Annotated in this window: 61 protein-coding genes (1 of these 61 running past the window's edge); 35 read left to right on the top strand and 26 right to left on the bottom strand. The window is 61.1% G+C overall.

Annotated elements, in window-relative coordinates:
• Positions 1-783 carry the end of a urocanate hydratase gene (locus ACQZ6F_RS22880; RefSeq protein WP_449094223.1) on the top strand. Its footprint begins 879 nt before the window's first position, so only the last 783 of its 1,662 coding nucleotides appear in the window; its start codon lies beyond the left edge, outside the window; it ends in the stop codon at positions 781-783.
• Positions 784-852: 69 nt separating this feature from the next.
• Complete coding sequence (locus ACQZ6F_RS22875) at positions 853-1,521, top strand: spermidine synthase (protein WP_449094222.1); 669 nt, start codon at positions 853-855, stop codon at positions 1,519-1,521.
• Positions 1,522-1,529: 8 nt separating this feature from the next.
• Here the strand turns inward: ACQZ6F_RS22875 and ACQZ6F_RS22870 are convergent, their stop codons facing one another.
• The 5 genes from ACQZ6F_RS22870 to ACQZ6F_RS22850 form a co-directional block, all read right to left on the bottom strand.
• Positions 1,530-1,934: a GFA family protein gene (locus ACQZ6F_RS22870; protein WP_449094221.1), complete on the bottom strand. Its 405-nt coding sequence runs from the start codon at positions 1,932-1,934 to the stop codon at positions 1,530-1,532.
• Between the two features lie 5 nt (positions 1,935-1,939).
• On the bottom strand, positions 1,940-2,422 hold the full coding sequence (locus ACQZ6F_RS22865; RefSeq protein WP_449094220.1) for an SRPBCC family protein: 483 nt from the start codon (positions 2,420-2,422) through the stop codon (positions 1,940-1,942).
• On the bottom strand, positions 2,406-2,747 hold the full coding sequence (locus ACQZ6F_RS22860) for an ArsR/SmtB family transcription factor (protein ID WP_449094219.1): 342 nt from the start codon (positions 2,745-2,747) through the stop codon (positions 2,406-2,408). The genes ACQZ6F_RS22865 and ACQZ6F_RS22860 overlap by 17 nt, the downstream gene beginning before the upstream one ends.
• Before the next feature lie 89 nt (positions 2,748-2,836).
• Complete coding sequence (locus ACQZ6F_RS22855; RefSeq protein WP_449094218.1) at positions 2,837-3,223, bottom strand: VOC family protein; 387 nt, start codon at positions 3,221-3,223, stop codon at positions 2,837-2,839.
• Between the two features lie 15 nt (positions 3,224-3,238).
• Entirely contained in the window at positions 3,239-4,522 is a 1,284-nt protein-coding gene (locus ACQZ6F_RS22850; protein ID WP_449094217.1) for an MFS transporter, read from the bottom strand.
• A 97-nt stretch (positions 4,523-4,619) separates the two neighbouring features.
• Between ACQZ6F_RS22850 and ACQZ6F_RS22845 the strand changes: the two genes are divergently transcribed.
• Positions 4,620-5,495 (top strand): LysR family transcriptional regulator, encoded by an 876-nt coding sequence (locus ACQZ6F_RS22845; RefSeq protein ID WP_068397967.1) that lies wholly within the window; start codon positions 4,620-4,622, stop codon positions 5,493-5,495.
• Here the strand turns inward: ACQZ6F_RS22845 and ACQZ6F_RS22840 are convergent, their stop codons facing one another.
• The gene (locus tag ACQZ6F_RS22840) at positions 5,496-6,398 is read right to left on the bottom strand and encodes a LysR family transcriptional regulator (RefSeq protein ID WP_449094216.1); all 903 of its coding nucleotides are present in this window, start codon (positions 6,396-6,398) and stop codon (positions 5,496-5,498) included. It lies immediately after the preceding gene.
• Positions 6,399-6,517: 119 nt separating this feature from the next.
• On the opposite strand from ACQZ6F_RS22840, the gene ACQZ6F_RS22835 reads away from it, so the two are divergent.
• Entirely contained in the window at positions 6,518-7,282 is a 765-nt protein-coding gene (locus ACQZ6F_RS22835; protein ID WP_449094215.1) for an SDR family oxidoreductase, read from the top strand.
• Between the two features lie 92 nt (positions 7,283-7,374).
• Here ACQZ6F_RS22835 and ACQZ6F_RS22830 read toward each other — a convergent pair whose 3' ends face one another.
• Positions 7,375-7,821: a nuclear transport factor 2 family protein gene (locus ACQZ6F_RS22830; protein ID WP_405048702.1), complete on the bottom strand. Its 447-nt coding sequence runs from the start codon at positions 7,819-7,821 to the stop codon at positions 7,375-7,377.
• 192 nt (positions 7,822-8,013) lie between these two features.
• Here ACQZ6F_RS22830 and coaBC point away from each other — a divergent pair, with 192 nt between their 5' ends.
• Positions 8,014-9,225 carry a bifunctional phosphopantothenoylcysteine decarboxylase/phosphopantothenate--cysteine ligase CoaBC gene (coaBC, locus tag ACQZ6F_RS22825; protein ID WP_449094214.1) on the top strand — a complete coding sequence of 404 codons (1,212 nt, stop codon included), beginning with the start codon at positions 8,014-8,016 and terminating at the stop codon, positions 9,223-9,225.
• On the opposite strand, the gene ACQZ6F_RS22820 is transcribed toward coaBC, so the two are convergent.
• Positions 9,212-10,027 (bottom strand): class II glutamine amidotransferase, encoded by an 816-nt coding sequence (locus tag ACQZ6F_RS22820; protein WP_449094213.1) that lies wholly within the window; start codon positions 10,025-10,027, stop codon positions 9,212-9,214. The two genes, coaBC and ACQZ6F_RS22820, sit on opposite strands and share 14 nt — an antisense overlap.
• Before the next feature lie 590 nt (positions 10,028-10,617).
• On the opposite strand from ACQZ6F_RS22820, the gene otsB reads away from it, so the two are divergent.
• Together otsB and otsA are read left to right on the top strand one after the other, a co-directional pair.
• Positions 10,618-11,412 (top strand): trehalose-phosphatase, encoded by a 795-nt coding sequence (gene otsB, locus ACQZ6F_RS22815; RefSeq protein WP_449094212.1) that lies wholly within the window; start codon positions 10,618-10,620, stop codon positions 11,410-11,412.
• A 49-nt stretch (positions 11,413-11,461) separates the two neighbouring features.
• Positions 11,462-12,853 carry an alpha,alpha-trehalose-phosphate synthase (UDP-forming) gene (otsA, locus tag ACQZ6F_RS22810; protein WP_449094211.1) on the top strand — a complete coding sequence of 464 codons (1,392 nt, stop codon included), beginning with the start codon at positions 11,462-11,464 and terminating at the stop codon, positions 12,851-12,853.
• Here the strand turns inward: otsA and ACQZ6F_RS22805 are convergent.
• Positions 12,825-13,751, bottom strand: coding sequence for a choline sulfate utilization transcriptional regulator (locus ACQZ6F_RS22805; protein ID WP_449094210.1), 927 nt, complete (start codon positions 13,749-13,751; stop codon positions 12,825-12,827). The two genes, otsA and ACQZ6F_RS22805, sit on opposite strands and share 29 nt — an antisense overlap.
• 99 nt (positions 13,752-13,850) lie before the next feature.
• Here ACQZ6F_RS22805 and ACQZ6F_RS22800 point away from each other — a divergent pair, with 99 nt between their 5' ends.
• The 3 genes from ACQZ6F_RS22800 to ACQZ6F_RS22790 all read left to right on the top strand — a co-directional run bounded on the left by ACQZ6F_RS22800 (position 13,851) and on the right by ACQZ6F_RS22790 (position 16,607).
• Positions 13,851-14,798, top strand: coding sequence for a choline ABC transporter substrate-binding protein (locus tag ACQZ6F_RS22800; protein WP_449094209.1), 948 nt, complete (start codon positions 13,851-13,853; stop codon positions 14,796-14,798).
• 19 nt (positions 14,799-14,817) lie between these two features.
• Positions 14,818-16,332 carry a choline-sulfatase gene (betC, locus tag ACQZ6F_RS22795; RefSeq protein ID WP_449094208.1) on the top strand — a complete coding sequence of 505 codons (1,515 nt, stop codon included), beginning with the start codon at positions 14,818-14,820 and terminating at the stop codon, positions 16,330-16,332.
• Between the two features lie 65 nt (positions 16,333-16,397).
• Positions 16,398-16,607, top strand: a complete 210-nt coding sequence (locus ACQZ6F_RS22790) for a TOBE domain-containing protein (protein WP_068397781.1) — start codon at positions 16,398-16,400, stop codon at positions 16,605-16,607.
• 160 nt (positions 16,608-16,767) lie between these two features.
• Here ACQZ6F_RS22790 and tsaA read toward each other — a convergent pair whose 3' ends face one another.
• Entirely contained in the window at positions 16,768-17,292 is a 525-nt protein-coding gene (tsaA, locus tag ACQZ6F_RS22785; protein WP_449094207.1) for a tRNA (N6-threonylcarbamoyladenosine(37)-N6)-methyltransferase TrmO, read from the bottom strand.
• A 25-nt stretch (positions 17,293-17,317) separates the two neighbouring features.
• Positions 17,318-18,343, bottom strand: coding sequence for an iron ABC transporter substrate-binding protein (locus ACQZ6F_RS22780; RefSeq protein ID WP_449094206.1), 1,026 nt, complete (start codon positions 18,341-18,343; stop codon positions 17,318-17,320).
• 374 nt (positions 18,344-18,717) lie between these two features.
• Here ACQZ6F_RS22780 and ACQZ6F_RS22775 point away from each other — a divergent pair, with 374 nt between their 5' ends.
• Complete coding sequence (locus tag ACQZ6F_RS22775) at positions 18,718-19,107, top strand: nuclear transport factor 2 family protein (protein ID WP_077468500.1); 390 nt, start codon at positions 18,718-18,720, stop codon at positions 19,105-19,107.
• A 100-nt stretch (positions 19,108-19,207) separates the two neighbouring features.
• The gene (locus ACQZ6F_RS22770) at positions 19,208-20,005 is read left to right on the top strand and encodes a helix-turn-helix domain-containing protein (RefSeq protein WP_449094205.1); all 798 of its coding nucleotides are present in this window, start codon (positions 19,208-19,210) and stop codon (positions 20,003-20,005) included.
• Between the two features lie 30 nt (positions 20,006-20,035).
• Here the strand turns inward: ACQZ6F_RS22770 and ACQZ6F_RS22765 are convergent, their stop codons facing one another.
• Positions 20,036-21,619 carry a peptide chain release factor 3 gene (locus tag ACQZ6F_RS22765; protein ID WP_449094204.1) on the bottom strand — a complete coding sequence of 528 codons (1,584 nt, stop codon included), beginning with the start codon at positions 21,617-21,619 and terminating at the stop codon, positions 20,036-20,038.
• Positions 21,620-21,710: 91 nt separating this feature from the next.
• Between ACQZ6F_RS22765 and dut the strand changes: the two genes are divergently transcribed.
• On the top strand, positions 21,711-22,181 hold the full coding sequence (dut, locus tag ACQZ6F_RS22760) for a dUTP diphosphatase (protein ID WP_449094203.1): 471 nt from the start codon (positions 21,711-21,713) through the stop codon (positions 22,179-22,181).
• Positions 22,181-23,074 carry a GNAT family N-acetyltransferase gene (locus tag ACQZ6F_RS22755; protein WP_449094202.1) on the top strand — a complete coding sequence of 298 codons (894 nt, stop codon included), beginning with the start codon at positions 22,181-22,183 and terminating at the stop codon, positions 23,072-23,074. Before dut ends, ACQZ6F_RS22755 begins: the two co-directional genes overlap by 1 nt.
• Positions 23,075-23,172: 98 nt before the next feature.
• Here ACQZ6F_RS22755 and ACQZ6F_RS22750 read toward each other — a convergent pair whose 3' ends face one another.
• On the bottom strand, positions 23,173-23,637 hold the full coding sequence (locus ACQZ6F_RS22750) for an Lrp/AsnC family transcriptional regulator (RefSeq protein ID WP_077468496.1): 465 nt from the start codon (positions 23,635-23,637) through the stop codon (positions 23,173-23,175).
• Between the two features lie 108 nt (positions 23,638-23,745).
• Between ACQZ6F_RS22750 and ACQZ6F_RS22745 the strand changes: the two genes are divergently transcribed.
• Together ACQZ6F_RS22745 and ACQZ6F_RS22740 are read left to right on the top strand one after the other, a co-directional pair.
• The gene (locus ACQZ6F_RS22745; protein ID WP_449094201.1) at positions 23,746-24,660 is read left to right on the top strand and encodes a DMT family transporter; all 915 of its coding nucleotides are present in this window, start codon (positions 23,746-23,748) and stop codon (positions 24,658-24,660) included.
• Positions 24,657-24,959: an NIPSNAP family protein gene (locus ACQZ6F_RS22740; protein WP_449094200.1), complete on the top strand. Its 303-nt coding sequence runs from the start codon at positions 24,657-24,659 to the stop codon at positions 24,957-24,959. Before ACQZ6F_RS22745 ends, ACQZ6F_RS22740 begins: the two co-directional genes overlap by 4 nt.
• Positions 24,960-24,961: 2 nt before the next feature.
• Here the strand turns inward: ACQZ6F_RS22740 and ACQZ6F_RS22735 are convergent, their stop codons facing one another.
• The 3 genes from ACQZ6F_RS22735 to ACQZ6F_RS22725 are packed head-to-tail and all read right to left on the bottom strand — an operon-like array spanning position 24,962 to position 26,811.
• Complete coding sequence (locus ACQZ6F_RS22735; RefSeq protein ID WP_449094199.1) at positions 24,962-25,597, bottom strand: hypothetical protein; 636 nt, start codon at positions 25,595-25,597, stop codon at positions 24,962-24,964.
• On the bottom strand, positions 25,597-26,229 hold the full coding sequence (locus tag ACQZ6F_RS22730) for a LysE family translocator (RefSeq protein WP_077468492.1): 633 nt from the start codon (positions 26,227-26,229) through the stop codon (positions 25,597-25,599). Before ACQZ6F_RS22730 ends, ACQZ6F_RS22735 begins: the two co-directional genes overlap by 1 nt.
• 24 nt (positions 26,230-26,253) lie before the next feature.
• Positions 26,254-26,811, bottom strand: a complete 558-nt coding sequence (locus ACQZ6F_RS22725) for a cysteine hydrolase family protein (RefSeq protein WP_068397813.1) — start codon at positions 26,809-26,811, stop codon at positions 26,254-26,256.
• 129 nt (positions 26,812-26,940) lie between these two features.
• Between ACQZ6F_RS22725 and ACQZ6F_RS22720 the strand changes: the two genes are divergently transcribed.
• Together ACQZ6F_RS22720 and cysK are read left to right on the top strand one after the other, a co-directional pair.
• Positions 26,941-27,558, top strand: a complete 618-nt coding sequence (locus tag ACQZ6F_RS22720; RefSeq protein ID WP_449094198.1) for a LysE family translocator — start codon at positions 26,941-26,943, stop codon at positions 27,556-27,558.
• Positions 27,559-27,693: 135 nt separating this feature from the next.
• Positions 27,694-28,662: a cysteine synthase A gene (cysK, locus tag ACQZ6F_RS22715; RefSeq protein WP_068397818.1), complete on the top strand. Its 969-nt coding sequence runs from the start codon at positions 27,694-27,696 to the stop codon at positions 28,660-28,662.
• Positions 28,663-28,713: 51 nt separating this feature from the next.
• Here the strand turns inward: cysK and ACQZ6F_RS22710 are convergent, their stop codons facing one another.
• Both ACQZ6F_RS22710 and ACQZ6F_RS22705 read right to left on the bottom strand, forming a co-directional pair.
• Complete coding sequence (locus tag ACQZ6F_RS22710; RefSeq protein ID WP_449094197.1) at positions 28,714-29,181, bottom strand: hypothetical protein; 468 nt, start codon at positions 29,179-29,181, stop codon at positions 28,714-28,716.
• A gap of 98 nt (positions 29,182-29,279) precedes the next feature.
• On the bottom strand, positions 29,280-30,812 hold the full coding sequence (locus tag ACQZ6F_RS22705; RefSeq protein WP_449094196.1) for a YifB family Mg chelatase-like AAA ATPase: 1,533 nt from the start codon (positions 30,810-30,812) through the stop codon (positions 29,280-29,282).
• 136 nt (positions 30,813-30,948) lie between these two features.
• Between ACQZ6F_RS22705 and ACQZ6F_RS22700 the strand changes: the two genes are divergently transcribed.
• Entirely contained in the window at positions 30,949-31,350 is a 402-nt protein-coding gene (locus tag ACQZ6F_RS22700; RefSeq protein ID WP_449094195.1) for a hypothetical protein, read from the top strand.
• Positions 31,351-31,405: 55 nt separating this feature from the next.
• Here the strand turns inward: ACQZ6F_RS22700 and gshB are convergent, their stop codons facing one another.
• The 5 genes from gshB to rsmI form a co-directional block, all read right to left on the bottom strand.
• A complete protein-coding gene (gene gshB, locus ACQZ6F_RS22695; protein WP_068400589.1) occupies positions 31,406-32,353 on the bottom strand; it encodes a glutathione synthase in 948 nt (315 codons plus the stop codon).
• Between the two features lie 93 nt (positions 32,354-32,446).
• Positions 32,447-32,953: a cupin domain-containing protein gene (locus ACQZ6F_RS22690; protein WP_174069963.1), complete on the bottom strand. Its 507-nt coding sequence runs from the start codon at positions 32,951-32,953 to the stop codon at positions 32,447-32,449.
• A 96-nt stretch (positions 32,954-33,049) separates the two neighbouring features.
• A complete protein-coding gene (locus ACQZ6F_RS22685) occupies positions 33,050-34,045 on the bottom strand; it encodes an endonuclease/exonuclease/phosphatase family protein (protein WP_449094194.1) in 996 nt (331 codons plus the stop codon).
• 103 nt (positions 34,046-34,148) lie between these two features.
• Complete coding sequence (locus ACQZ6F_RS22680; protein WP_267551385.1) at positions 34,149-34,517, bottom strand: YraN family protein; 369 nt, start codon at positions 34,515-34,517, stop codon at positions 34,149-34,151.
• Positions 34,510-35,418 (bottom strand): 16S rRNA (cytidine(1402)-2'-O)-methyltransferase, encoded by a 909-nt coding sequence (gene rsmI / locus ACQZ6F_RS22675; RefSeq protein WP_449094193.1) that lies wholly within the window; start codon positions 35,416-35,418, stop codon positions 34,510-34,512. The genes ACQZ6F_RS22680 and rsmI overlap by 8 nt, the downstream gene beginning before the upstream one ends.
• 252 nt (positions 35,419-35,670) lie before the next feature.
• Here rsmI and dnaN point away from each other — a divergent pair, with 252 nt between their 5' ends.
• The 7 genes from dnaN to ACQZ6F_RS22640 all read left to right on the top strand — a co-directional run bounded on the left by dnaN (position 35,671) and on the right by ACQZ6F_RS22640 (position 40,700).
• Positions 35,671-36,789 carry a DNA polymerase III subunit beta gene (gene dnaN / locus ACQZ6F_RS22670; protein WP_068401129.1) on the top strand — a complete coding sequence of 373 codons (1,119 nt, stop codon included), beginning with the start codon at positions 35,671-35,673 and terminating at the stop codon, positions 36,787-36,789.
• A 162-nt stretch (positions 36,790-36,951) separates the two neighbouring features.
• Entirely contained in the window at positions 36,952-37,545 is a 594-nt protein-coding gene (gene pmtA / locus ACQZ6F_RS22665; protein ID WP_068401132.1) for a phospholipid N-methyltransferase PmtA, read from the top strand.
• A gap of 12 nt (positions 37,546-37,557) precedes the next feature.
• Positions 37,558-38,145, top strand: a complete 588-nt coding sequence (locus ACQZ6F_RS22660; RefSeq protein ID WP_449094192.1) for a histidine phosphatase family protein — start codon at positions 37,558-37,560, stop codon at positions 38,143-38,145.
• A 1-nt stretch (position 38,146) separates the two neighbouring features.
• Positions 38,147-38,839: an orotidine-5'-phosphate decarboxylase gene (gene pyrF, locus ACQZ6F_RS22655; RefSeq protein ID WP_077468482.1), complete on the top strand. Its 693-nt coding sequence runs from the start codon at positions 38,147-38,149 to the stop codon at positions 38,837-38,839.
• A gap of 27 nt (positions 38,840-38,866) precedes the next feature.
• On the top strand, positions 38,867-39,154 hold the full coding sequence (locus ACQZ6F_RS22650; RefSeq protein ID WP_449094191.1) for a DUF1330 domain-containing protein: 288 nt from the start codon (positions 38,867-38,869) through the stop codon (positions 39,152-39,154).
• A gap of 112 nt (positions 39,155-39,266) precedes the next feature.
• Entirely contained in the window at positions 39,267-40,247 is a 981-nt protein-coding gene (locus ACQZ6F_RS22645; protein ID WP_449094190.1) for a complex I NDUFA9 subunit family protein, read from the top strand.
• A gap of 288 nt (positions 40,248-40,535) precedes the next feature.
• A complete protein-coding gene (locus ACQZ6F_RS22640; protein ID WP_267551379.1) occupies positions 40,536-40,700 on the top strand; it encodes a hypothetical protein in 165 nt (54 codons plus the stop codon).
• A gap of 70 nt (positions 40,701-40,770) precedes the next feature.
• Here the strand turns inward: ACQZ6F_RS22640 and ACQZ6F_RS22635 are convergent, their stop codons facing one another.
• On the bottom strand, positions 40,771-41,568 hold the full coding sequence (locus ACQZ6F_RS22635) for an undecaprenyl-diphosphate phosphatase (RefSeq protein ID WP_449094189.1): 798 nt from the start codon (positions 41,566-41,568) through the stop codon (positions 40,771-40,773).
• Between the two features lie 150 nt (positions 41,569-41,718).
• On the opposite strand from ACQZ6F_RS22635, the gene ACQZ6F_RS22630 reads away from it, so the two are divergent.
• From ACQZ6F_RS22630 to ACQZ6F_RS22610, 5 genes are all read left to right on the top strand, one after another.
• On the top strand, positions 41,719-42,411 hold the full coding sequence (locus tag ACQZ6F_RS22630) for a glutathione S-transferase family protein (RefSeq protein ID WP_449094188.1): 693 nt from the start codon (positions 41,719-41,721) through the stop codon (positions 42,409-42,411).
• Positions 42,412-42,524: 113 nt separating this feature from the next.
• Positions 42,525-43,682: a tRNA epoxyqueuosine(34) reductase QueG gene (queG, locus tag ACQZ6F_RS22625; RefSeq protein ID WP_449094187.1), complete on the top strand. Its 1,158-nt coding sequence runs from the start codon at positions 42,525-42,527 to the stop codon at positions 43,680-43,682.
• Positions 43,682-44,554: an SDR family oxidoreductase gene (locus ACQZ6F_RS22620; protein ID WP_449094186.1), complete on the top strand. Its 873-nt coding sequence runs from the start codon at positions 43,682-43,684 to the stop codon at positions 44,552-44,554. Before queG ends, ACQZ6F_RS22620 begins: the two co-directional genes overlap by 1 nt.
• A gap of 397 nt (positions 44,555-44,951) precedes the next feature.
• Positions 44,952-45,320, top strand: coding sequence for a septal ring lytic transglycosylase RlpA family protein (locus tag ACQZ6F_RS22615; RefSeq protein WP_068400618.1), 369 nt, complete (start codon positions 44,952-44,954; stop codon positions 45,318-45,320).
• Positions 45,321-45,531: 211 nt separating this feature from the next.
• Positions 45,532-46,821: an RsmB/NOP family class I SAM-dependent RNA methyltransferase gene (locus tag ACQZ6F_RS22610; RefSeq protein WP_449094185.1), complete on the top strand. Its 1,290-nt coding sequence runs from the start codon at positions 45,532-45,534 to the stop codon at positions 46,819-46,821.
• A gap of 7 nt (positions 46,822-46,828) precedes the next feature.
• On the opposite strand, the gene ACQZ6F_RS22605 is transcribed toward ACQZ6F_RS22610, so the two are convergent.
• Complete coding sequence (locus ACQZ6F_RS22605) at positions 46,829-47,332, bottom strand: HPP family protein (protein ID WP_068400622.1); 504 nt, start codon at positions 47,330-47,332, stop codon at positions 46,829-46,831.
• A 218-nt stretch (positions 47,333-47,550) separates the two neighbouring features.
• Between ACQZ6F_RS22605 and ACQZ6F_RS22600 the strand changes: the two genes are divergently transcribed.
• Genes ACQZ6F_RS22600 through ACQZ6F_RS22585 form a run of 4 tightly spaced genes read left to right on the top strand, consistent with a single transcriptional unit; the run spans position 47,551 to position 52,645 of the window.
• Positions 47,551-48,840 carry an imelysin family protein gene (locus tag ACQZ6F_RS22600; protein ID WP_449094184.1) on the top strand — a complete coding sequence of 430 codons (1,290 nt, stop codon included), beginning with the start codon at positions 47,551-47,553 and terminating at the stop codon, positions 48,838-48,840.
• A 45-nt stretch (positions 48,841-48,885) separates the two neighbouring features.
• Complete coding sequence (locus ACQZ6F_RS22595) at positions 48,886-50,445, top strand: di-heme oxidoreductase family protein (protein ID WP_449094410.1); 1,560 nt, start codon at positions 48,886-48,888, stop codon at positions 50,443-50,445.
• Complete coding sequence (locus ACQZ6F_RS22590) at positions 50,445-51,554, top strand: imelysin family protein (protein WP_449094183.1); 1,110 nt, start codon at positions 50,445-50,447, stop codon at positions 51,552-51,554. The genes ACQZ6F_RS22595 and ACQZ6F_RS22590 overlap by 1 nt, the downstream gene beginning before the upstream one ends.
• 5 nt (positions 51,555-51,559) lie before the next feature.
• A complete protein-coding gene (locus ACQZ6F_RS22585; RefSeq protein WP_449094182.1) occupies positions 51,560-52,645 on the top strand; it encodes a DUF1513 domain-containing protein in 1,086 nt (361 codons plus the stop codon).
• A 12-nt stretch (positions 52,646-52,657) separates the two neighbouring features.
• On the opposite strand, the gene ACQZ6F_RS22580 is transcribed toward ACQZ6F_RS22585, so the two are convergent.
• Complete coding sequence (locus ACQZ6F_RS22580; RefSeq protein WP_077468469.1) at positions 52,658-53,338, bottom strand: GntR family transcriptional regulator; 681 nt, start codon at positions 53,336-53,338, stop codon at positions 52,658-52,660.
• Positions 53,339-53,592: the final 254 nt, after the last annotated feature.

Below are 53,592 nucleotides of genomic sequence, written 5' to 3'. Positions count from 1 at the left end.
GCGGCAAGCCGCGCCTCGATCGTCGAACATGTGAAGGCCATGCTGGACTTCCAGAAAAAGGGCTCCGAAGTCTTCGACAACGGCAACCTGATCCGCACGCAGGCGAAGGAAGGCGGCGTAGCGAACGCCTTCGACATCCCGATCTTCACCGAAGCCTATCTGCGCCCGCTCTTCTGCCGCGCCATCGGCCCCTTCCGCTGGATGGCGCTGTCCGGCGAGGAAAGCGACATCGCCCGCATCGACGATCTGCTGCTGGAAATGTTTCCGGACAACAAGATCGTCACCAACTGGATCCGCCTTGCCCGCGAGCACGTGCCCTTCGAAGGGCTGCCGGCGCGCATCGCCTGGCTCGGCCATGGCGAGCGCACCACACTTGCCCGCCGCGTCAACGAACTGGTGGCGAGCGGTGAGCTGAAGGGCCCGATCGCCTTTTCACGCGACCATCTCGACGCCGGCGCCATGGCGCATCCGAACATCATGACCGAGGGCATGAAGGACGGCTCCGACGCGATTGCCGACTGGCCGCTGATCGACGCCATGATGCTCTGCTCGTCCATGGCCGATCTCGTCGTCGTCCATTCCGGCGGCGGCGGCTATGCCGGCTATATGACGAGCTGCGGCGTAACCGTCGTCGCCGATGGCACGCAAGCCGCCGACGAACGGCTCGATCACGCGCTGACCAACGACACGGCGCTCGGCGTCATGCGTTATGCCGATGCCGGCTATGAGGAAGCGCTTGATGAAGTTGCGAAAAAGGATGTGCCCTATATCCGGCTGGGATAGCGGCATCTGTTCTTGCCGACATTGAAAGACTATGGTCCCGGGCGATTCCAACAGGTTTGAGAGTTGCCCGTGATCCCCTGGACCTTGCTTGACACTGCGAAAATCCCCGGCGGCGGCGAGCTGCGCCTGAAGCAGCGCGGCCAGGAATTTTCCATCATGCTCGGCACCAACGAGCTGATGAACAGCCGCTTGAGCGGCTCTGAACGCGCGCTTGCCACGCTCTCCTGCGACAAGATCAAGTGCCGGAAGGCGCCGCATCTGCTGATCGGCGGCCTCGGCATGGGATTTACCCTGCGGGCGGCACTCGGCGAACTCGGCACGGATGCCAAGGTCACTGTCGCGGAACTGGTCCCAGCGGTCGTTGCATGGGCACGCGGGCCGATGGCAACGGTCTTTGATGGTTGCCTCGATGATCCCCGTGTCGCCATCCACGAAGGCGATGTCCGCCCGCTTATCCGCGCGAGCAAGGCGAGTTATGACGCCATCCTTCTCGATGTCGACAACGGCCCGGATGGCATCACGTCGGAGGCCAATGACGGCCTTTACGACTATCAAGGCCTGAAGGCTGCCCATGGCGCGCTGCGCTCAGGCGGTATTCTGGCGGTCTGGTCTTCCGGACCGGACGAGCGCTTCACGAAACGCCTGCGCGAGAGCGGCTTTGTCGCCGAAGTGGTCCATACGCGCGCCAATGGCAAGAGCGGCGCGCGTCATGTCATCTGGCTGGCCACCAAAGGCTAAGTCCTACGTTAAAGATAGCGCGTTTCCTCGGGCGCCCTGTCAAAATGGTCGTCGCGGCCATCGAAGTACCCCACGGGGAGCGAGGCCAGTTCCTCATCGCTGGCATCGTCTAGGCAGCTGATGCTGATCGCATAGAACTTGCCGCCAAGCGCTGGATTTTCACCCCAGTTGAAGGAACTGATGCCGCAGTTCTTGCAGAAGAGATGATGGAGGACGCGTTGGCCGAACTGATATTCGCCGATGCTCTCCTCGCCTGAGGTCAGGTGAAAATCGGCGGGTGTGGCGACAGCCAGCCAATTGCGCTTCTTCTTGCAGATCGAGCAATTGCATTTGAACGTGCCGCCCTGCAGGTCGAGATCGGCTTTGTAGCTGACGGCGCCGCAATGGCAGCTTCCATGATAGGTCTTCTTCATCACACTCATCCTTCCCTTGATGTGGTTTCCGCATAGGCGACATATTTATCGAGAGCCTGTTCCCAGCCGCCGGTCTGCAGCTTCAGTTCGGTATCATCGGGCAGTTGGGCCTTGCGAAACATGAGACGCGTCTTCTCGCCAAGCTCACGAAATTCCACGGTGACCTGCATCGGGTGCTCGGGCTTGCCCTCCCGGTTTTCCCAGGCGAAGGTGAATACGAGGCGTTCCGGTGGAATGATCTCCAGATAGCGCCCGTGGCTCCAATATTCCCGACCCTCTGCCGTAAGAATGCAGTGCCGCCAGGCGCCGCCTTCGCGCAAATCCACGGAGACGGATGAGGCGGTCGTGGTCTGTGGCCCCCACCAGCACATCAGATGTTCCGGCTCCGTCCAGAGACGAAACAGCAATGCGCGCGGCGCGGCTATATCGCGTGTCAGCACGATCTCGCGCTGCGGGCTCATGCCGCCACCCTCATTTGCTGCGGTCATCGGCTTCCCCCTTTTGCAATAGAGCTGCGTAGGCTTCCAGGCGATCGAGATTGTCGTTCCAGAACTGGCGATAGGTTTCCAGCCAGTCATCCACCTGCCTGAGCGGCTTGGGCTCCAGCCGGCAGGGACGCCATTGCGCTTCCCTGCCCTTCGAGATCAGACCGGCCTTCTCCAGCACCTTCAGATGCTTGGACACGGCGACCAAAGACATATCGAACGGCTCCGCCAGCTCGGAAACCGAGGCCTCACCGCTCGAAAGCCGCGCCAGAATTGCCCGGCGGGTCGGGTCGGCAAGGGCAGAGAGGGTCATGCTCAACGTATCCATGAGGATGATAAACCAACGAGTTAATTAACCTATTGGTTTAATATACGCGTAAGCGGAGTATGTCAAGAAGCACATAGTGGCGCACAATCTCAGGAGATGGCGTTGGAGACTTCGATCAGGTTGTGATCGGGATCGCGGAAATAGACCGAGAGAATGGGGCCGGTCGCACCGGTGCGACGAACCGGCCCTTCCTCGATCGCAATAACTTCCACCTGCAGATGAGCGATGATGTCCTCGATCGGCGTCTTGCTGATGAAGCAGAGATCGGCGGAGCCCGGCGTCGGCCGCTTGGCCTTCGGTTCGAATTCGTGGCCCGCGCGATGCAGGTTGATCTTTTGGCTACCGAAAGTCAGCGCCTTACGGCCCTCGCCGAAGGTTTCGACGCCCATGCCGAGGACACGGCCATAAAAGTCGCAGCTCTGCTCGATGCTTGCGACCGTCAGCACGAGGTGATCGAGATGGTCGATGCGGATCATTTTCAATCTCCGGCCTTAGCGGCGAGCCAACTTTGCGATCGCAACTGCGCTGACAAGGCAGATGGCCAGCATAATGAGGATGAAGGCAACCACGGCATTCCAGCCGTCGGCAAGCCAGAAATAGCCGCCGAGCGAGCCGGCAATACTGGAACCCAGGTAATATGCCAGCAGATAGAGCGACGAAGCATGACCCTTGGCGCCATGGGCAAGCCGTCCCACAAGGGCACTGGCGACGGAATGGGTGACGAAGAAGCCGATTGTCACCAGAATGATGCCAAGGATGATCAGCGGCAGCGACGTCGAGAGCGTGACGACAGCGCCAAGAGCGGCAATCAACACACCAGCCGGCAGCACGACGAAGTGACCGATGCGGTCGCCAAGCAGACCTGCGGCCCAAGAGGCAACGATGCCGAAGAGATAGGCGGTGAAGATCAGGCCAAGCTCGGTCTGGCTGAGATTATACGGCGCGACGACGAGGCGAAATCCGGCATAATTATAGACCGTGACGAAGGAGCCCATGACCAGGAAGCCGATGGCGAACAGCAGCGGCAGTGCCGGATTGCTGAAATGCCCGCTCCAGGCCTTCACATGAAAGGCAATATCGAACCCTTTGCGCGGCGTGAAATTGCGCGATGGCGGCAGCAGATAGAGAAAGCCGGTGGCGGCGATCAAGCCGAGAATGCCGATAGCTGCCAGCGCTGGCCGCCAGCTGAAGAATTCTGCGATCGTACCCGTCACAACGCGACCGGCCATGCCGCCAAAAGCGTTGCCGGCGATATAGAGACCCATGGCGCCGCCAAGACCGCGCGGCTCGATTTCCTCGGCCAGATAGGTCATGGCGACCGCCGGCACGCCGCCCAGAAGGAAGCCTTCGAGCGCGCGGAAAATCAGCAGTACATGCCAGTTGGGCGATACCGCGCAGACAAGCGTACAAAGAGCCGCACCCAGCAGCGAAATGAACATCAGGCTGCGGCGCCCGAGGCTTTCGGAAACGGCAGCTGCCCCGAAAATCGCAAAGGCCAGGAAACCGGTCGAAAGCGACAGCGACAGCGAGCTTTCAGCGGGCGTAACGCCGAAATCCTGCGAGAAGATCGGCATCAGCGGCTGAACGCAATAGAGCAGCGAGAAGGTGGCAAAGCCGGAGAGGAACAGGGCGATGGTCGCGCGGCGGAAGGCGGGCGTGCCACGCGTCAGGAACTGGCGCGGCTCGACCAGCGGCTCGCTTTTGACAAGCGTCAATTCCGGACGCGACGGGACTTCGGAGGCGGTGGTCTTTTGCCTGTTGGCGGGGCGGAACATGGGGCATCCAATCTTTCTTACCCCCAAGAATCTATTCAATAGCGCTTCATTAGTCCAATATATGGAACAGGCGATCTCAATAGGTTTTGGAGATATCGTGGAACTGCGTCATATCCGCTACTTTCTGGCGCTTGCGGCAGAGGGAAATTTTACCCGCGCCGCCGCCAATCTCGGCATCGGCCAGCCGCCGCTCAGCCAGCAGATCAAGGATCTGGAAAACGAGGTTGGCGTGCAGTTGTTTCACCGCGTGCCCCACGGCGCCGAACTGACCGTCGCGGGCGAAGCCTTTCTGGCCGAGGCGAAGACGGCTGTCGATGCGGCGGAAAAAGCGAAGCTCGCGGCCCAGCGCGCCAATCGCGGCGAGATCGGCCGCCTGTCGCTCGGCTTTACCGCCTCCTCCGCCTTCAACAGCATCGTCACGGCGACCATCCGAGAGTTTCGCGATCACTGGCCCGGCGTGCTGTTATCGCTCACCGAGATGAACACCAATGCACTGATGGAACGGCTGGTACGCGGCGAGATCGATGCCGCTTTCATCCGACCCGGCCTTGAAGATACGCGCGACGTGCGGCTGAAGCGCTTTGCCGACGAGCCGATGATGATTGCACTGCCCGCCCGCCATCCCCTTGCGGCGCGAGATCGGGTGCCGATTGCAGCGCTTGCCGGCGAGCCCTTTATCCTCTTTCCGCGCATGGTCGGCCTCAGTCTCTATGACGATATCGTCGCGGCCTGCCGCGAGGCGGGTTTCGAGCTGGTGGTGACGCAGGAGGCGCCGCAGATTCCGTCGATCGTCAATCTTGTCGCCGCCAATCTCGGGGTTTCCATCGTTCCCGCGTCGATCGCGCAGATCAAGCTCGACGGCGTCGCCTATCGGCCGATCGATGGGCCGCCGATCGTGGCACGTCTCGGTCTTGCCAGCCTCAAGGCACAGCGATCGCCCATCGTTGCCAATCTCATGAGCCTGATAGCGTAACTAGCCCCGGTCCCAATAGGGCGGATCGCCGAATGCCTTCTTCAGATGCTCGGCTATGGCCCTGAGTTTCGCCGAGGGATTGCGCCCCTCCGGATGGGCCATGAAGATGAACTCCGGCTCGGGCCGATGGCCGATATCGATCTCGACAAGCCGCCCTTCCCCGACGGAGGGTCCGATGATGAAGGTCGGCAACAAAGCAATTCCGAGCCCGGCAATGGCCGCATCGTGAAGGACGTCGCCATTGTTGACCCCCAGCGCCAGCCTCCCCCTGATGACGACGGCCCCGTCCGCGCCCTGGAACCGCCAGTCAGCCACGCCGCGATTGGTATAGAAAATACCGCGATGGTTCTCGAGGTCCGATAGCGAGGCGGGGCGACCGTAGCGCTTCAGATAATCCGGCGACGCCACGAGAAGGCGGCGGCTGCTTGCAAGCTTCCACGCGACCAGCCGCGAGTCTGCGATCAGGCCGTGGCGGATGATCGCGTCATAACCATCCGATGACGGATCGACGCGGCGATCATCGAGATCAAGCGTCAGCTCTATGTCGGGATGATCGGATAGAAACGGATAGAGAGCCGGACCGAGATGCATGCGGCCGAAGGTGACGGGTGCCGCGATGCGCAGTGGTCCCATCAGCGTGCCGCGCCGCTCGGCGAGATCGGCGGCGGCCTCGCGCACCTCCTGTGCGATGCGGGTCGCGCGCTCCAGAAAGGCGGCCCCATCCTCGGTCAAGGTCAGCTTGCGGGTCGTGCGGTGAAGCAATGTCGCGCCCAATGCTTTCTCCATTTCCGACAGGCGTTCACTGACGACGGATTTCGACAGACGCAGACGCCGCGCCGCCTCGCTGATCGATCCCGCCTCGGCAACGGCAACGAAAGTAACAATTCCATCTATTTTTAGCATCGTTCGGTGATTCCGAATTCGAATTCCATGATTTGAAGACTAATCCGAACGATTGGAAAAGGCCATCTTCCATGTATCGTACAGACCCAAAGACAGGTCTTCATATAGGAGATGGAACAATGAACCGTTTGAATGGAAAAGTCGCAATCGTCACCGGCGCCAGCTCCGGCATCGGTCGCACCACTGCAAAGCTCTTCGCCGCAGAGGGCGCCAAGGTTATCGTCGGTGCGCGCCGCAGCGCGGAACTGGAAAGCCTTGTTGCCGATATCAAAGCCGCAGGCGGTGATGCCGCCGCATTGGCCGGCGATGTGCGCTCGGAAGACTACCACAAGGCGCTGGTTGCCCTTGCGGTCGAGCGCTACGGCAAGCTCGACATCGCCTTCAACAATGCCGGCACGCTCGGCGAATCTGGCCCCAGCACCGAGGTTTCCGAGGCAGGCTTTGCCGATGCACTTGCGATCAACCTCACCGCATCGTTCCTGGCCGCCAAGCACCAGATTGGCGAAATGGTAAAGCACGGCGGCGGCTCGGTGATCTTCACGTCGACCTTTGTCGGCCATACCGTCAGCTTCCCGGGCGTTGCGGCCTATGCCGCCAGCAAGTCCGGCCTGATCGGCCTGACGCAGACACTCGCCGCCGAATTCGGTCCGCAGAACGTGCGCGTCAATGCCGTGCTGCCGGGTGCCGTCGATACCGACATGTATCGCGACATGAACGACACGGCCGAAAAGCAGGCCTTTATAACCAACCTGCATGCGCTGAAGCGTGTTGCCGGCCCGGAAGAGATTGCGCGCTCGGTCCTCTATCTCGCCTCCGATGATGCAAGCTTCGTCAGCGGCACGGCTTCGCTGGTCGACGGCGGTCTGTCGATCACGCGGACCTGACGGCGCCTTTTCACGGCGCGATTATCGTCGCCGGCCTGCTTTGAATGAGTAAGAACGGGCCGCAAGAGCTGGATCTCTTGCGGCCCTTTCACTCAGAACATCGTATTGTTGTTCTTTGATGTCTCGGGGATCGGCTGCACCGAGTCCCAATGTTCCTGGATCTTGTTGTCCTCGACGCGGAAAATGTCGACGATGGCACTGCCGCGGTCGCCGGGCTGGCGAATGGCGTGAACGCGCAGGATCACAAAATCACCGTCGACCATGACGCGTTTGATCTCGCTCTTCGACTGCGGATAGTTCTTCTTCAGGTAATCGAGGAAGCCGCGCAGACCTTCCGGACCATCAGCGGCCATCGGATTGTGTTGAATATATTTGCCGAGATATTTGGAGGCGGCGTCGAAGTCCTTGTCGTTCAGCGCCTTCTGGTAAAAATCCAGGACGATCTCCTTGTTCTTCTGCTCTTGCGGCGAATAGGCGCGTTCGGCAAATGCCGGCGCGGCGGCGGCCATGATTGGCAGGGCGATCATTGCGATTTTCATCAGTCTCAAGGCGTTGCTCCTTCGATCGTTAACGTGTTCAGTGTTGTCGAGCCGAAGAGCTACAGCAAGTGACAAGTAGTTGATGTCGATGTGATCGCCGACCCGTGGGTGCCCGTAGTCGCACGCTGCGATTGCCTATTATCCGCCAAAGGCTTAGGCTAATTGCCAAAAGAACAGGCGACGGGTTGAACCATGGTTCTCGCAGGAAAGCGCATCCTTCTCATCATCTCCGGCGGCATCGCGGCCTATAAGAGCCTCGACCTCATCCGCCGGCTGCGCGAGCGCGGGGCAAGCGTGCGCCCCGTGATGACGGCGGGCGCCCAGGAGTTCATCACGCCGCTCGCAGTCGGTGCCTTGGCCGCCGATCACGTCTTCACCGATCTGTTTTCCCGCCAGGACGAGCAGGATGTCGGCCATATCAGGCTGGCGCGCGACTGCGACCTCGTGCTGATCGCGCCGGCGACGGCCGATCTGCTGGCCAAGATGGCAAACGGGCTGGCGGACGATCTTGCCTCGACCATATTGCTTGCAACCGACCGGCCCGTGCTGGCAGCACCTGCCATGAACCCCAAGATGTGGGCTCATGCCGCAACGAAGCGTAACGTCGAGACGCTGCGCGGCGATGGCATCGCCTTTATCGGTCCGATGAAGGGCGAAATGGCCGAAAGCGGTGAAGCGGGCGCGGGGCGCATGGCCGAACCGCTCGATATCGTCGCTGCCGTCGAGATGCGGCTGGATGACGGCGCCAAGCCGCTTGCCGGCAAGAAAGCCATCGTCACTTCGGGTCCGACGCATGAGCCGATCGACCCTGTGCGCTACATCGCCAACCGCTCATCCGGACGTCAGGGTCATGCCATAGCCGCAGCACTTGCAGCGCTTGGCGCCGACGTCACGCTGGTCTCGGGCCCTGTCACCATTCCCGATCCGGCGGGCATGCGCGTCATCCATGTCGAACGCGCCGATGAGATGCGCGATGCCGTGCTGGCGGCTCTTCCGGCTGATATCGCCGTGATGGTGGCCGCCGTTGCCGACTGGAAGGTGGCGTCCGCCTCCGACCAGAAGATCAAGAAGCACCCGGGCGAATCCATCCCGACGCTCGCACTCACCGAAAATCCCGACATCCTGAAGACGGTCGGCCATCACACACAACGGCCGAAGCTTGTCATCGGCTTTGCCGCCGAGACGCAGGATGTCGAGAGCAATGCAAAGGCGAAGCTGGAGCGCAAGGGCGCCGATATGATCGTCGCCAATGACGTCTCACCCGCGACCGGTATCATGGGCGGCACGCATAATCGTGTGAAGATCATCCGTCACGACAGCGTCGAGCAATGGCCTGATCTCGACAAGGACGAAGTGGCTGTCAGGCTGGCGGCATTGATATCAGAGCAGTTCAAGCAGGGATAGCGGCTGCGATCCGAGGCTTGTCGGCCCTGCGCTCCTGCGGCTGGAACGGCGTGACATGAACCCCGGTATCGTCGATGAGCACGGCACTGCCATCGGGAATTTCCCGCCAGGCGTCGATATCATCGTTCAGCGGTTCGGACACCAGGCAATATCCTGAGCCGACCGGCGATGCGTAGAGTGTCGGCGCCTTGCGGTCTGTCGCATAGCGTATCGCATGAAGCGACTTGCCGTCGGAGAAGGCGGCCGTGAAGCGCACCAGCGCCGAACCGGTCAGATCGATCGATAGACCTTCGACAAAGCCGATGGTCTCGGCGATCGCCGCGACCGGATCACTCACCAGATCGAATTGCATTGCCAGCAGGAACAAGAGCTCGGAATCGGTCGTGCCGCTGCGGGCATGGAACAGCCGGTCATCGAGCATCGATTCCATCGGACGGCGCAGGCGCTCGAAGTTGGAAATCTGGCCATTGTGCTGGAACGACCAGTTCTCGAGAACGAAGGGATGGCAATTGTCGCGCCGCGTGCCGCCGCCGGTGGCAGCGCGGACATGGGCGAGGAAGAGCGGCGAGCGGATCTGCCGTGCCAGGCTTTTGAGGTTGCAATCGGACCAGGCCGGCAGGATATCGCGATAGCGGCCCGGCTCCGGCCGGTCGCCGTACCAGGCGATGCCGAAGCCATCACCGTTGGTCGCCGTCTTGGCGCGCGTGGCGCAATGGGATTGTTCGATCAGGGAGTGGGCAGGCGAAGATACCAGCTCCTCCAGATAGAGGGGGTCTCCACGATAGGCTGCCCAGCGACACATGCGTCTCTAACTCCGATTCCCGTTGTTTTCCTGTCCCGCGGGAGAATGGCAAATCTTGGACGATTGTTGATGCGGAATGGGTAACAAACTCTTAATTTTTCATGCCCTCACAGCGAAGATGACAGATATTTGACGCTTCGTCCGATCACGTTTCGCATCGCAACATTTTCTTCGTGAAGCCCGATGCGGCGGGCTCTGGCAGCCGACGCGGCGATGCGGGAGATTTCGCTGCGACAAGAAGAATGAAGTTCCATAACAACGAACCCCTTGCATCGGCTCAAATTTGAGCTACGTTTAGCTTGTCTGAAACGTAACGAAAGGAAGGTGATCCAATGTCTAGTGGGATTTCGGTCTTGGTATATGGCATGGAAATGGTCGTGAACGTTGTGAGGCAGCCCTCACACTGATCAACACCTTCCCGAAGCGCTCAGCGCTTCAGGCCAGTTACGGGCCAAAGCTCATGGGGGGTCGCTAGCGCGGCCCCTTTTGCATTCCTGGACCTCGATTTCAGCAGATCGCTGTTGGCTTTGGCTTATGATGATTTCGCTTTTTTCCTTGCCGTATGAGAATAGCGCCTTAGCTAAGACGACATGTCTTCTCAGGAACAGCCCGAACAGGGCGAAGCCACACCGAGGCCGCTGAAAGAGCCGGCCCTCACCGCACTCTCACTTTATCCTCACGATTGGGCACTGTTCCTCGACATCGACGGAACCCTGGTCGATCTTGCCGAAACGCCCGAGGCGATCGTCGTGCCCGACGATCTTCCCGCGACCCTCCATGCGCTTTCACGCCAGCTCGGCGGCGCCCTGGCGCTGGTGACGGGACGGTCGATCGAATTCGTCGATCCGCTGTTTGCACCCTTCCGCTTTCCGGTAGCTGGCCTGCACGGCGCAGAACGGCGCGATGCGGCGGGTCGACTGCGGCGCACGCATATCCCGCCTGCCTTCCAGGAGATGAAGCAGGCTATCGCCCGTGAGGCCCTGGCCTGGCCGGGCGCCATTGTCGAAGACAAGGGTGCGGCCGTCACCATCCACTACCGGCAAACACCCGGCAGCGAGGCTGACATTGTCGAGGCCATGCAACGCTACCTCAATGAAGCCGGGCCGGACTGGAGCCTGCAGCGGGGCAAGATGGTGGTCGAGATCTGCCCTGCCCACGCCAACAAAGGAAGCGCTGTCGAGGCATTCCTTACCGAAGCGCCTTTCGAGGGCCGCCGTCCCGTGACCATCGGCGACGACGTGACGGATGAGACGATGTTCGCCGCCGCCAATCGCCTCGGCGGTCAATCCGTGCGCATCAGCGATGGCAACGGAAAAACATTGGCTCGTGCATCCATTGGCTCACCCGCGCGTTTAAGGGACGTGCTGGCAACGCTCGTCAAATGATCCACCGATCATTGCGGCGCCCTCCCAGCCCTCTTGAAAGGAATAATCAGTGAGTCGTCTTATCATCGTTTCCAACCGTGTTTCCGTGCCTGATCACAAGGGCGCTGCGGCTGCAGGCGGCCTTGCGGTAGCGCTGCAGGCAGCCCTTGCCGAGCGCGGCGGCATCTGGATGGGCTGGTCCGGTAAATCGAGCGGCGAGGCCGAACCGGAGTCTCTGGAGATGACGCAGGACGGCAATATCACCTATGCCCTGACCGATCTGACCCAGACCGATGTCGAGGAATATTACCAGGGCTTTGCCAACCGCGTGCTCTGGCCGATCTGCCATTACAGGCTTGATCTTGCCGAATATGCCCGCAAGGAAATGACCGGCTATTTCCGCGTCAACCGCTTCTTTGCCCACAGGCTGGCGCCATTGATCGAGCCGGATGACGTCATCTGGGTTCATGACTATCACCTCATCCCGCTGGCAGCCGAGCTCAGGCAGATGGGATTGAAGAACCGCATCGGTTTCTTCCTGCATATTCCCTGGCCACCGGCCGACGTGGTGCAGGCCATGCCGGTTCATGAAGAGATCATGCGCGGCCTCACCTCCTACGACCTGCTCGGCTTCCAGACCGATCATGACCTCGAAAACTTCGCGGGCTGCCTGAAGCGCGAGGGCATGGGTATCGAGAAAAGCCCTGGCCATTTCAGCGCCCACGGCCATGATTTCCGTGGCGGCGCCTATTCCATCGGCATCGAAACGGCAGGCTTCGCCGCCTTCGCCCGCAGGGCCGCGTCGCACAGCATGGTGCAAAAGGCGCGAAAGAGCATCGAGGGCCGCGACCTGATCCTTGGCGTCGACAGGCTCGACTACTCCAAGGGCATCACGCAGCGCATCGATGCCTTCGAGCGGTTCATCACCAACAACCCCGCGCACCAGCGCAACGTCACCTATCTGCAGATCACCCCGAAATCGCGCTCGGAAGTGCCGGAATACGAGGCGATGCAGCACGCCGTGGCCGAACAGGCCGGCCGGGTCAACGGCGCCATCGGCACGGTCGACTGGGTGCCGATCCGCTATATCAACCGCTCGATCAGCCGCCCGATCCTGGCCGGTCTCTACAGGCTCGCCAAGGTCGGACTGGTGACGCCGCTGCGTGATGGCATGAACCTTGTCGCCAAGGAATATGTCGCCGCGCAGGATCCGGACAATCCCGGCGTGCTGGTGCTGTCGCAATTTGCCGGCGCGGCGCGCAAGCTCCACGGTGCTTTGCTGGTCAACCCCTATGACGTCGACGGCACCGCCAATGCCCTGGCGCGCGCCGTCAACATGCCGCTACAGGAGCGGCAGGAACGCTGGCGCGGCATGATGGATTATCTGCTGGAGCACGATGTCCTGCACTGGTGCGAGACTTTCCTGGCTGATCTCACGGCAGAGGAAGCGATGGCTGCTTAGCCGCAGCCGCTTCTGCCAGCAGCCACTCCGCCAGCCGCTCCGCATGCGGACTCGGCGCTGCCGGCGGCAGAAGCCAATAGCCGCGCTCCGATGCTTCCAGCATCGGACCGGCCGTCACCAATGTGCGGGCTGCGAGTAACGAATCGACGAGGCCCATCCAGCCGATCGCCACACCCTGCTCACTGAGCGCTGCCTGCACGACCAATGAATAGGTATTGAAGCGCAGGTCGCCACGGCCGGCAGAGTTGTCATGGGCAATGCCGAATGCTGCGAGATAGCTTTCCCAATCGAACCATGGCGATGGCATCTCTGAATCGAGATGCACGAGGGTGGCGCGCGCCAATTGCGAGGGATCGGTGAACGGGCCATGACGCTCGGCAAAGCCGCGGGTGCAGATCGGCACGACCTTTTCCGGCAATAGCAGCGACGCTCCTGGGCCGAATTCATTTCGCGATCCGAAGAAAACGGCGATGTCGCCATTGTCAGGTGCACCGCGATCCAGCCGTTGCGTCGCGACGATCTGGATATCTACCTCCGGATGGAGCAGCCGGAAGGCATGCATACGGGGGATCAGCCAGAGAGCGGAGAACGCATAGTCGGTTCTCAGCCGGACGGACGGCCGCTCCGCCTCGGCACGAAAGCTGCGCACCAGCGTATCGACGCCGCCTACCGCTTTTTCAACCATCTCGAACAGGCGCCGCCCCTCAGGCGAAAGCTTGACGCCGCGATGCTGGCGGTGGAACAGGGAAACGCCCATCTGCTCTTCGATGCGGCGGATCTGATAGCTGACGGCCGGCTGCGTCAACCCAAGCGCCAAAGCTGCGGAAGAGAGGCTACCGGAGCGCCCGACCTCCACAAAAATACGCAGCCAGCCAAGATCCACCAAACGTTCAGCCATAAAATTTCCTTTTGGCATCTATTGAAAAATGCCTGCTTCACAGCGTGAACTCTAGTGATGTTCAATAAAATAATCCAATAACAAGAGGGAAACACCGTCATGCGCATGTCTGCAATGGGTCGGCTCGCCGCCGGCGCCCTTCTCTCCATCCTTTCCTTTGCCGGCATCGCCCGCGCCGACGGCGACAGCTGCCGCACGATCCATATGTCCGACCCGGGCTGGACAGACATTACCTCGACCAACGGCGTGACCGGCGTGCTGCTGACCGCTCTCGGCTACGAGCCCGATATAAAGACCCTCTCCGTGCCGATCGGCTATCAGGCGATGAAAACCCGCGAGATCGATGTCTTCCTCGGCAACTGGATGCCGGCGCAAAAGGCCTTCGTTGACGACCTCAACAAGGCGAAGGCTGTCGAGGTGCTGAACCGCAACCTCGAAGGCGCGAAATTCACCCTGGCAGTGCCGACCTATGTCGCCGACAAGGGCATCAAGGACTTCTCCGACCTGCAGAAGCATGCCGGGGATTTCGACCACAAGATCTACGGCATCGAGCCCGGCGCACCCGCCAATGCCAATATCCAGAAGATGATCGATGCCAACGACTTCGGCCTGAAAGGCTGGGAGCTGGTGGAATCGAGCGAGCAGGCCATGCTGTCACAGGTAGAGCGCGCCTCCAAGGACAAGCAGGCGATCGTGTTCCTCGCCTGGGCGCCACATCCGATGAACGAGCGGTTCAGGATCGCCTATCTCGCGGGCGGCGATGCCTATTTCGGTGCGAACTACGGTGGTGCCGAGGTCTATACGCTGGCGCGCACCGGTTGGGCGGCGCAATGCCCGAATGCCGCCAAGCTCTTCCACAATCTGACCTTCGATATCGGCATGGAGAATTCCCTGATGGGCTCGATCCTCGGCGGCGAGAGCGCCAAGGATGCGGCGACCACCTGGCTGAAGGCGCACCCGGATGCCTTGACGCCCTGGCTTACCGGCGTCACCACTATCGATGGCAAACCCGGTCTCGATGCCGTCAAAGCCGCCATCGGCCTCTGATCTTCAAGGAAATACCCGAATGTCGCGTCCGAATATTCTCATTCTCATGGTCGATCAGTTCAACGGAACATTGTTTCCCGATGGGCCGGCCGAGTTTCTGCATGCGCCGGTCCTGAAAGCTTTGGCGAAACGCTCCGTGCGTTTCGCCAACAGCTACACGGCAAGCCCGCTCTGCGCGCCGGCGCGGGCCTCCTTCATGTCGGGGCAGCTGCCGAGCCGCACCCGCGTCTACGACAACGCCGCCGAATTCTGCTCTGATATTCCGACCTTCACCCATCATCTGCGCGCCGCCGGCTATCAGACAGCTTTGTCGGGCAAGATGCACTTCGTCGGTCCGGACCAGATGCACGGCTTTGAGGAGCGGCTGACGACCGATATCTATCCCGCCGACTTTGGCTGGACGCCTGACTACACCAAGCCCGGTGAGCGCATCGACTGGTGGTACCACAATCTCGGCTCGGTGACCGGGGCCGGCGTTGCCGAGATCACCAACCAGATGGAATATGACGACGAGGTCGCCTACCACGCGAACCGCAAGCTTTATGACCTCTCGCGTGGGCACGACGAACGGCCGTGGTGCCTGACGGTCAGCTTCACCCATCCGCACGATCCTTATGTCGCGCGCCGCCGTTTCTGGGATCTTTACGAGGATTGCCCGGCGCTCGATCCGGAGGTCGGTGAGATCCCCTTCGACCAGCAGGATCAGCACTCCCAGCGGCTGATGACGGCGTGCGATCATACCGCCTTCGACATCACGCCGGAGCAGATCCGCCGGGCGCGGCGCGGCTATTTCGCCAATATCTCCTATGTCGACGAGAAGATCGGCGAGATCCTCGAAACGCTCGAACGCGGACGCATGGCCGATAACACCATCATCCTCTTCGTCTCCGACCATGGCGACATGCTCGGCGAGCGCGGCCTCTGGTTCAAGATGAACTTCTTCGAAGGCTCCGCCCGCGTGCCGCTGATGATCGCGGCTCCCGGCTGGCGGCCGAAGCGGATCGACCAGCCGGTGTCGACGCTCGATGTTACACCTACGCTGGCGGGCCTGGCCGGGCTCGATATCACCTCATTGCGCCGCTGGACCGACGGTGAGGATCTGGCTCCCCTCGCCCACGGAACGGGAAGCCGCAGCCCGGTGCCGATGGAATATGCCGCCGAAGGGTCCGAAGCCCCACTCGTTGGTCTCCGTGACGGTCGCTACAAGCTGACGCTTTGCGACAAGGACCCGCCGATGCTCTTCGATCTCGATGCCGATCCGAAGGAGCTCAAAAATCTCGCCAGCGATCCCGCCTACGCCGAAACACTGAACCGGTTGAGCGCGCAGGCCATGGAGCGCTGGAACCTCGCCAGCTTCGACGCTGCCGTGCGCGAAAGCCAGGCGCGGCGCTGGGTCGTCTATGCGGCGCTGCGCAACGGCGCCTATTATCCCTGGGATTATCAGCCGCTGCAGAAGGCCTCGGAGCGATACATGCGCAACCACATGGATCTCAATGTGCTGGAGGAAAACCAGCGCTTTCCGCGCGGCGAATAGGGTTTCGGGGTAGCCCGCCGCCCGTCGAGACGATATTGTCGCGTCGCAAATAGGGAGAAACATCCATGAAAATCAGCGCAAGAAACCGCCTCAAGGGCAAGGTCGTCGAAGTCACCAAGGGTGCAACGACTGCGCATGTCCGCATCGATATCGGCAACGGCTCGATCGTCACCTCTTCGATCACCAACGAAGCCGTCGACGAATTGGGCCTGACGGTCGGCGCTTCGGCCTATGCCGTCATCAAGGCATCCGACGTCATGGTTGCCGTCGACTGACAACCAGAACAGGTATGATCTTGGAGCACTTCCAGGAAAAGTGCGTAGCGGTTTTCCGTCCGGAATGCGTCAAGAAACAAAAAGATAGAGCGTTTTCGCGATTCGAAGAAAAGCGGAAATGCTCTATCCGAAAACCGCTTCGTGCTTTCCGGGATCGTGCCTAAGCCTTCTGGCAGTAATGTGCCGTCTCGCCGTCGCCTGTCTGGAAATCGCCGGACTGCGGCGGCGCGATGGGTTTGAACAGGGTGCGATCCGGCTTCAGGTCGAGCAGCGGCGTTCCGTCCAGGCAATCCAGACCGCGAACGAGCAGGACCGGTCCTTCCACGGCCTCCAGCTTGACGATGGATGTGCCGATGGGGTTTGGCCGCACCGGCGATCGCAGCGAGAAGGTGCCGTGCACCTTGCCATTGCGGGCGGGGCTCTGCAGCACGAGATCCCGGCGCGATCTATCCAGCCAATAAAGAATCTCCAGGCGCTCGAAAGCCTCCACTCCCGTCAGCGCCAGCACCCAGGGCTCGAAGATTTCGATCCGGCAGATCGGCCCGTCATGCCGCCCCTGGCGCGGCGTTTCCATACGGGATGTCCAGGGCGTGGAAATGCGGCCGATGAAGGTGAGGCCGGCATCCGAGGCCGCAGGCGGCTCGACGACCACCTCGTTTTCGCGAATCTCGTTCTCACGCACCATGAACGTCTTCCTCTTTCTATGCCGGCTACTTTAAGCCCTTCAGCAGGGTTGCCACTTGATCATCCGTCAGCTCGACCTGATAGAACAGCTTGTAGAAGGCCTTCACGTCATCGGTGAAATTACTCCTGAAAAGCTTCGGGTAGAGCAGCTTTTCCAGCCAGCGCACGCCGAGAAGCCGGTTGACGCCGGGCGGCGAATCGAACCAGCCGAAAGGTAGCGACGGCGGCACGAAGACCTTGCCGTCCTTGACGGCCTTGATAGCAGCCCATTGCGGATCGCTCTTCGCTAATGCGGCGAATTTTTCATCATCGGCGATGATGATATCCGGATTCCAGCCGGCAACCTGTTGCGGCGTCACCTTGGTCAATCCGCCTTTTCCGGCGGCGGCTGCGACGTTCATGGTGCCCACGACATCAAGAATTTCGAGGTTGATCGAGCCGGAAAGCCCGGTTTCCAAACCATCGGCGCCGCGACCATAATAGACGCGCGGCCGCGGATCATTGGGAAGCGTCGCCAGCTTGTCGTTCAGGTCCTTGATCGTCGAATCGACGTAGTCGGCCAGCTTGTTGGCGCGATCGCCAACGCCGATGAGCGCGCCGACGTCACGTAGCGTATCGGCAGTGCGGGCAAAGCTGCCGTCGATCAGAACATAGGGAATGCCGGTCTCCACCTGTACCTTATCGGCCAGCGCCTTGTAGGTTGGGTCGACCGTGCCGGCATCGAGAATGATATCCGGCTTGGCGTCGATCACAGCCTGCGCGCTGATCGTGCCGCCCTTGCCTGTCAGACGACCGACGGTTGGAAGTGCCTGGACCGAGGGCATGAGATAGGCTTTGGCGGCATCGTCAGGCGCGTGCACCCAGCCGGCCAGCTTTTCCGGCGCCAGAACATAAACCAGCACGGCGGCCGGCGGTCCGGCAACGACAATGCGGTTGATCTTGTCCGGTACCGAGACCGTGCGTCCGGCCGCGTCGGTGATAATCCGTGCCTGCGCGGAGACAGGAAGCAGCCCGACAAACGCCAGAGCAAGAACCGCAAGAAATTTCATCATAAAAGCCGCCCGCTATGATCGAATAGATCCCCGGGGCGGCACTATGGCATAGCGCTATATTGGATGGAACATCTCGAAGGCACTATTCCAGAATGAAACATACCGTCGACAATCACGACGCCTTGATGGCGAGCTGACGTCCCGCTTCAAGCGGCGCGCAATCCGGCCGGTCTGCTTGTCTCACACCCAATCTCCGCCATGATGGAAAGGCTTTCATTACATCGCGTGTAATTGAGGAGATGTTTGTCTCGCGGTATCCAACATCCGTCTTCTTGCAGGAAGAGCATTTCAAAGCCCTTCAACAGACGGAGCCCTGGCCCGGAACAATGTCGCGGCCGCGACCCCGGTTCCAACGGCAGGCTCAGGAGAAACCCATGACCACGATGTCATTTACGAAAACAGACGCTCCCCAATGGCTGCTGACCTTCTGGCGGGAAATTGACGACAAGACCTTTGGCGACGGCTTCAATTGCTTCGCGGAAGACGCAACATGCAATCTCGGCATTGCCGACTGGAAAGGCCGCGAGACCATTCGCGAAAACCTGCGCGCCTTCATCGACACCGGATTCACCGCGTTGCATGATGTTACCGAATATTGGGATGGCGGATCGCTCAAAGTGTTCCGTGGAACAGTCACCATGACGCCCGACGATCGAACACAGGCGGTGGTCAAGCCGGTCATGACGCACTTTTTCTACATGGACGAGGTCGATCCTGCCAAAGTGCGTCATTGGTACGGATCAGTCGGACCCGTCGCGTTCTGACGGCAATCCATGCTGGCGGGGCGGTTGAACACGCCCCGCCACAATGAGACGAATGAAGCGAGGCCCCTGCATCATGAGTGCTTCCCGCATAGATCCAAGAATGCCAAACGAACTCGGCCCACAGCTGCGCGCATGGCGGGGCGCGCGCGGCAAGAGCCAGCTCGATCTATCCCTCGACACCGGCATTTCGCAGCGACAGATCAGTTTCATCGAGAGCGGCAGGAGCACTCCCGGCCGCCAGAATGTTCTGCGCCTAGCCGAAGCATTGGACGTGCCGTTCCGGGAGCGCAACAGCCTGCTGCTTGCCGCCGGCTATGCGCCAATCTATTCGGAAGCAAGCTTCGACGATCGCGAGATGCAAGGCGTGACGAATGCGCTCAAGCGCATGCTTCGCCAGCACGAACCGTTCCCGGCCGTCGTTATGGACCGCTACTGGAACGTCTTGATGACCAATGATGCGACCCCTCGCTTTTTCGGCCATTTCATCGATATGGCCGCACGTCCGGCGCCGCGTAATCTGTTGCATCTCATGTTCGATCCCTCGGGCATGCGGCCCTTCATTCCCGATTGGGATCTGACGGCAAAGAGCCTTCTCGGGCGCGTCCTTCGGGAGTCCGTCGGCCGCGCCATCGACGCACGGACCAAAGAACTGATCGATAGCTTGCTTGCCTACCCGGATGTGGATGCGGAATGGAAGACATCGGCAACGGCCGAAAACACACCCGTCATCCCGCTGTCGTTCGCAAAGGACGGGCAGCTCCTGAGATTTTTCTCACTGGTGACGACGGTCGGTACCGCGCAGATGATAACGACCCAGGAATTGCGGATCGAATGCATGTTTCCACTGGATGAAACCACGGAGGTTCACTACGCCGAACTGATGAGCGCCGCCCAATAAAAAGACAGGATCAGAGAATGGTCGTTGATATCACGCCGCCTTGACGGCGTGATATTCCTTGATGGCGACCATCTTGATAGCCGGGTAACGTTCCGCCTCGTAGCGCAACGAGAAGCCGTCCTGAGCGAGGAAAACCGGGTCGCCATCGAGATCGCGGGCGATATCGCCACGACGCGCGGTGACGAATTTTTCTAGGTCGGCGGGCTGGTCGGCCGACACCCAGCGGCAGACGGAGAAGCGCGACATTTCGAAGGAAACCGGCAGGCCGTATTCGGCCATCAGCCGCTCCTTCAAGACATCGAGCTGCAGCGCGCCGACAACGCCGACGATGGCGGGGGAGCCGTCCTCGGGCGAGAACAGCTGCACGACACCCTCTTCGGCCATCTGCTGCAGCGCTTCCTTCAGCTTCTTCGCCTTCATGGCATCCTCAAGACGCACGCGGCGCAGGATTTCCGGCGAGAAGTTCGGCACGCCCTGGAAGACGAGCGATTCACCTTCCGTCAGCGTATCGCCGATGCGCAGCGTCCCGTGGTTCGGAATGCCGACGACATCGCCGGCATAGGCGGTGTCGGCAAGCTGGCGTTGCGAGGCGAAGAAGAACTGCGGTGCGGTGAGGCCCAGCTGCTTGCCGGTGCGCGACAGGCGCGCCTTCATGCCGCGCTCGAGCTTGCCGGAGCAGATGCGGGCAAAGGCGATGCGGTCGCGATGGTTCGGGTCCATGTTCGCCTGGATCTTGAAGACGAAGGCCGTCATCTTGTCGTCGGTGGCGTGAACCGTCCTGATATCGGCGACCTGATCGCGTGGAGGCGGCGCGAATGCGCCCAGCGCGTTGATGAGATCGCGAACGCCGAAATTGCGCAGGGCCGAGCCGAAAAAGACCGGCGTCATATGGCCTTCGAGGAATGATTCCTGATCGAAGGGACGGCAGGCCTCGATCGCCAGCTCCGTCTCGTCGATGAAGGCCTGACGCTCGTTTTCCGGCAACCGGTCGGCTACGGCCTGCGGGCCGTTGACCTTGGTCGCCTCGACTTCGGTATCGGAACCGCGCACGGTATTGTCGGCAATATGATAGGAACCGCAGAAGGTCTTGGAGCGGCCGATCGGCCAGGTGATCGGCGCCGTGTCGAGCGCCAGCTTCTCTTCTACCTCATCGAGAATCTCGAAGGGATCGCGGCTTTCGCGGTCCATCTTGTTGATGAAGGTGATGATCGGGATATCGCGCATGCGGCAGACTTCGAACAGCTTCAGCGTCCGCGGCTCGATGCCCTTGGCAGCATCGATGACCATGACGGCGGCATCGACGGCGGTGAGCGTGCGATAGGTATCGTCGGCGAAGTCTTCGTGGCCGGGCGTGTCGAGAATGTTGAAGACATTGCCTTCATATTCGAAGGTCATGACCGAGGTCACGACCGAGATGCCGCGCTCGCGCTCGATCTTCATCCAGTCGGACCGCGTCTGCATGCGATCCTTCTTGGCCTTGACTTCACCGGCGAGCTGAATGGCGCCGCCGAACAGCAGCAGCTTTTCGGTGAGCGTCGTCTTGCCCGCGTCCGGGTGAGCGATAATAGCGAATGTGCGGCGGCGGGAGACCGCCTCGGCGAGACTTTCGGCCATGCGTGTAAATCCTGTGAATTGCGGCCGTATCTAGCGGCTCAGGGCTCGGATTGCAATTGACCTTGGGCATCCGAGCGCAAACTAATGCCGCATGACCATTCACACCGAGACTCGCCCGACCCTGAACCTCATCCGCCTGCCGAATGGCGAAGGCCTGGAACTGCCCGCCTACGAGACCAAGGGCGCCGCCGGCATGGACCTGCGCGCCGGCGTCGAGGATGGCGCACCACTGACGCTCGCGCCCGGCAAACGTGCCCTCGTCCCCACCGGCTTCATTTTTGAGATCCCAGAGGGTTTTGAGGCGCAGATCCGCCCGCGCTCCGGCCTCGCGTTCAAAAACGGCATCACCTGCCTGAACTCGCCCGGCACGGTCGATTGCGATTATCGCGGCGAAGTAAAGGTGCTGTTGATCAACCTCGGCGACGAGCCGTTCGAGATCACCCGCGGCATGCGCATCGCCCAGATGATCATCGCTCCGGTCACGCAGGTGCGGGTCGCCGAGATCACCGAAGTCAGCGAGACCGCGCGCGGCGCCGGCGGCTTCGGCTCCACCGGCGTGTGATGAGCGATCTTGCCCAACAGCATGGCCTGACGCTCCGCCAGGACTATTTCGCCGATCCTTCCGCCTGGAACGCTCTCGTCGATCTGCTGCAGGACACGTTTTCCATCGACATCAACCTGCAGGCTTCATTCGGCGGCCCCGATCCCAGCAGCATGCCCTCAGGCTATTTCGACGCCGATGGCCGCTGCGTCGCCAATTTCAGCGCCTTCTCGATGCCGATGATCATCAATGGCCGGCCCGTGAAGGCGGCCGGATATCAGTCCGGAGCGGTTCGGCCCGAATGGCGCGGGCGCGGTCTTTATCGCGACCTCATGCAGCGCACCTTTGCGCGAACGAAGGCCGAGGGCTATGAGCTCGATCTCCTGCTCACCGACAAGCCGGCGCTCTATGAGCGTTACGGTTTTCGAGCCCTGCAGCAGCATGTCTTCATTGCGCAGACTGCGAAACCCCAGCAATCCGGGCAGACTGCCCGGCAGCTCTCCCTGGAAGCGCGTGATGATGTGCGTCTGATCAAGACGCTCCTGCAAAGCCGGCAGCCGGTCTCCGCTCGCTTTGCCGTCACCAGGCAGACGGAGATGTTTCTGCTGAATGCCAGCTTCAATACCGCGATCCGCCTGACGGCACTCGGCGATGACACGGTGATTGCATGGACCTTTGATGGCGCGACTTTCTGGCTTCTCGACGTCGTGGGAACGACCATGCCATCCCTCGCCGCAATCATGTCCGCACTTGACCTCGAGCCCGATCGTATCGAGATCTGCTTCTCTCCGGATCGTCTGGATTGCGAGGTATCGCTGGAGCCCTATGAGGGCTACACGATGCTGCTGGCGCGCGGCGCGGCTGCAGACGATATTGCCGGGCCGATCTTGCTGTCACCCATGGCCGAGTTCTAGAGCATTTCCGTTTTAATCGAAGTGACCGAAATGCTCTATCTCTTTGTTTTCACGCAATTCCGGACGCAAAACCGCTCCGCACTTTTGCTGGAATTGCTCTAGCGCGAAAGCGGTGGCAGCCGACGCTTGACCGGTGTCGCCTTGATCATCGACGTATTCGTTTCGGCCCGCTCGGTGATCTTGTCCAATATGCCATCAAGCTCACCCATCGAGCGCACCACCAGACGGCCGATGAAACAATCATCGCCGGTGACCTTGTCGCATTCGATGAATTCCGGCGTCTCCTGAATGATGCGCTCGACGACGTGCAACTGGCCGGGCAAAGGCCGGATGCGAACGATCGCCTGCAGGGGATAGCCGATGGCCTCCGGTGCGATATCCACGGTGAAGGCCGAGATGACGCCGCGCTCCTCCAGTCGACGCAGTCGTTCTGCGGCGCTGGGTGACGACAGGCCGGCCGCCTCCGCCAGCTCCTTCAGCGATATCCGGGCATTGCGCGCCAGCGCTTCGAGCATCCGCTGGTCCGTCTCATCCAAGCCAATCGCCGCATTAGGCACGCCCATTCCATCACCTCATTTAATTAGGAGGAAACTCTACATCACCTTATTAAACCTATATCACTGATAATCTCGCCGCAATATCATCTGGTGCCACATACGGGAGCACGGGCAATGAGCGAGATACGACGCGGTACGATGGAAATGACGGCGGCGATGCTGATTTCGGGGACGATCGGCTGGTTCGTTCTGATGTCGGGGCAGCCGGTGACCGGCGTAGTGTTCTGGCGCTGCCTCTTCGGCGCGATGACGCTTCTTGGCGTCTGCGCCGTCATGGGCCTGCTGCGCCCCGGCATACTGACCGTGAAGACATTCTCCATCGCCGTTGCCGGCGGGGTTGCCATCGTCCTCAACTGGCTGCTGCTTTTCGCTGCTTACTCGCATGCCTCGATCTCGATCGCCACGACCGTCTACAACACACAGCCCTTCATGCTGCTCGGGCTCGGCGCGCTGTTCCTGGGTGAAAAGATCACGCTTACCAAGCTCTTCTGGCTCGGCCTCGCCTTTGCCGGCATGGTCGTCATCGTCGAGGGTAAGCCCACGGAAACGGGCGGGACGGCAAGCTATGCGATCGGCATTTTGCTTTCGCTCAGCGCTGCCTTCTTCTACGCACTGGCCGCCATCGCCGCGAAGTGGCTGAAGGGCACGCCGCCGCATCTCATCGCGCTCATCCAGGTCTCGACCGGCGTCCTGATGCTCATCCCGTTTACCGATTTCTCCGCCGCTCCGCATGATGCCGGCGGCTGGTCCATTCTCATTACCATGGGCATCGTCCATACCGGCCTGATGTATGTGCTGCTCTATGGAGCGATCCAGAGGCTGCCGACGCATCTCACGGGCGCGCTCTCCTTCATCTATCCGATCGCCGCCATCGTCGTCGATCGCTTTGCCTTCGGCCATGTGCTCGGCGTCGCGCAAATCATCGGTGCCATCGTCATTCTGGGGGCGGCAGCGGGCATGAATCTCGGCTGGACGATCCCCCTGCCCCGTCCTAAAAGCAGTGATCTTTCGAAGGGAACAGCCGAATGATCACCTGCTACCTGCGCTACGTCATCGACCCCTACAAGCTTGCCCAATTCGAGCATTACGCAAAGCTCTGGATCCCGCTGGTCAACCGGCTTGGCGGCACGCATCACGGCTATTTCATGCCGCATGAAGGCGCCAGCAACATCGCGCTCGCGCTATTCAGCTTCCCGAGCCTTACGGCCTATGAGGAGTATCGGCTGAAAATACCCGAGGACGCGGAATGCCAAGCCGCCCTTGCCTATGGCGAGGAAACGCGCTGCATCGTCAGCTATGAGCGCAGCTTCATGCGGCCGGTCTTCTGAGATTACTTGGCTGGTTGCGGGCAGGTTTCCGGCTGGCCGTCGAGACCTTCCGCCAGCTTCTCGAAACGCGCACTCGGCTTGGCCCCATCTGCGCCGAGATGCAGGACGTAGAGACTGTCGAAATCCTTGCCGTGCCACTTCGGCACCGCCTTGGCGTCGCCGCCATTGTCGGTCATCAATTGCCGGGCGAGATCGACGATCTGCTTGTGCTCCCACGCAACGAAGATCAGCTTGCCGGCATAATCGTGCTTTTCCAGCGCGGCCTTAAGGCCGTCGATATCCTCATAGCCGAAACTGGTATCGACAGGCAGACCCAGCGCGATGGCCGTCGGCTCGATGGTGGCGAGTGGCCGGATGTAATCGTAGGAAACGCCGGAATCTTCTTTCCGCTTGGAAGGATCCGGGGCAAAGATCACCGAGGGCTTGCCAAAGAGCTTTGTCAGCACCGGCGGCAGGGCCAGCGACCGGTTGAGGCCCTGGCAACTCAGCTGGCCGAGGCCTGCTTCCGGCTTTTCACCATGGCGCATGAAGACGATTGTTTGCGTGCCAGTCTCCGCCGCCGAAGCGAGTGGCGCGACGCTTGCGAACGAGGCGAGTGCCAAAAGGCCGGCGGTGACGGTTTGCGCCACGTTTCGCATCAGCGTTGCGCCTCAAACGCCATGCGGACGGCAAGCCCTGCCAACACGGTACCCATCAGCCATCGCTGCACCAGCGCGAAAGATGGGCGCCGGGTGAGAAACATCGCGATCCAGCCGGCACTTAGCGCGAACATGGCATTGAACGTCACGCTGATGATGATCTGCGCGAAGCCGAGAAAGAGCGATTGCGTAAAGACGCTGCCGGCGGCGGGATCGATGAACTGCGGCAACAGCGAAAGATAAAGCACCGCGACCTTCGGGTTCAGCAGGCTGGTCACCAGCCCCATGGAGAAAAGCCGGCGCGTGCTGTCTTTCGGCAGCTCGCGCACCTGAAAGGCGGAGCGGCCGCCGGGCTTCAGCGCATTCCAGGCAAGCCAGCCGAGATAGGCCGCACCCGCCAGCCGCAGCGCGTCATAAGCGAAGGGCACGGCAAGAACGAAGGCGGTGATGCCGAGCGCGGCTGACAGCATGTAGAAGATAAAGCCGCAAGCGACGCCGCCGAGCGAGATCAAGCCTGCCGCTGGTCCCTGCGAGATTGATCGCGATACCAGATAGATCATGTTCGGCCCGGGCGTCAGCACCATGCCGAGCGCTATCAGGGCAAAGGCGATCATGCTGGTCACGTGCGGCATCGGGGAGCTCCGGGCGGGAAGGCGTCAGAAAAGAATTTCGGTGGATGCGATCAGCCTGATTTCATGCGGCCCGGCGTCGAAACCGTCAAGCAGCATATTGTGATGGGAGACAATCTCTTCGAAAGCCAACTTGCCCATATCCGCCGTGGTGTGCCCATCCGAGATCAGCGAGACGTCGAAACCGAGCGAAACGGCGCGGCGTGCCGTCGTATCGACGCAGAATTGCGTCATGCAGCCGCCGATGAAAAGACGGGTAATGCCGCGGGCACGCAGCTTCGCCTCAAGATCGGTTTCGAAGAAGGAATCGCAGCTCGTCTTGTGCACCACGACATCGCCGGCTTCGGGTGCGATCTCCCGGCGCAACTGCCAACCTTCGCTGCGCTTCACTAACCGATGGCCCGGATTGCCGTCGTGCTGGACGATGAAGGCCGGAATGCCGGCAGCGCGTGCCCTGTGTTTCAAGCCCGCCAGCTTGGCGACAACCGCTTCCAGCGCAGCATCGATGGCCGGCTGCCGACCCGGAGCGCCAAGGCCGGTCAGGATGGAATTTTGAAGATCGATCAGGAGCAATGCAGAAGACATGATATCCTTGGGCAAAGCAGTTTCGACGCGCCGTTAACCCCTTGGTAATCTGTTCGCAGCGCCAGCGCAATCGCTTGAAAACGCAAGGGTGGTGCGTTAGAGCAAACACCATCTGAGGAGGAAATTGCCATGACGCTTGCATCCCTGCTCGCCTATTGCGGCGCTCTCTTCATTGCTGCGGCAATTCCCGGCCCTGGCATTACGGCGATCGTGGCGCGTGCGCTTGGCTCCGGCTTTCGCGAGACCTTTTTCATGGGCCTCGGCCTCGTGCTCGGCGACACGATCTACCTAACGGCCGTCATCCTCGGCCTTGCCTTTGTGGCGCAGGCCTTCACCGAGGTGTTCATCGTCATCAAGATCGCCGGTGCGCTCTATCTCGGCTATATCGCCTGGAAACTATGGACGGCCGGTTTGCTGGCAGCCGATATCGCGGCAAAGAAATCCAATAGCGCCGGCATGTCTTTTCTCTCGGGCCTGCTGGTGACGCTCGGCAATCCGAAGACCATGCTCTTCTACGTCGCGCTGGTGCCGACGCTGATCGATATCGGCAGCATCGGCCTGCGCGAATATGCGATGTTGCTGGCGGCAACCTTCGTCGTACTGCTTGTCGTTCTCGTCCCCTATATGCTGCTTGCCTCGCGAGCCCGCACATTCCTGAAGAAGCCGCGAGCCCTGCAGATCTTGAACCGGGTCGCGGCAAGCATCCTCGCGGGCACGGCCGCCTTCATCGCCGCCCGCGTGGCCTGAAAAAATCTTCTCTGAAGAAGTCAGTTGAGAGATTCTTTTCTCACGTGCGGCAAGCGGTGAGGACGCCCGCACTCTGGTTTCCGCAAGCATTTGATCCTATTGTCACTCCATAATTCCAATGTAGGGAGAGAACCCATGTCCGACACCCGCAAACCAGGCCGCGGCCGCGTCTATGCCTCGATCACCGAGACCATCGGCGATACGCCGCTCGTGCGTCTCGACAAGCTGGCAAAGGAAAAGGGCGTCAAGGCCAACCTCCTGGCAAAGCTCGAATTCTTCAATCCGATTGCCTCCGTGAAGGACCGCATCGGCGTTGCCATGATCGAGAGCCTGGAAGCTCAGGGCAAGATCGCTCCGGGCAGAACGGTGCTGATCGAGCCGACCTCCGGCAATACCGGCATCGCGCTCGCCTTCGCCGCCGCCGCCAAGGGTTACAAGCTGATCCTCACAATGCCGGAGACCATGTCGATCGAGCGCCGCAAGATGCTGGCGCTGCTCGGCGCCGAACTGGTGCTGACCGAAGGGCCGAAGGGCATGAAGGGCGCGATCGCCAAGGCCGAGGAACTGGCCTCGACGCTGCCGGATGCCATCATCCCGCAGCAGTTCGAGAACCCGGCCAACCCGGAAATCCATCGCAAGACGACGGCTGAGGAAATCTGGAACGACACCGAGGGCAAGGTCGATATCTTCGTCTCCGGCATCGGAACGGGAGGCACGATCACCGGCGTCGGCCAGGTGCTGAAGGCCCGCAAGCCCGACGTGAAGGTCATCGCCGTCGAGCCGACGGATTCCCCGGTTCTTTCCGGCGGCAATCCCGGCCCGCACAAGATCCAGGGCATCGGCGCCGGCTTCGCGCCGAAGATCCTCGACACCCATGTCTATGACGAGGTGATCACCGTCTCCAATGACGAGGCTTTCCAGCAGGCCCGGCTCGTGGCGAAGCTCGAAGGCGTGCCCGTCGGCATCTCTTCCGGTGCGGCGCTGACGGCAGCCATCAAGGTGGGCCAGCGCCCGGAAAACGAAGGCAAGACCATTGTCGTCATCATCCCCTCCTTCGCCGAACGCTACCTGTCGACGGCGCTGTTCGAAGGTCTGGGCGGCTGAAACAGCCAACCATAATTTTGATTGAGAAAGGGGTGCTGCGGCACCCCTGTTTCATTCGGGTAAAGCGATAGCCTCATGGTAGCGCACGCCGTGGCTGGCACTGAAGCCTTTCAGGTCGAACCTGCTCCAGACGGTGCCCCATGGAAACACAAGCCCGCCATCCGTCAACTCGGTCTGGAACATGGCAACCAAAACCTTGCGCACGAATTTGATCTCCTGGTTGATTGCCTGCTGGGTCGGCCAGCCCTCTTCCAGCGTCGCGCCCGGCAAGGAAACGCCCCAATGGGCACTCATCAGCCTGCCATCATGAAAGCATAACGCGATGCCGGCCGGTTGTTGTCCGAAGGACAGGCCATGCAGTTGCAGCCATTCGTAACCATTCTGTAGATCGCGCGATCCACCAACCCATTGAGAGGCGAGCGCTAGTACGCTCGATTTATCCTGAGATGCCGTGAATCGAACAGCGTCACCGATGCAAATGGCCCCGGTTCCTGGATCAATGGACAGTTCTGCACTCATGCGGAGACGACATCTTCCAATTCGATCAGCGATGCAGACGGTCCTATCGCATTCGGTGGCAGGCGTCCAAATCGAGCGCCTTCAGCCGCACCATGAGATCAGGCAGCCGCAGTCAACCGCTCACCCGCGATGCGATAGGAGATGGCTTCCGCCAGATGGATGCGCCCGACGGTCGGCTTGTCGTCGAGATCGGCGAGCGTCCGCGCCACCTTGAGGATGCGGTGATAGCCACGGGCCGAGAACTTCATCTTCTCCGCAGCATCCCGCAGCAATTGCAGGCCAGCTGCGTCCGGCTCGGCGATGGTTTCGATCATCGAGGTTGAGCAGCGGGCATTGGTGAGGATGCCCTTCATGCCGGCCGTTTCGAAACGCTCGCGCTGCCGCTCCCGGGCGCGGGCGACACGCAGTGCCACATCGGCGCTCCTTTCCGCCGCTGCCGGCCGGATAAGATCGGCGGCGGAAACGGCCGGTACGTCGATGCGGATATCGATGCGATCGAGCAGCGGGCCGGAAATGCGCCCCTGATAATCGCTGACACAACGCGGGCCTCGGGCGCAGGTATGCCCCGGCTCGCCGGCCATGCCGCATCGGCAGGGATTCATCGCCGCGATCAACTGGATGCCGGCGGGGTAGGAAACCCTGTGGTTCGCGCGGGCGATGACGCATTCGCCGGTTTCCAGCGGCTGGCGCAACGCATCCAGCGCCTGCGCCGAGAACTCCGGCAGCTCGTCGAGGAAGAGAATGCCGTTATGGGCAAGCGAAACCTCGCCCGGCCTTGCACGCAGACCGCCGCCAACGAGCGCCGCCATGGTGGCGGAGTGGTGCGGCGCACGGTAGGGCCGTCGATCGGAGAGCTTGCCGCCCGAAAGCTGGCCGGCAACGGAGTGGATCATCGATACTTCGAGCAGCTCCGATGTCGACAGCGGCGGCAATATCGACGGCAGGCGCGAGGCCAGCATCGACTTGCCGGAACCGGGCGGGCCGACGAAGAGCAGATTATGGCCGCCGGCCGCGGCCACTTCCAATGCCCGCTTTGCGCTCTCCTGCCCCTTGATGTCGGCAAGGTCTGGCAGGTTGGCGGCGGTGGCCCGCACTGCTGGCTCCGGGCGTGACAACACCTGGGTGCCGCGAAAATGGTTGGCAAGCGCGATCAGGCTGCGTGGCGCGAGAATATCGATTTCCTTGCCCGCCCAGGCGGCTTCCGGCCCGCTCTCGAACGGGCAAATCAGCCCCTTGCCCATGGCATTGGCAGCGATCGCAGCCGGTAGGGCGCCCGCAACGGGTGCAATCGTGCCGTCGAGATTGAGTTCGCCGATAACGGTGTAGGAAGACAAGGCGTCAGCCGGGATGGCGCCGAGCGCCGCCATCAGGCCAAGCGCAATCGCAAGATCGAAATGGGATCCTTCCTTGGGCAGATCGGCCGGCGCGAGATTGACCGTGACCTTCTTCGGCGGCAGGGCGAGGCCGGAGGCATGGAGTGCGGCCTGCACCCGCTCGCGGCTTTCGGCCACCGCCTTGTCCGGCAGGCCAACGATGTGCATCAGCACCTTGCCGGGCGCGATCATCACCTGAACTTCGACGGGCACGCCTTCGATACCCTGAAACGCAACCGTACTGACGCGCGCCACCATGCCTTGCCCTCGCCCAACTCGCTTGCCGCTATTAATTCTTCACCGCAGACCATGGGTTGCAACGTGGCAGAAAAAATGAAATGAAACAAGAACAATAAAAGAACAAAGGGGCGGTTTTTACAATTGGGGGAAAATTATGAGACTTGCGATATCGCTATCCCTTCTGATGACCGTACTTCTCGGCGGCTGCCAGTCCATCGATGGCGGGGATAATCTGGAAAGGGGCATTCCCTATTCGTTGAGCGCCAAGGAAACGGCTGCGGTGGAAAAGGGTTTGCGCGAGCAGCTTCCTTACGAGGGCCTTCTGCTTTTCGGGCCTATGGCGGCTTCCAAGAACAGCAAGGGCCATGTCAGCGTCTGCGGCACGATCACCGCCATGGGTGGCTATGGCGGCGTTGTAAACAAGCGGCCTTACGTCGGCATGATGGTCAACGTGAAGCCGCTTTTCGGCTTCGTGCCGATCGTCATCGCGGATGACAGCTCGACCGGGCAGTCAGCGGTGATCCTGACCTGCCGCCGCATGGGCATAGCGATATAATTCGTGTTGCGGCGAGCGCAAACGACCTCTCACCGATCCCCGGCGAAAACAGCCATCAGGCCCGCTTGGATTCGATCGCATCCCAGAGCAGGCTGGCGATGTCGGCACCGCCGAAGCGCTTCACTTCGCGGATGCCGGTCGGCGACGTGACGTTGATCTCGGTCATGTAGTCGCCGATGACATCAATGCCGACGAGAAGGAAGCCTCGGGCCTTCAGAGCCGGGCCGATGCGGGCGCAGATTTCCTGCTCGCGCGCCGTCAGCTCGGTGGCTTCGGCGCGGCCGCCGACATGCATATTGGAGCGGGCATCATGCTCGGCCGGCACGCGGTTGATCGCGCCAACAGCCTCGCCATCGACGAGGATGATGCGCTTGTCGCCCTTGCGCACGTCAGGCAGGTATTGCTGGGCGATGAAAGGCTCGCGGAAGAGCTGGCCGAACATTTCCAGCAGCGAGGAGAGGTTGCGGTCGTCACGCGTCGAATGGAAGACGCCGGCGCCGCCATTGCCATAGAGCGGCTTCAGAATGATATCGCCCATCTCCTCGCGGAAGCGGCGGATCTCGCCGGCATCGCGGGTGATCAGCGTCTTCGGCATCAGATCGGCGAATTCGGTGACGAAGATCTTTTCCGGCGAGTTGCGCACCCAGGCCGGATCGTTGACGACGAGAGTCTTCGGATGGATGCGCTCCAAGAGATGCGTCGAGGTGATATAGGCCATGTCGAAGGGGGGATCCTGGCGCAGCAACACCACATCCATGGTCGAAAGGTCGACACGCTCGGGCTCGCCGAGCTCGAAGTGGTCACCCTTGACATCGCGCAGGATCATCGGCTCGACGGAGGCATAGACCTCGCCGTCGCGCATGCTCAACCGCTCGGGCGTGTAGTGAAAGAGTTTGTAGCCGCGGTTCTGGGCCTCGAGGCTCATGGCGAAGGTCGAGTCGCCCGCAATGTTGATGCCCCGGACATGGTCCATCTGGACCGCGACATTCTTAATCTTCGCCATAGTCAGCCCTCGCTCGAATTCGCCGACAGATGTAGGTCGGCCCGCCTTCAAACGCAACGGCTATTCAAGGGCTTCAGGCAAAGCTCGCCGCACTCAGGCGGCGAGTCCCTGGGTGCTGCCGCCCTGCCTGACGAGATCACGCAGGCGATAGGCCATGGTCAAAGGCTTCGGGAACGGCTTGCGCAAAAAGGCAACCTTGCGTAGATAGCGATCGATACGCCATGTCGCCCAGGTGCCGCCGGCGAAATAGGCGACGTCGCCTGCAGTCAGCGTGCGTTCGACGCCATCTTCCGTGGTGATGTGCACCTCGCCTTCGAGGATCATCACCGTTTCATCCCAGCCGAAATACCAGCGGAACTCGCCCGCCGTGCAGTCCCACAGCGCCGTCAGCGCGGCATCGTCCTGCCCGCGGGAATGTTCGGCGATGCGAGCCACCGGCTCGCCTGCGAGAATCCACGACGGTTCGATCGGCGATGGCTTCATTTCCATCGCGCCCGCAGCATCGGCTACGAAGTTCTTCGATGGCGGCATCGCCACGACAACAGGCACCGCACGCGCGGCAAAGGCCGCCATGCTCGCCAACATCAGTTTCAAGACCATGCAATCCCCCAATTCCATGCGCGTCTCAATCTCCATCGCATGGAAGGGGTAACGGCGCCGTTCATGAAACCTGGCGCATTTTAACGATTGCAGGGATCAGGCGGAAAAACCTTCGATTGTGCAGAGGATCATGTCGTGATCGGAGAGCGGTTTGCTCTCTTCATTGAGGGAGGAAACAAGGTGGCTTTCGCTGATTTTCAGACCCCGGCTCAGAAACCAGTCGAGCTTCATGGCGCGATCGGGAAAGCGGGTGATGAGGCTTGGACGTGTGCTCGTCTGGTCGAGTGGGCCGCCATGGCATTCGAAGCCACGGCCCTCGGCCATGGCAAACAGCGTGTCGGTCGAGAAATCGCCGCCAGTGTGATTGCCGGTGTTGAGATCGCCGCCGATCAGGATCGGAAGGCCGGGCGCAAAGGCTTCGACGGCATCGATCAGCGCCGCCGTCTGCCGCTCGCGGTATGCAGCAGTTGCGACACTTTCGAGATGGACCGACACGGCAACGAAAGGTCCGGCTTCGGTTTCGACGATAGCGCCGACAGCGCAGCGATCGCCGATACGCGGCTGCTCGTTGCTGTCATTGAACCAGACTGCTTCGCCGGGAAGACGGAAGAGGAAAGCATCCTTCAGGGCGGCCGACGCCATCAGGGCGTTGCCGTGAAAGCCCTTCTCGTTGAAATCGTCGCGGCAGTAGGAACGCTCGATTTCCGAGCCGAGGCTCAGTTCCAGGAACTCGACGCCATAGGCATAGTTCATACCGAGTTCACCGGCGACGACGGCCGTGGGATCACGTTGCTCGGTGCGGGCCATGCCATCGTCCATCTCGGAAAGCAGAACCAGCGGCGCGCCTGTCGCCCGCAGCTTCGCCGCAGTCTCCTCCGGAAACAAGCAACGCTCGAGGTTCCAGGCCGCAACGGTGAAGGGGAATGACAGAGCCGCGACCTTGCCTTCCGCGCCACCGACCCGCACCGTGTTCATGCAGGCAAGCGATGCCAGGATAGAGGCATGAACGGCAGGAGATTTCTCCAGCGAGACGAAGCTCTTGCGCTCCTCCTGCGAGGGAACGGTGGAGGCGGAAACGGTGCTGCGGATCATGATAAGGCCTGTCGAAAAGAGATGGGAAGCGCCGGTGGGGGGACTGCAAGCGCATGTCGGCCCGGCAATAGGCTGATTTTGTGACGTTTCTGTAACGCCAGCCTTAAAACGCATCCGGAAAATGCTGCGGCCAGCGGCCGGGTAGCATGGCGACGATATCGTAGCGCTGCGACAGACGGGCAAAATCCGGTTGCCGCGCCAGCCACAGGTCGCTGGCGGCGCGGATGCGCTTCTGCGAAGAAAAGGAAACCGCATCGATCGCCTCTTGCGCCCCCCGCCTCGATTTGACCTCGACGAAGACGGCAAGATCCCCCTTGCGGGCGACGATATCGATCTCTCCAAGTTTGGTGCGGTGGCGGATGGCCAGGATGCGATAGCCTTTGAGCAGCAGGAAGGCGGCGGCCAGATATTCGGCCACATGGCCACGTCGCCACGCCTTCTGCCGCTTCAGCCTCTCGCCTGTCTCAGCCATGGCTCTCCTTCATGTCGAGCAGTCGCTGATAAAGCTCCTTGCGCGGCAGGCCTGTCAGGCGGGCGGCTTCCGCTGCCGCCTTTGCCGTCGGCATCGTGCCTGCGAGGTCGGCAAGAATGGCGTCGATATCAGCTTCGGCTGTCACGCTTTCGGCCGGCGGCCCGACGAGCCAGACGATCTCACCCTTGACGTTATCGACCTCGCTATAGAAGGCGGCGAGTTCGGCGAGCGTGCCGCGGCGGAATTCCTCGAAGGTCTTGGTGAGCTCCCGGCAGACGGCGGCGGGGCGTTCGACTCCGAGCACATCGGCGGCGGAGGCAAGCGTAGCGGCGATGCGATGCGGCGATTCAAAGAAAATGAGGGTCGCCGGAATGCCGGCAAGTTCCGCCAGCCGGTCCCGCTTGCCCTTGTCCTTGGCCGGCAGGAAACCGGCAAAGAAGAAGGCGTCGTTGGGAAGGCCAGAGCCGACGAGGGCGGCAAGCGGCGCCGAAGCGCCGGGAATGGGAACGACCTTGTAGCCAGCCTCGATCGCCTGCACCGCCAGCCGATAGCCAGGGTCGGAGACCAGCGGCGTGCCGGCATCGGAGACCAGCGCCACCGAACGACCGGCTTCCAGCGCCTGCAGCAGACGAGGGCCGGCCTCATCGGCATTGTACTCATGATAGGCATAGGGCCTGTTCTGGATGCCATAGCGATCGAGCAGGACGCGGGTAACGCGGGTGTCCTCGCAGGCGAGAACGTCGGCGCCCGCAAGCGTCTCCAATGCCCTCAGCGTGATATCGCCGAGATTGCCGATGGGGGTGGCCACGAGATAGAGCGCCGGTTCGAGGGGACGGGCCGGAATGTTGCTGTTGTGCAGGCGGAAACTGCGTGTCCCGCCCCCTGATTGGTCTTCGTTCATGCCTGTCCTGAATTCGCGTCGGATTCACAGCCTTTATGGGCGAGGCGCGGGCTGACGACAAGAGCGGTGCAATTCCTGTGGAGCATTGTCGACGAAATATCGAATTGGCGCTTGGCAATTGGTCCATGCCTCTTGCATTCGGATGGAGAAGTCTGCCAAGTTGCCTGTCCAATCTTTCGGGCCTCGTCCGAAAACATGTCGCTCGGGCGCCTCGGGCTGCCCGGCAAGTCACGGTCGAAAGCGGTAGCATCCATGCGTATTACAATTGAGCGGTCGAACCTCCTGAAGTCGCTGAACCACGTCCATCGCGTGGTCGAGCGTCGCAACACGATCCCGATCCTGTCGAACGTGTTGCTGAAAGCCGATGGCACGAGCCTCGACATGAAGGCGACCGATCTCGATCTCGAAATAACCGAGGCAACGCCCGCCAATGTCGAGCAGGCCGGCGCCACCACCGTTCCCGCGCATCTGCTCTACGATATCGTGCGCAAGCTCTCGGACGGATCGGAAGTGCTTCTGGCCACCAATCCCGATGGCAGCTCTATGACGGTTGCTTCTGGCCGCTCGAAATTCTCGCTGCAGTGCCTGCCGGAATCCGACTTTCCGGATCTGACCGCAGGCAGCTTCAGCCACTCCTTCAAGCTGAAGGCTGCGGATCTGAAGATGCTGATCGACCGCACGCAGTTTGCGATCTCCACCGAGGAGACGCGCTATTACCTCAACGGCATCTTCTTTCACACGATCGAAAGCGACGGCGACCTGAAGCTTCGGGCTGTTGCAACCGATGGCCACCGCCTTGCCCGCGCCGATGTTACGGCGCCCTCGGGCTCCGAAGGCATGCCGGGGATCATCATCCCGCGCAAGACGGTTGGCGAGCTGCAGAAACTGGTGGATTCGCCGGATACGATCGTCACCGTCGAGGTTTCCGATGCGAAGATCCGCCTGACGATCGGCTCCATCGTCATGACGTCGAAGCTGATCGACGGCACCTTCCCCGACTATCAGCGCGTCATACCCACAAATAACGACAAGGAAATGCGGGTCGATTGCCAGTCCTTCGCCCAGGCCGTCGACCGTGTGTCGACCATTTCCTCGGAACGTGGCCGCGCGGTGAAGCTGGCGCTTTCGGACGGCCAGCTGCTGCTGACGGTCAACAACCCGGATTCGGGAAGCGCGACCGAAGAAGTGGCTGTCGGCTACGAGATGGATGCGATGGAAATCGGCTTCAACGCCAAATACCTGCTCGACATCACCGCGCAGCTTTCGGGTGAATCCGCCATATTCCTGCTTGCCGATGCCGGCTCGCCGACGCTCATTCGCGACACGGCAGGCGACGATGCGCTTTATGTTCTGATGCCGATGCGCGTCTAAAGAAACCAAAGCGCCCTTTCATGCGTTTCTCCGACGCAAAGGGCGCTTTTCTTTTGTCCTTTGTGGATTGCGACATTTTCTCTTGTTATTGCGCCATCGCATTGCAAGATTCGCTGTGAGCGATATGTAAGTCGTAACCGAAACATACTGGTGGGGGAGAGCATGGCGCTGCGTCTCAAGGAACGGCTGGGCAAGAAATTCGACGAGGAAATCCGTTTCTTCAAGGGCATGATGCAAGGGCCGAAGACTGTCGGCTCGATCGCCCCGACGTCGTCGATCACGGCCCGCAAGATGGCGAGCGTCATCGACATCCAATCCGGCTTGCCCGTACTGGAGCTCGGACCGGGCACAGGCGCGATCACCAAGGCGATCCTTGCGCGCGGCGTAGAGCCGCAGAACCTCGTCGCCATCGAATATTCCACCGATTTCTATAATCACCTTGGCAAGCTCTATCCCGGCGTCCACTTCATCAATGGTGACGCTTTCGATCTCGACACGACGCTCGGCGTGCTACGCGGCCAAACTTTCGATTCCGTCGTGTCCGGCATCCCTCTCCTCAATTTCCCGATGAAGGCGCGCGTGGCGCTGCTGGAAAGCCTGTTGGACCGCATGCCGGCCGGCCGGCCCGTGATACAGATCTCCTACGGGCCGGTGTCGCCGATCATCGCGCGGCCGGATCGCTATCATATCCGCCACTTCGACTTCATCGTCCGCAATATTCCGCCGGCCCAGCTCTGGGTCTATAGCCGCGGCTGAGGCAATCAATCCATGTACGCTCTTTATATCACGCACCCGCAGGTGCGCATCGATCCTGACGTTCCGGTGCCGCAATGGGGACTTTCCGAAATTGGCGCGGCAAGAGCGCGACTGGCGGCAACCCATCCATGGGCGCAGACGCTTGGCCTAATCGTCTCCAGCGGCGAGCGCAAGGCGATAGAAACAGCGGAAATTCTCGCGGCAGCGAGCGGTGCGACGGTCGAAATCGTCGAGGCCACGCACGAAAACGACCGCAGCGCCACCGGCTTCCTGGCTCCGCCGGAATTCGAGAAGGCGGCGGACTGGTTCTTTGCGCACCCGCATGAGAGCTTCAAGGGCTGGGAACGCGCCATCGACGCGCAAACAAGGATCGTCTCCAATGTCGAGGCCGTTCTTTCGCGGCACGATCCGAAAATGCCGATCGCCTTCGTCGGGCATGGCGGCGTCGGCACGCTGCTGAAATGCCACCTGGAGGGAAAACCGATCGCGCGGCAAGGCGATCAGCCGCCCGGCGGCGGCAATCTTTTCTGTTTCGATCTTGCGAAGCGCGCCGTCTCATGCGACTGGACACCCATGGAAGACTGGATGGGATGGGCTTGATATGACCGCACGCGACCGCTTGATCGTTGGACTGGATGTTCCAAACCTTCAGGAGGCCGAAAAAGTGGTCGGCGCCCTCGGCGACGATATTCTCTATTACAAGATCGGCTACCAGCTCGCCTTTGCCGGCGGCCTGGAATTTGCCCGCGACCTTGCCGCCGACGGCAAGAAGATCTTCCTCGACATGAAGCTGCTCGACATCGACAACACGGTCGCCTCCGGCGTCGAGAACATCGTCAAGATGGGCATGTCGATGCTGACGCTGCACGCCTATCCGAAGGCGATGAAGGCGGCGGTCGCCGCGGCCAAGGGATCGGATCTCTGCCTGCTCGGCGTCACTGTGCTGACCTCGATGGACGAAGAGGACCTGATCTCCGCCGGCTATGAATACGATCCGCATACACTGGTGCTGCGCCGCGCCGAACAGGCGCATCTCGCCGGCATGGGCGGCATCGTCTGCTCGGCGGAGGAATCCTCCGCAGTCCGCAAGATCATCGGGCCTGACATGGCGCTGGTGACCCCCGGCATCCGGCCTGCCGGCAGCGACAAGGGCGACCAGAAGCGCGTGATGACACCGACCGATGCCATCAAGGCCGGTTCGAGCCATCTCGTCGTCGCCAGGCCGATCGTCAAGGCAAGCGACCCGAAGGAGGCGGCACGCGCCATCCTCGCCGAGATCGCCGCCGCACTGTAGATCATTGCAGGAAACAGGGAGGCCGATATGCCAAAGGGATACTGGATTGCGCGCGTCGATGTTCGCGACCTCGAGCGCTACAAGGATTACATTGCCACCGCCAAGCCGGCCTTCGAGAAATACGGCGCGAACTTTCTTGCTCGCGGCGGTGCATTCACCCCGCTTGAGGGGCAGGCGCGCGGCCGCAACGTCGTGATCGAATTTCCATCGCTGCAGCACGCCGTCGATTGCTACAATTCGCCGGAATACCAGGCGGCCGCCAAAATCCGCCACGAAGTAGCGGATGCGGAAATGGTCGTCGTCGAGGGGATCTGATCCCTTCGAAATGCGACGCTGCGATGCAGCGTGATAGCACTTCACCTCGGCGTTCGGATCGGCTAAGACGAAACAAGATAAGCCCAATCCAAAGCCTTTCGAGGAGCCTGCCATGACCCTGTCCAACCTCCCGCCGCTCGTTACCGTGTTCGGAGGATCAGGCTTCATCGGGCGGCATGTCGTGCGTGCGCTTGCCAAGCGCGGATATCGCATTCGTGTCGCCGTGCGCCGCCCTGATCTTGCCGGTTTCCTGGTGCCTGCCGGCAATCTCGGCCAGATTTCCATCGTCCAGGCCAATGTGCGCTACCGCAACTCGATCGACCGTGCCGTCGAAGGCGCACAGCATGTCGTCAATTGCGTTGGCATCCTCGCCGAAAGCGGCCGCAACACCTTCGACGCCGTGCAGGAATTTGGCGCCAAGGCTATTGCCGAGGCCGCTCGTGGCGTCGGCGCTTCGCTGACGCATGTTTCCGCTCTCGGCGCCGATGCCAATTCGCCTTCGGCCTATGCCCGCACCAAGGCCCGCGCCGAGGCTGCCATTCTGTCGATCAAGCCTGATGTCGTGATCCTGCGGCCTTCGATCGTCTTCGGGCCGGAAGACGGCTTCTTCAACAAGTTCGCCGACATGTCGCGCACGGCTCCCTTTCTGCCACTGATCGGCGGCGGCAAGACGAAATTCCAGCCCGTCTATGTCGAAGATATCGCAGAGGCAGTTGCACGCGGCGTCGATGGCAAGCTGAAGGCCGGCACGACCTACGAACTCGGCGGCCCGGAAGTGCTTTCCTTCCGCGAATGTCTCGAGACCACGCTCTCCGTCATCAACCGGAAGAAGCCGCTCGTTTCCATCCCGTTCGGCGTCGCCTCGCTTATCGGCTCGCTTGCTTCGCTGGTGCCGCTTATCACGCCGCCGATCACTTCCGACCAGGTGACGCTCCTGAAGAGCGACAACGTCGTTTCCAAGCAGGCCGAGGCGGATGGGCGCACGCTGAAGGGTATCGGCCTGCTGCCGACGCTCCTCGTCTCCGTGCTGCCGTCGTATCTGGTGCGCTATCGCCCGCAGGGCCAGTTCACCGGTTCCGGCAAAGCCGCCTAACGATTCGCCGCGTCAGTCAAATACAAGCGCCGCCGGGCCTCCCCGAGCGGCGCTTTTTGTTGCCTATGGAGCACAAAAATAGACTTCGAGACGCGGGCAAGGCTCCTTCGTTCACAGCTCAACGTTGCCTAAAAGACGCAGTCTGGAAATAGTAGCATTAACGTCAAATTTAAGATGAACATTTATTGCTATTGCTCATTTCACTGACTAACAAAGCCGCGCGTCACAAGCTTGGACAATGAACCGGTTCGTGGCGCGCTTCACACTTCTGCGGAAAGGCATTCTTCGATGGGCAAGTCTATCGCGCTTTTGTTTGCGTGCGCGGCACTGGTGATTCTCGCAGGCTCTTTCATGGCCCGCGGCAGCATCGCCTCGGTAAAGGGCGAATGTGCGCCGACCTACGGCGTCGACCCTTGCACGACAGGCTCTATCGACGCCTCCTCCTCGAACTGATCGAGCATGAAAAAGGCCGGTTTTCACCGGCCTTCATTGTATCTGGGCTTGCGTCGTCGGACGATCGGTCTCAGCCGAAGTAGAGTGCGATCAGACCGACAGTGCCGACGGCAATGCGCCACCATGCGAAGGGGGCATATCCGCGGCGCGAAACGAAATCCAGCAATACCCGGACGACGAGCAGCGCCGAGATGAAGGCGGTGACGAAACCGATGACGATCAGCAGGCCCTGGTCCATGCTGAGATCATGCCGGCTCTTCCAGAGATCCAGTGCAAAAGCGCCAGCCATGGTGGGCATGGCGAGAAAGAAGGAAAACTCGGCGGCCGAGCGCTTGTCTGCGCCGAGCAGCAGGGCACCGACGATGGTGGAGCCGGAACGCGACGTTCCCGGGATCATCGCCAGGCACTGGAAGAAGCCGATCTTTACTGCCATCGGCCAGGAAAACTCATAGGCACTGGTATATTTGGGCTTGAATTGAATCTTGTCGACGACGAGCAGGACGATGCCGCCGAGGATCAGCGAGACGCAGATCACCTTCGGCGAGTCGAACAGCACCGTCTTGATGAAGTCATGCGCAAGCGCGCCGATGACGGCGGCCGGCAGGAAGCCGAAGAGAATGGCAAGCACGAAGTGGCGAGCCTTGACGCTGACGGGCAGCGCCTTGGCGATCTGAACAAGCCGGTTGAAATAGACGAGCAGGATGGCGAGAATCGCACCGAGCTGGATGAGAACGTCGAAAGTGGCGGCTTCCTCGAAGCCTAGAAAATGTCCGAGCAATATCAGATGGCCCGTGGAAGAGACGGGAATGAACTCCGTAAGCCCCTCCACAAGACCCAAAACCAGCGCGATAATAATTTGTTCAGCCATATCGTGTCCTTTGTCAAACGGCAGGGCGGCCCGATTCGCTTGTGCAAACTAGGCCAAGCTCCTATAGCTTCAACCCATGACAAATGACTAGGGCCGTGCGATCGCGACCCGAAAAACGCCGTAGCACCAATTGGAAACACCTGAGTATCAATGCCGACGCTGTATCACCACCCAATGTCATCTTCTTCCCGGTTCGTTCGTCTGATCCTGACCGAATATGGCTATCAGACGGAGCTGATAGAGGAGCAGACATGGGAAAAGCGCCGCGATTTCCTGGCGCTCAACCCAGCCGGAACCCTGCCCGTCTATGTCGATGACAGCATGCGGGCGCTGTGTGGCGCGTCTGTTATTTCCGAATATCTCGACGAGACGCACGGGGTCCTGAAGCGGGACCGCCGGCTGCTCGCCGAAGACCCGTTCCAGCGCGCGGAAATTCGCCGGCTGACGGAATGGTTCATGCAGAAGATGGAGCAGGACGTGACGCGGCCGCTGACACGCGAGCGCGTGTTCAAGCTGCAGATGACCGCGGAGCAGGGCGGCGGCGCACCCGATTCCAAGGTGATGCGCATGGCGCGCGGCAATATCCGTCAGCACATGAAGTATCTGTCCTGGCTGGCGGGCTCCCGGCAATGGCTTGCCGGTGAGCGGCTGAGCTATGCCGATCTGGCGGCGGCCGCCTCGATTTCCGTGCTCGACTATCTCGGCGAGATCGACTGGACGGAGTCTCCGATCGCCAAGGAATGGTATCAGCGGCTGAAGTCGCGCCCCTCCTTCCGGCCGATCCTGGCGGAACGCGTGCGCGGGGTCACTCCGGTTTCGCACTACGCCGATCTGGATTTCTAGAGCATTTTCGCTTTTCTCCGAATCGCGAAAGCGCTCTATCTCTTTGTTTTTACGCATTCCGAACGGAAAATCGCTACGCACTTTTCCTGGAAATGCTCTAACGAGGGCTGGATATGCCCGATGATCGCCAAGCAGAGAAAGCCGACAAGCGACGAAGCGCGCTGACCACCTTCCTGCGCGACGAGGCGCGCGCCCAGGGCTTCGATCTCTGCCGCATCACCCGGCCGGACGCCATTCCCGAGGCTGCCGTCAGGCTCGACCAGTTTCTGGAACAGGGCCATCACGGCACCATGAGCTGGATGGAAGAGACGCGAGAGCGGCGCGGCGATCCGCGCGTGCTCTGGAGCGAGACCCGCTCCATCGTCGTCTTCGGCCTCAATTACGGACCCGATGAAGATCCGCGTGGCATTCTGGAGAAGAACGACAAGGCCGCGATCTCCGTCTATGCCCGGAACCGTGACTATCACGATGTCATCAAGGGGCGGCTGAAAGAGATCGCCACGCGCTTTGCGGCGCGCTCGAAAGAGGACGTCAAGGTCTTCGTCGATACCGCACCGGTTATGGAAAAGCCGCTGGCTGGGGCGGCCGGCCTCGGCTGGCAGGGCAAGCACACCAATCTCGTCAACCGCAGCTTCGGCTCCTGGCTGTTTCTCGGCTCGATGTTCACCACCGCCGACCTCGAGCCGGATCAGCCTGAGCCCGACCATTGTGGCTCCTGCCGTGCCTGTCTGGATGCCTGTCCGACCGCTGCTTTCCCGGCACCCTATCAGCTCGATGCCCGCCGCTGCATTTCCTATTTGACCATCGAGCATAAGGGGCCGATCGACCCGCAGCTTCGGCCTTTGATCGGCAACCGCATCTATGGTTGCGACGACTGTCTTGCCGCATGTCCCTGGAACAAGTTCGCAAGTGCTGCCTCGGAGATGAAGCTGGTCGCCCGCGAAGACCTGAAGGAGCCGTCGATCGCCTTTCTGCTCACATTGGACGACGCCGCCTTTCGCACGTTCTTCAGCGGCTCGCCTGTAAAGCGCATCGGGCGTGATCGTTTCATCCGCAATGTACTGATCGCCGCCGGCAATTCGGGCGAATCCAGCCTGATCGGCGCTTGCCGCGATCTGGCAAGGGACCCCTCGCCCACCGTGCGAGGCATGGCTGTCTGGGCACTATCGCGGTTGATGACGGCTGGCGAGTTCCTGATATTTGCTGCAGAAAGAGATGATGAGCCGGACGAAGAAGTTCGCGCGGAATGGAAAATGGCGGGAGTTGCGTGATGCATGTGATGATTTTCGGCTGCGGCTATTCGGGAACGGCCATCGCCAAGGCCTTCGCTGGGCCCGGCATTCGCGTCACCGGCACGACCCGCTCCGCCGACAAGGCAGAACTGCTGGCCAAGGAAGGCATCGAAGCCTTCGTCTTTGACGGCGAGACGCTGGACCCGGCTCTGGCGGAAGCGATGGCCTCAGCGACTCATCTGGTGCAATCGATCTCGCCCGGCAAAATTGGCGACCCGCTGCTGCGGCTGGCGCAGCTCAATCTGCGGGCATTGATGCCGAAGCTGGAATGGGTCTGCTATCTCTCGACGGTCGGCGTCTATGGCGACCATAAGGGCGCCTGGATCAGCGAAGAGACGTCACTGCATCCGATCGCGGCGCGCTCTGTCGAGCGGGTCGAGGCCGAGGACGGCTGGCTGCGCGTCGGCATCAGGCTCGATCGTCCTGTCGCCGTGCTGAGACTCTCTGGCATCTACGGCCCCGGCCGCAACGCTTTCAGCAATCTCGACAAGGGTACCGCGCGGCGTCTCATCAAGGCAAACCAGGTTTTCAACCGCATCCGCGTCGAGGATATCGGCAGCTGCGCGCGCTTCCTGTCCGATCGCAAGCTCGGCGGCATATATAATGTCACCGACGATGAGCCGGCGCCGCCGCAGGACGTTGTGGCAGAGGCCGCCCGGCTCATGGGCATCGAGCCGCCACCCGAACAGCCCTTCGAGACGGCCGAGCTGACCCCGATGGCGCGCTCCTTCTATGGCGAGAACAAGCGTGTCTCGAACGGGAAACTGCGCGCGCTCGGCTTTGCGTTTCGCTATCCCGAATACCGCATGTCGCTTGCCGAACTCTGGTCTTCGGGGCGCTGGCGGGGTTGAAAATTCGGCCCTGCAACCAAGTGTAATCGCATGAAAATTCCTACTTGGCCGGCTACCATAGTTCAATTTTCTCCCCATTTAAGGTTAACGACCTCTAAATTGGCTCAAATGGGGCAGCGATTATGGCAAAGCAGCAAAATTATTTTTCCTGATTTCGTGATCTATTGCATTGCAGCACGACCGTGAGAATAATCGTTCCATTTTTAACTGATTTTATTAGGTTTTTTCCGTAACTCAGCAAATCCACTGAATAGTCACAGTATTTGCTGCGATCCGCAAATGTTACAACCTGTAACATTCCGTGATCTAAAAAGGCACTTTTTCGCCATTTTTGGCCGGATTTAAGCCCCCGCCGCCCACCAAGGCGCAAGTTCAATAGCTTGAGGGAAAACTCGGTTTGACGAAATTCAAACGTTCTTTGGCAATCGCCGCAACTATATCCGCCTCCTTTGCTCTTCTTTCGACTCAGGCAATAGCCTCGACTGGATGCGGAGGCGCTTCATGGTACGGGGGAAGCTCCCGAACTGCTTCCGGGGAACGTATGAGTTCCAAAAATCTTACTGCCGCTCATCGCTCGCTTGCTTTCGGCACCCGTCTGCGGGTCATCAACAAGCACAATGGTCGTAGCGTCGTCGTTCGCATCAACGACCGTGGTCCGTTCATTCGCGGCCGCGTCCTCGATCTCTCCCGCGCCGCTGCGCAGGATATCGGCATGGTCGCCTCCGGCACCGCCAACGTCTGCTACGAAGTCGTCGCCTCGAAGTAATCGCTCGATATGGCCGGAAGCGCAGTGCATTTCGGCGCGACGCTTGCTCTCTCCGTCAATCGCGGCTACCACGCGGTTGGGACGTCTTAATAATCCGCCACCATGTGCATTATTCGTGCGGATTGATGAGGTGTCAGCGATTTTGGTAGAGCGTTACGTTTCCCGGTAAACTCAGTCGAGTTTGGGACGGCGCGCAAGCAGGAGAGTGTGAATGCGTCTGGGCGGCCGATTACAGGGGGCCATCGAAGTTCTTGCCGATATCGAAGCGCGCAAGCGACCGGTGGCCGACGCCCTGAAGGATTGGGGCCTTGCCCATCGCTTCGCCGGCTCCGGCGACCGCGCCGCGATCGGCAATATCGTCTACGACGCGCTGCGCATGCGGCTATCCCATGCTTGGCTGATGGGCGACGACAGCCCCTCCGCGCTTGCCCATGCGGTGCTCTTTCGCCAGTGGGGCCTGACGCCGGAAGCTTTGGCCGCAGAACTCGATGGCGATAAGTTCGCCCCCGAGGCGCCGAGCGCCGAGGCGCTGGCCGCCTTTGCCGGCCGCAAGCTAGACGATGCGCCCCGATACATCCAAGGCGACATTCCCGAATGGGTCGAGCCTTCCTTCGAACGCGCCTTCGGCAAAGACTGGCTTTCCGAGGCTCAAGCCCTTTCCGAACGCCCGACGCTCGACCTTCGCGCCAATGCCTTGAAGGCGGACCGCGCCAAGGTGGTGAAGACACTGGATCGTGCCGGAGCACAGGCATCGAAGATCGCCCGTTTCGGCATCCGCATTCCCGCCGGCGAAGGCGCATCCCGCCTGCCGAACGTCACCGCAGAGCTTTCCTTTCAGAAGGGCTGGTTCGAGGTGCAGGACGAAGGCTCGCAGATCGTCGCCGATCTCGTTCTGCCCGAAGAGGGTGACCAGGTGCTCGACTATTGCGCCGGTGGCGGCGGCAAGACGCTCGCCATGTCGGCTGCCATGCACAATAAGGGCCAGGTCCACGCCTACGATTCCGACCGCCGGCGGCTGGCGCCTATCATCGAACGGTTGAAGCGCGCCGGCACCCGTAATGTGCAGGTCCATGACGAACGCAATGCTCTGCTGGCCCTGCGCGGCAAGTTCGACAAGGTCCTTGTCGATGCGCCCTGCACCGGCACAGGCACATGGCGCCGCAGGCCTGATACGAAGTGGCGACTGACTCAGAAGAATCTCGACGAGCGCACCAGCCAGCAGCAGGAAGCATTGGCCCAGGCCGGTGAATTCGTCCGTCCCGGCGGCTCGCTCTTCTATGTCACCTGCTCTGTCCTGCCTGAGGAAAACGAGGCGCAAGTCAACCGTTTCGCAGCCCAAAATCCGGACTTCGAGGTGGTGGACGCGTTGAGCTCCTGGGAAAAGCTGTTTGGCAAGGACACGCCGCAGCCGCTCTCGTCCGACGGCAAGACCATTACGTTGACACCCGCTTCCACGGATACGGACGGCTTCTTCTTCTGCCGCCTGCAGCGAAAAATCTGAGCTGCTATCAATCCGCCCGCAGCGGATATTGCTGCCGTGGCGGAATGAGATGATGCAGCACGGCAATGGCGATGAGCAGCAGGCCGCCGAGGCCGACCACCGTGAACAGCGTCCACGCCGACAGATGCGATCCCAGTGCCACCAGCGGCACAGCGCCGGCTGGCGGATGCGTCACTCTCAAAATCAGCATCGCCGCAATGGCGAGACCGACCGCGATGGCGGCGGCCCACCACAGACCCGGCAGCAGCGCCATGGCAAGGCTGCCGACAAGGGCCGCCAGCAGATAGCCGCCAAGTACATTGGCCGGTTGCGCCAGCGGACTCTTCGGCTGGCCGAAGATCAATACGGCCGTCGCACCGAAGGGCGCGATCAACAGGGGAATGCCGGTCGCAATCGCCAGGGCGCCGACGGCGGTCATGCCCGTAACCGCGCCTACACCCGACTTCAGATGCCCGTGCCAATGGCCTTTCGGTTCATGACGGTGAAGGAAATGTTTGAAATGGCGATGCATGGAAGATCTTCAAAACTCGGCTGAAATCTATTTGCCTGTTTTTTGACCTGTATCTGCCGCTTTTTCAAGCAAATCCATTCCATTCATACAGCCGAAACCAATAATATTCGGCCTTAAAACCATTCTAAACTAGAGCGTTTGACACAAGTTTATTTTTCATACATGACACAAAACGCCAAGTTTTTGACAGTGCCCCCGCTGTCATTAGGAGAGGGAACATGAAACTCAAGATCAATTTTGGCGCCGTGCTTGCGGTCGCCTTTGCTACGACTGCCGCATCTGGCCTGCCAGCCCTTGCCGCCGCTCCCGAGCCGGCAGCTGCCCTCAAGCATTATGCGGACGTGGCTCACGCCAAGTATCAGGACTCGCTGACGACGGCGCAGGCGCTTGACAAGGCGATCGACGCCCTGCTCGCCAACCCGAGCGACAAGACGCTGAAGGCGGCGCGTGCTGCCTGGATCAAGGCTCGCGTTCCCTATGCTCAGACGGAGGCCTATCGCTTCGGCAACTCGATCGTCGACGATTGGGAAGGCAAGGTAAATTCCTGGCCGCTGGATGAAGGCCTGATCGACTATGTCGACGCTTCCTACGGCACGGAAAGCGATGAGAACGCGCTCTATGTCGCCAATGTCATCGCCAACAAGACGATCAAGATCAACGGCAAGGATGTCGACGCTTCGCATTTGACGCCGGAATTCCTCTCCGGCACGCTGCATCAGGCTGGCGGTGTCGAAGCCAACGTCGCGACCGGCTACCATGCCATCGAATTCCTGCTCTGGGGCCAGGACCTGCATGGCACCGGACCGGGCGCCGGCGAACGCCCCGCAACCGACTATGACCTCAAGAATTGCACGCATGGCAATTGCGACCGCCGTGCCGAATATCTGAAATCCGCTTCGACGCTGCTTGTTGCCGATCTCAAGGATATGACCGACAAATGGGCGCCGGAAGGCGAAGCCACCAAGCATGTAGAAGCCGATCCGAAGGCTGGTCTCACCGCCATCCTCACCGGCATGGGTTCCCTCTCTTACGGCGAACTTGCCGGCGAGCGCATGAAGCTCGGCCTGCTGCTGCACGATCCCGAAGAAGAGCAGGATTGCTTCTCTGACAACACCTACAACGAGCACAATGGCGACGCCATCGGCATCGCGGCTGCCTATACCGGCAACTACACCCGCGTCGACGGCACCAAGCTGAAGGGCCCGTCCCTGCATGATCTGGTGAAGGCCAAGGATCCAGCGCTCGACAAGGAAATGGAAGGCAAGCTTGACACGACGCTTGCAGCCATGAAGGCGCTGGTGCATCGCGGCGAGACGGTCGAGAAGTACGACCAGATGATTGGCGAAGGCAATAAGGAAGGCAACGCGACTGTTCAGAAGGCCATCGACGGCCTGCTCGACCAGACGAAGAGCATCCAGCGCGTCATCGCTTCTCTGGATCTCGGCACGATCAAGCTCGAAGGTTCGGACAGCCTGGACAACCCGAACGCCGTCTTCACCAAGAAGTAATAGGGAATGGCGGCAGCGCTAAAAGGCGCTGTCGCCCCGACACCCATGACAAGCATCCCGGCCAACCGCGCCCTGCTGCCCGCCCTAGCTGCGGTTTTTTTGGTTTTCTCCATCACGCTGGCCGGCGCGGCCATTCTCGATTTTCCGACTGCTCGCACCGATCTTTCCGCCGAACAGCTGAAGCGGGTGCGCGACGTGGCCCGCGCGACCACCAATTTCCTCAAGGCCGAAGCCTATGAAGCGATGCAGGGCGGTGCCTCGACGTCGATCGATCCCGTCAATCGCGATATCTTCTCGCAACCCTCGGCCAATTTGAGCCAAGAGCAAGGGCAGGATTTTCATCTCGGCAACGCCCTCTTCCGCAAGCTCTGGGTTTCGGCGCCCTCCTCAACGCAGGCCTCCGACGGGCTGGGGCCACTGTTCAATGCCCGCTCCTGCCAGAGCTGCCACATCCGCGACGGCCGCGGTCATCCGCCGGACGCCGATGGAGCCGCCGCAACCTCGATGGTGCTGCGTCTGGCTCGGCCCGCCGCCACGCCGGAGGAGGAGCAGGCAGCCAAGGATTTCAGCGCGCTCAACTTCCCCGATTCGACCTATGGCAAACAGCTGCAGGACCTCGCCGTGCCGGGCCTTGCCGCCGAAGGCAAGGTGACGGTGAGCTATAGCGAGCAAACCGTGACGCTTGCCGGCGGCGAGACCGTGATGCTGCGCAAGCCGCATTACGGCGTGACCGATCTCGCCTATGGGCCGCTCGACGCGACCACCACATTCTCGCCCCGCATCGCGCCGCCGATGATCGGCCTCGGCCTGATCGAGGCCATTCCAGAGGCGGACATTCTCGCCAATGCCGACCCGGACGGCAAGAACGGCACCGGCATTCGCGGCAAGCCCGCCATTGTCCGCGATCACCGCACGGGGGAAATCGCGCTCGGCCGCTTCGGCTGGAAGGCCCAGAACGCAAGCGTGCGCGACCAGGTGGCGGATGCCTTCTCGGTCGACATCGGCATTTCCACCCCGGACCGGCCGAACCCTTATGGCGACTGCACGGCGAAGGAACCGCAATGCCTTGCCATGCCGAACGGCGTACAGAAGCGCCTGGGCGATACTGAGGCACCGGATCCGATCCTGCCGCTCGTCACCTTCTACTCCGAAAACCTCGCTGTGCCCGCCCGCCGCAAGGCAAGCTTTCCCGATGTGCTGCACGGCAAGGAGATGTTCTATCGCTCCGGCTGCGCCTCATGTCACACGCCGAAATTCGTCACCCGCGACGACATCAAGGGCGGCGACGGCAAGGGCTCTCCGCAAGCCTTCCAGCTGATCTGGCCCTATTCCGATTTCCTGCTGCACGATATGGGTGAAGGCCTTTCCGACGGCCAGCAGGTGGGCGTCGCGTCCGGCAGCGATTGGCGCACGCCACCGCTCTGGGGTATAGGCCTCACACAAATGGTAAGCGGTCGGCAGGCCTATCTGCATGACGGCCGCGCCCGCACACTGACCGAAGCCATCCTCTGGCATGGAGGAGAGGCGGAAAAAGCCCGTACCGCATTCGCCGACCTTTCGAAGGACGATCGGCAAGCCCTCATCAACTTCCTGGAGTCACTTTGATGCGCCACTGGAAACGTCTCGCAGCCAGCCTTCTCCTCACAGCCGCCGCCTTGCCCGCTCAGGCGCAGGACGCGACGACCAACGGCGCCGGCTTGAACGAAGCCGCGGTGCCGGCAACCCTGCAGAAGGCGGTGGACGACGTCATTCGTCCGGGCTACCGCGCCATGCACGAGTCCACTTCGAAATTGACTTTGGCCATGAAGGCGCTTTGCGCCGATCCTTCCGCCACAACGCTTACCGGCGCCCAATCCGCTTTCGGCGACACGGTGAAGAGCTGGTCGCGCATCGAAATCGTCGATACCGGCCCAATCATCGACAAGAACCGCTTCGAGCACATCCTGTTCTACCCGGACCGCAAGGGCGTCGGCCTCAAGCAGGTGCAGGCGCTGATCGCCAAGGCCGACGAAAAGGACACGACGGTCGAGGCCGTCGCCGGCAAGAGCGTCGCGCTGATGAGCATGACGGCGCTGGAATATGTGCTTTACGGCACCGGCTCGGACGTTCTTGCCAGCCAGAAGCAAGGCTTCCGTTGCCGCTATGGCGCAGCCGTCGCCGGCAATATCGAGAACACGGCCAAGGAAATCGCCGACGAATGGGATGCACCCGATGGCGTGCAGAAATCCTGGAAATATCCGGGCAAGTCCAGTGACGATTTCATGGACAACAAGGAAGCGGTCACGGCGCTCCTCGGCATCCTCGTGCATGGTGCGGCCAATGTCCGCGATCAGCGGCTGGAGACCTTCTACAAGGGCGACCCTGCGTCGGCGCGGCCGAAGATGGCGATCTACTGGCGCTCCGGCAACACCTGGACCTCGTTCACCGGCAACATCGAAGGCCTCAAGACCCTTTGGGAAAAAGCCGACATGGCAAGCCTGCTGCCGGCGAACAAGCGTGACGCCGCCGCCAAGATCGACGGATTGCTGAACGAGCTTGCGACGACCGCACCGACGATCAATTCCAACATCGAGACGGCCCTCGGCAACGATGCGGAACGCGCCAAGATCGATAAGCTGCTCGCCGTCAGCCGCGATCTCACCACCGCCTTCAGCGACGAATATGGCGGCGCCATCGGCCTTTCCGCCGGCTTCTCCTTCGCCGACGGGGACTGACCACGATGCGCAGCGGGCTGATCGACCGGAGAGCTTTCGTCAAGGCTGCGGGGCTGACCTTCCTCGCGGCGCTTAAGCCCGGCGCCTTGATGGCTCTCGAGCGCGCCGATGCCGTTTATGCCTCGGGCATTCGCGCCGCCGACGGCTCCTTTGCCGTAGCGACGGTGACGGAACGGGGCCGGATCGTCGATCAAGTGGCCCTGCCCGCTCGCGCTCATGGCATGGCCTTTTCGAAGGCGACGGGCAAGACCGTCGCCTTCGCGCGTCGACCGGGCACCTATGCGATGATCTTCGATCCCTGGAATAAGGCCGAACCGATCGTCATCAGCGCTAGAGAAGGTCGGCATTTTTACGGGCACGGCACGTTTTCGCCGGATGGCAGGCTGCTCTACGCCAGCGAGAACGACTTCGACGACAATCGCGGCATCATCGGGCTCTATGATGCGCGCAACCGCTTTGCCCGCATCGGCGAATATGAGACCTACGGCGTCGGGCCACATGACATGACCGTTTCTGATGACGCCAAGTACCTGATCGTCGCCAATGGCGGTATCGAAACGCATCCGGATTTCGGACGCACCAAGCTCAATCTCGACCATATGGAGCCGTCGCTGACGCTGATCGATGCGGCAAGCGGCCGGCTGATCGAGAAACATGTCCTGCCGGCGCAATATGCGCAGGTTTCGACGCGGCATGTCGATATCGACGCGAGCGGCCGGGTCTGGTTTGCCTGTCAGTATGAGGGCCATCGCAACGATCTGCCGCCGCTCGTCGGCCATTTCGCCAGGGGCGAGGATCTGACCTTCGTCTCCCTGCCCGATGACACCACTCGCGCGCTCGGCAACTATGTCGGTGCCATCGCCGTCAACCGTGCCGAAAGCCTCGTGGGCGTGACGTCGCCGGTCGAGGGGACCTCGGTGACGCTGGATGCCAGAACCGGCAAGGTGCTGAAGGTCGAAAGCGTGCCCGATGCGGCCGGCATCGCGCCAGCCAGTCATGGCTTTGCCGTGTCCTCCTATCAGGGCGACTTCCTGGGCGAGCATAGCGACGTCGCCTGGGATCAGCATATCGTCCGGATCGCCCGCGGTTGATTGGATCCCGGCTCAGACCGGCTTGCTGGCCTCTATGAAGCGGCGGAGCGCCGTCGCCGCGTTGAGCATATGCGCTCGCATGCGCCGCGATGCCAGCTCGCCATCGCCTTCGGCAATCGCCTGCATGATGGCCTCGTGCTCTGCGCGCGAACGATCGAGGCGCTCGTCCTGACGTAACTGAGCCCGGCGGAAGGCGGTCAGGCGGCTGTGAATGGCAATCGCCTGTTCGGCCAGAAAGCCGTTATGCGTCGCACGATAGATCGCCTCGTGGAAGGCGCGGTTGAACGCATCATAGGCATCGAAGTCACCCTTCTTCGCGATCGCCTCTGAGGCATCGTGCAGCTCGATCAGATGGCTGCGCTCAAGCGGCGTCATGCGATAAGTGGCGAGCCGCACGCACAAGGCCTCGATCTCCGCCACCGTTTCGAACATCTCCATGATGCGTTCCGGCGTCATGCGGGCAACGACGACCCCGCGCCGTGGCCGCACCTCGACCAGACCGCTCACCGCCAATTGCCGCAGCGCCTCGCGAACCGGCGTGCGCGAGGCACCGAAACGATCTGCAAGATGCTGCTCGTCAAGGGCGGCGCCCGCCTCCAGACGTCCGGCCGCGATCTCATCCGCCAGGGCATTGCGGATACGGTCCGACAGCAATTCGCGGTCGTCGGCGGCATCTTCGAGCTCATTCGTCATTTTCCACCCCAAGGCATTTTGGCACTACCTTGTATGCGGTAGCGCCACCATTGACGCATCTTGCATGCAAAAATGTCATCACGCAACTGTTACGCATCCAATCATTGACCATTATCAACGACGAGAATACAAAAACATTCATTCGACCATCTTCCGCATACAAAGAGTGGCAGGAGCGCCAAATCAGAATGCAAGCAGAGCCCATTTCATCCGGAGGCTTCGGACGGAATGAGCTTCCCACCACGATGACATCC

The organism is Rhizobium sp. A22-96 (assembly GCF_053521805.1).
The sequence above is the reverse complement of the archived record's forward strand: the minus strand, read 5'-3'. Positions and strand labels throughout refer to the sequence as shown.

What these genes read in the sequence shown, in the direction of transcription:
- ACQZ6F_RS22870 (WP_449094221.1), bottom strand. Translation starts at nt 1,934, where the DNA reads ATGAAGAAGACCTATCATGGAAGCTGCCATTGCGGCGCCGTCAGCTAC.
- ACQZ6F_RS22865 (WP_449094220.1), bottom strand. Translation starts at nt 2,422, where the DNA reads ATGACCGCAGCAAATGAGGGTGGCGGCATGAGCCCGCAGCGCGAGATC.
- ACQZ6F_RS22860 (WP_449094219.1), bottom strand. Translation starts at nt 2,747, where the DNA reads ATGGATACGTTGAGCATGACCCTCTCTGCCCTTGCCGACCCGACCCGC.
- ACQZ6F_RS22855 (WP_449094218.1), bottom strand. Translation starts at nt 3,223, where the DNA reads ATGATCCGCATCGACCATCTCGATCACCTCGTGCTGACGGTCGCAAGC.
- ACQZ6F_RS22850 (WP_449094217.1), bottom strand. Translation starts at nt 4,522, where the DNA reads ATGTTCCGCCCCGCCAACAGGCAAAAGACCACCGCCTCCGAAGTCCCG.
- ACQZ6F_RS22840 (WP_449094216.1), bottom strand. Translation starts at nt 6,398, where the DNA reads ATGCTAAAAATAGATGGAATTGTTACTTTCGTTGCCGTTGCCGAGGCG.
- ACQZ6F_RS22835 (WP_449094215.1), top strand. Translation starts at nt 6,518, where the DNA reads ATGAACCGTTTGAATGGAAAAGTCGCAATCGTCACCGGCGCCAGCTCC.
- ACQZ6F_RS22830 (WP_405048702.1), bottom strand. Translation starts at nt 7,821, where the DNA reads ATGAAAATCGCAATGATCGCCCTGCCAATCATGGCCGCCGCCGCGCCG.
- coaBC (WP_449094214.1), top strand. Translation starts at nt 8,014, where the DNA reads ATGGTTCTCGCAGGAAAGCGCATCCTTCTCATCATCTCCGGCGGCATC.
- ACQZ6F_RS22820 (WP_449094213.1), bottom strand. Translation starts at nt 10,027, where the DNA reads ATGTGTCGCTGGGCAGCCTATCGTGGAGACCCCCTCTATCTGGAGGAG.
- otsB (WP_449094212.1), top strand. Translation starts at nt 10,618, where the DNA reads ATGTCTTCTCAGGAACAGCCCGAACAGGGCGAAGCCACACCGAGGCCG.
- ACQZ6F_RS22805 (WP_449094210.1), bottom strand. Translation starts at nt 13,751, where the DNA reads ATGGCTGAACGTTTGGTGGATCTTGGCTGGCTGCGTATTTTTGTGGAG.
- ACQZ6F_RS22800 (WP_449094209.1), top strand. Translation starts at nt 13,851, where the DNA reads ATGCGCATGTCTGCAATGGGTCGGCTCGCCGCCGGCGCCCTTCTCTCC.
- betC (WP_449094208.1), top strand. Translation starts at nt 14,818, where the DNA reads ATGTCGCGTCCGAATATTCTCATTCTCATGGTCGATCAGTTCAACGGA.
- ACQZ6F_RS22790 (WP_068397781.1), top strand. Translation starts at nt 16,398, where the DNA reads ATGAAAATCAGCGCAAGAAACCGCCTCAAGGGCAAGGTCGTCGAAGTC.
- tsaA (WP_449094207.1), bottom strand. Translation starts at nt 17,292, where the DNA reads ATGGTGCGTGAGAACGAGATTCGCGAAAACGAGGTGGTCGTCGAGCCG.
- ACQZ6F_RS22780 (WP_449094206.1), bottom strand. Translation starts at nt 18,343, where the DNA reads ATGATGAAATTTCTTGCGGTTCTTGCTCTGGCGTTTGTCGGGCTGCTT.
- ACQZ6F_RS22775 (WP_077468500.1), top strand. Translation starts at nt 18,718, where the DNA reads ATGACCACGATGTCATTTACGAAAACAGACGCTCCCCAATGGCTGCTG.
- ACQZ6F_RS22770 (WP_449094205.1), top strand. Translation starts at nt 19,208, where the DNA reads ATGCCAAACGAACTCGGCCCACAGCTGCGCGCATGGCGGGGCGCGCGC.
- ACQZ6F_RS22765 (WP_449094204.1), bottom strand. Translation starts at nt 21,619, where the DNA reads ATGGCCGAAAGTCTCGCCGAGGCGGTCTCCCGCCGCCGCACATTCGCT.
- dut (WP_449094203.1), top strand. Translation starts at nt 21,711, where the DNA reads ATGACCATTCACACCGAGACTCGCCCGACCCTGAACCTCATCCGCCTG.
- ACQZ6F_RS22755 (WP_449094202.1), top strand. Translation starts at nt 22,181, where the DNA reads ATGAGCGATCTTGCCCAACAGCATGGCCTGACGCTCCGCCAGGACTAT.
- ACQZ6F_RS22750 (WP_077468496.1), bottom strand. Translation starts at nt 23,637, where the DNA reads ATGGGCGTGCCTAATGCGGCGATTGGCTTGGATGAGACGGACCAGCGG.
- ACQZ6F_RS22745 (WP_449094201.1), top strand. Translation starts at nt 23,746, where the DNA reads ATGAGCGAGATACGACGCGGTACGATGGAAATGACGGCGGCGATGCTG.
- ACQZ6F_RS22740 (WP_449094200.1), top strand. Translation starts at nt 24,657, where the DNA reads ATGATCACCTGCTACCTGCGCTACGTCATCGACCCCTACAAGCTTGCC.
- ACQZ6F_RS22735 (WP_449094199.1), bottom strand. Translation starts at nt 25,597, where the DNA reads ATGCGAAACGTGGCGCAAACCGTCACCGCCGGCCTTTTGGCACTCGCC.
- ACQZ6F_RS22730 (WP_077468492.1), bottom strand. Translation starts at nt 26,229, where the DNA reads ATGCCGCACGTGACCAGCATGATCGCCTTTGCCCTGATAGCGCTCGGC.
- ACQZ6F_RS22725 (WP_068397813.1), bottom strand. Translation starts at nt 26,811, where the DNA reads ATGTCTTCTGCATTGCTCCTGATCGATCTTCAAAATTCCATCCTGACC.
- ACQZ6F_RS22720 (WP_449094198.1), top strand. Translation starts at nt 26,941, where the DNA reads ATGACGCTTGCATCCCTGCTCGCCTATTGCGGCGCTCTCTTCATTGCT.
- cysK (WP_068397818.1), top strand. Translation starts at nt 27,694, where the DNA reads ATGTCCGACACCCGCAAACCAGGCCGCGGCCGCGTCTATGCCTCGATC.
- ACQZ6F_RS22710 (WP_449094197.1), bottom strand. Translation starts at nt 29,181, where the DNA reads ATGAGTGCAGAACTGTCCATTGATCCAGGAACCGGGGCCATTTGCATC.
- ACQZ6F_RS22705 (WP_449094196.1), bottom strand. Translation starts at nt 30,812, where the DNA reads ATGGTGGCGCGCGTCAGTACGGTTGCGTTTCAGGGTATCGAAGGCGTG.
- ACQZ6F_RS22700 (WP_449094195.1), top strand. Translation starts at nt 30,949, where the DNA reads ATGAGACTTGCGATATCGCTATCCCTTCTGATGACCGTACTTCTCGGC.
- gshB (WP_068400589.1), bottom strand. Translation starts at nt 32,353, where the DNA reads ATGGCGAAGATTAAGAATGTCGCGGTCCAGATGGACCATGTCCGGGGC.
- ACQZ6F_RS22690 (WP_174069963.1), bottom strand. Translation starts at nt 32,953, where the DNA reads ATGGTCTTGAAACTGATGTTGGCGAGCATGGCGGCCTTTGCCGCGCGT.
- ACQZ6F_RS22685 (WP_449094194.1), bottom strand. Translation starts at nt 34,045, where the DNA reads ATGATCCGCAGCACCGTTTCCGCCTCCACCGTTCCCTCGCAGGAGGAG.
- ACQZ6F_RS22680 (WP_267551385.1), bottom strand. Translation starts at nt 34,517, where the DNA reads ATGGCTGAGACAGGCGAGAGGCTGAAGCGGCAGAAGGCGTGGCGACGT.
- rsmI (WP_449094193.1), bottom strand. Translation starts at nt 35,418, where the DNA reads ATGAACGAAGACCAATCAGGGGGCGGGACACGCAGTTTCCGCCTGCAC.
- dnaN (WP_068401129.1), top strand. Translation starts at nt 35,671, where the DNA reads ATGCGTATTACAATTGAGCGGTCGAACCTCCTGAAGTCGCTGAACCAC.
- pmtA (WP_068401132.1), top strand. Translation starts at nt 36,952, where the DNA reads ATGGCGCTGCGTCTCAAGGAACGGCTGGGCAAGAAATTCGACGAGGAA.
- ACQZ6F_RS22660 (WP_449094192.1), top strand. Translation starts at nt 37,558, where the DNA reads ATGTACGCTCTTTATATCACGCACCCGCAGGTGCGCATCGATCCTGAC.
- pyrF (WP_077468482.1), top strand. Translation starts at nt 38,147, where the DNA reads ATGACCGCACGCGACCGCTTGATCGTTGGACTGGATGTTCCAAACCTT.
- ACQZ6F_RS22650 (WP_449094191.1), top strand. Translation starts at nt 38,867, where the DNA reads ATGCCAAAGGGATACTGGATTGCGCGCGTCGATGTTCGCGACCTCGAG.
- ACQZ6F_RS22645 (WP_449094190.1), top strand. Translation starts at nt 39,267, where the DNA reads ATGACCCTGTCCAACCTCCCGCCGCTCGTTACCGTGTTCGGAGGATCA.
- ACQZ6F_RS22640 (WP_267551379.1), top strand. Translation starts at nt 40,536, where the DNA reads ATGGGCAAGTCTATCGCGCTTTTGTTTGCGTGCGCGGCACTGGTGATT.
- ACQZ6F_RS22635 (WP_449094189.1), bottom strand. Translation starts at nt 41,568, where the DNA reads ATGGCTGAACAAATTATTATCGCGCTGGTTTTGGGTCTTGTGGAGGGG.
- ACQZ6F_RS22630 (WP_449094188.1), top strand. Translation starts at nt 41,719, where the DNA reads ATGCCGACGCTGTATCACCACCCAATGTCATCTTCTTCCCGGTTCGTT.
- queG (WP_449094187.1), top strand. Translation starts at nt 42,525, where the DNA reads ATGCCCGATGATCGCCAAGCAGAGAAAGCCGACAAGCGACGAAGCGCG.
- ACQZ6F_RS22620 (WP_449094186.1), top strand. Translation starts at nt 43,682, where the DNA reads ATGCATGTGATGATTTTCGGCTGCGGCTATTCGGGAACGGCCATCGCC.
- ACQZ6F_RS22610 (WP_449094185.1), top strand. Translation starts at nt 45,532, where the DNA reads ATGCGTCTGGGCGGCCGATTACAGGGGGCCATCGAAGTTCTTGCCGAT.
- ACQZ6F_RS22605 (WP_068400622.1), bottom strand. Translation starts at nt 47,332, where the DNA reads ATGCATCGCCATTTCAAACATTTCCTTCACCGTCATGAACCGAAAGGC.
- ACQZ6F_RS22600 (WP_449094184.1), top strand. Translation starts at nt 47,551, where the DNA reads ATGAAACTCAAGATCAATTTTGGCGCCGTGCTTGCGGTCGCCTTTGCT.
- ACQZ6F_RS22595 (WP_449094410.1), top strand. Translation starts at nt 48,886, where the DNA reads ATGACAAGCATCCCGGCCAACCGCGCCCTGCTGCCCGCCCTAGCTGCG.
- ACQZ6F_RS22590 (WP_449094183.1), top strand. Translation starts at nt 50,445, where the DNA reads ATGCGCCACTGGAAACGTCTCGCAGCCAGCCTTCTCCTCACAGCCGCC.
- ACQZ6F_RS22585 (WP_449094182.1), top strand. Translation starts at nt 51,560, where the DNA reads ATGCGCAGCGGGCTGATCGACCGGAGAGCTTTCGTCAAGGCTGCGGGG.
- ACQZ6F_RS22580 (WP_077468469.1), bottom strand. Translation starts at nt 53,338, where the DNA reads ATGACGAATGAGCTCGAAGATGCCGCCGACGACCGCGAATTGCTGTCG.